Origin of the sequence: Algoriphagus aurantiacus, assembly GCF_035156405.1 — a bacterium.
GTDB lineage: Bacteria > Bacteroidota > Bacteroidia > Cytophagales > Cyclobacteriaceae > Algoriphagus > Algoriphagus aurantiacus.
On the sequence record NZ_JAXRUT010000003.1, the window covers coordinates 1 to 57,671 of the forward strand.

General features: G+C 40.6%; 55 protein-coding genes, 1 tRNA gene and 1 pseudogene (1 of these 57 running past the window's edge). 33 read left to right on the top strand and 24 right to left on the bottom strand.

Going from position 1 to position 57,671, the window contains the following annotated elements:
• Window positions 1-96, top strand: a pseudogene (locus SYJ56_RS26045) (IS982 family transposase); the annotation flags it as partial.
• On the opposite strand, the gene SYJ56_RS03650 reads toward SYJ56_RS26045, so the two are convergent.
• From SYJ56_RS03650 to SYJ56_RS03680, 7 genes are all read right to left on the bottom strand, one after another.
• Window positions 53-658: a hypothetical protein gene (locus SYJ56_RS03650; RefSeq protein ID WP_323832278.1), complete on the bottom strand. Its 606-nt coding sequence runs from the start codon at window positions 656-658 to the stop codon at window positions 53-55. The pseudogene SYJ56_RS26045 and the gene SYJ56_RS03650 overlap by 44 nt on opposite strands.
• 95 nt (window positions 659-753) lie before the next feature.
• Window positions 754-1,461 (bottom strand): gluconate 2-dehydrogenase subunit 3 family protein, encoded by a 708-nt coding sequence (locus tag SYJ56_RS03655; protein ID WP_323832279.1) that lies wholly within the window; start codon window positions 1,459-1,461, stop codon window positions 754-756.
• 3 nt (window positions 1,462-1,464) lie between these two features.
• A complete protein-coding gene (locus SYJ56_RS03660) occupies window positions 1,465-3,207 on the bottom strand; it encodes a GMC family oxidoreductase (protein WP_323832280.1) in 1,743 nt (580 codons plus the stop codon).
• 138 nt (window positions 3,208-3,345) lie between these two features.
• Window positions 3,346-4,038, bottom strand: a complete 693-nt coding sequence (locus tag SYJ56_RS03665; protein ID WP_323832281.1) for an arylesterase — start codon at window positions 4,036-4,038, stop codon at window positions 3,346-3,348.
• 84 nt (window positions 4,039-4,122) lie between these two features.
• A complete protein-coding gene (locus SYJ56_RS03670; RefSeq protein WP_323832282.1) occupies window positions 4,123-4,380 on the bottom strand; it encodes a hypothetical protein in 258 nt (85 codons plus the stop codon).
• Entirely contained in the window at window positions 4,367-5,692 is a 1,326-nt protein-coding gene (locus tag SYJ56_RS03675) for a PepSY-associated TM helix domain-containing protein (protein WP_323832283.1), read from the bottom strand. The genes SYJ56_RS03670 and SYJ56_RS03675 overlap by 14 nt, the downstream gene beginning before the upstream one ends.
• A gap of 9 nt (window positions 5,693-5,701) precedes the next feature.
• Window positions 5,702-8,146, bottom strand: a complete 2,445-nt coding sequence (locus SYJ56_RS03680; protein ID WP_323832284.1) for a TonB-dependent receptor — start codon at window positions 8,144-8,146, stop codon at window positions 5,702-5,704.
• A gap of 369 nt (window positions 8,147-8,515) precedes the next feature.
• Here SYJ56_RS03680 and SYJ56_RS03685 point away from each other — a divergent pair, with 369 nt between their 5' ends.
• The 4 genes from SYJ56_RS03685 to SYJ56_RS03700 all read left to right on the top strand — a co-directional run bounded on the left by SYJ56_RS03685 (window position 8,516) and on the right by SYJ56_RS03700 (window position 12,475).
• Complete coding sequence (locus tag SYJ56_RS03685; protein ID WP_323832285.1) at window positions 8,516-9,193, top strand: ABC transporter ATP-binding protein; 678 nt, start codon at window positions 8,516-8,518, stop codon at window positions 9,191-9,193.
• On the top strand, window positions 9,186-11,708 hold the full coding sequence (locus tag SYJ56_RS03690) for an ABC transporter permease (protein ID WP_323832286.1): 2,523 nt from the start codon (window positions 9,186-9,188) through the stop codon (window positions 11,706-11,708). Before SYJ56_RS03685 ends, SYJ56_RS03690 begins: the two co-directional genes overlap by 8 nt.
• A 220-nt stretch (window positions 11,709-11,928) precedes the next feature.
• Window positions 11,929-12,165, top strand: a complete 237-nt coding sequence (locus SYJ56_RS03695) for a hypothetical protein (protein ID WP_323832287.1) — start codon at window positions 11,929-11,931, stop codon at window positions 12,163-12,165.
• Window positions 12,155-12,475, top strand: a complete 321-nt coding sequence (locus SYJ56_RS03700) for a type II toxin-antitoxin system RelE/ParE family toxin (protein ID WP_323832288.1) — start codon at window positions 12,155-12,157, stop codon at window positions 12,473-12,475. Before SYJ56_RS03695 ends, SYJ56_RS03700 begins: the two co-directional genes overlap by 11 nt.
• A gap of 8 nt (window positions 12,476-12,483) precedes the next feature.
• Here SYJ56_RS03700 and SYJ56_RS03705 read toward each other — a convergent pair whose 3' ends face one another.
• The 3 genes from SYJ56_RS03705 to SYJ56_RS03715 form a co-directional block, all read right to left on the bottom strand.
• Window positions 12,484-12,738 carry a Txe/YoeB family addiction module toxin gene (locus SYJ56_RS03705; RefSeq protein ID WP_323832289.1) on the bottom strand — a complete coding sequence of 85 codons (255 nt, stop codon included), beginning with the start codon at window positions 12,736-12,738 and terminating at the stop codon, window positions 12,484-12,486.
• 11 nt (window positions 12,739-12,749) lie between these two features.
• Window positions 12,750-13,004, bottom strand: a complete 255-nt coding sequence (locus SYJ56_RS03710) for a type II toxin-antitoxin system Phd/YefM family antitoxin (protein WP_323832290.1) — start codon at window positions 13,002-13,004, stop codon at window positions 12,750-12,752.
• Window positions 13,005-13,088: 84 nt separating this feature from the next.
• Window positions 13,089-15,548, bottom strand: coding sequence for an ABC transporter permease (locus tag SYJ56_RS03715; protein WP_323832291.1), 2,460 nt, complete (start codon window positions 15,546-15,548; stop codon window positions 13,089-13,091).
• Window positions 15,549-15,719: 171 nt separating this feature from the next.
• Here SYJ56_RS03715 and SYJ56_RS03720 point away from each other — a divergent pair, with 171 nt between their 5' ends.
• Window positions 15,720-16,178: a hypothetical protein gene (locus SYJ56_RS03720; RefSeq protein ID WP_323832292.1), complete on the top strand. Its 459-nt coding sequence runs from the start codon at window positions 15,720-15,722 to the stop codon at window positions 16,176-16,178.
• Between the two features lie 87 nt (window positions 16,179-16,265).
• Here the strand turns inward: SYJ56_RS03720 and SYJ56_RS03725 are convergent, their stop codons facing one another.
• The 4 genes from SYJ56_RS03725 to SYJ56_RS03740 all read right to left on the bottom strand — a co-directional run bounded on the left by SYJ56_RS03725 (window position 16,266) and on the right by SYJ56_RS03740 (window position 18,963).
• Window positions 16,266-17,456: an ATP-binding protein gene (locus tag SYJ56_RS03725; protein WP_323832293.1), complete on the bottom strand. Its 1,191-nt coding sequence runs from the start codon at window positions 17,454-17,456 to the stop codon at window positions 16,266-16,268.
• A gap of 266 nt (window positions 17,457-17,722) precedes the next feature.
• Window positions 17,723-17,804 (bottom strand) — tRNA-Leu (locus SYJ56_RS03730).
• A gap of 89 nt (window positions 17,805-17,893) precedes the next feature.
• Window positions 17,894-18,193, bottom strand: a complete 300-nt coding sequence (locus tag SYJ56_RS03735) for a putative quinol monooxygenase (protein ID WP_323832294.1) — start codon at window positions 18,191-18,193, stop codon at window positions 17,894-17,896.
• A complete protein-coding gene (locus SYJ56_RS03740) occupies window positions 18,193-18,963 on the bottom strand; it encodes an SAM hydrolase/SAM-dependent halogenase family protein (RefSeq protein ID WP_323832295.1) in 771 nt (256 codons plus the stop codon). The genes SYJ56_RS03735 and SYJ56_RS03740 overlap by 1 nt, the downstream gene beginning before the upstream one ends.
• Window positions 18,964-19,070: 107 nt before the next feature.
• Between SYJ56_RS03740 and SYJ56_RS03745 the strand changes: the two genes are divergently transcribed.
• From SYJ56_RS03745 to SYJ56_RS03800, 12 genes are all read left to right on the top strand, one after another.
• Window positions 19,071-20,060, top strand: coding sequence for a PhoH family protein (locus tag SYJ56_RS03745; protein WP_323832296.1), 990 nt, complete (start codon window positions 19,071-19,073; stop codon window positions 20,058-20,060).
• Window positions 20,029-20,463 carry a GNAT family N-acetyltransferase gene (locus tag SYJ56_RS03750; RefSeq protein WP_323832297.1) on the top strand — a complete coding sequence of 145 codons (435 nt, stop codon included), beginning with the start codon at window positions 20,029-20,031 and terminating at the stop codon, window positions 20,461-20,463. Before SYJ56_RS03745 ends, SYJ56_RS03750 begins: the two co-directional genes overlap by 32 nt.
• A gap of 35 nt (window positions 20,464-20,498) precedes the next feature.
• Entirely contained in the window at window positions 20,499-21,074 is a 576-nt protein-coding gene (locus SYJ56_RS03755; protein WP_323832298.1) for a DUF3575 domain-containing protein, read from the top strand.
• A gap of 124 nt (window positions 21,075-21,198) precedes the next feature.
• Window positions 21,199-23,124 carry a ComEC/Rec2 family competence protein gene (locus SYJ56_RS03760; protein ID WP_323832299.1) on the top strand — a complete coding sequence of 642 codons (1,926 nt, stop codon included), beginning with the start codon at window positions 21,199-21,201 and terminating at the stop codon, window positions 23,122-23,124.
• Window positions 23,125-23,186: 62 nt separating this feature from the next.
• Complete coding sequence (locus SYJ56_RS03765) at window positions 23,187-23,960, top strand: enoyl-CoA hydratase/isomerase family protein (RefSeq protein WP_323832300.1); 774 nt, start codon at window positions 23,187-23,189, stop codon at window positions 23,958-23,960.
• Window positions 23,961-25,883, top strand: coding sequence for a RecQ family ATP-dependent DNA helicase (locus SYJ56_RS03770; RefSeq protein ID WP_323832301.1), 1,923 nt, complete (start codon window positions 23,961-23,963; stop codon window positions 25,881-25,883). It abuts the gene before it with no gap.
• Window positions 25,876-26,484 (top strand): hypothetical protein, encoded by a 609-nt coding sequence (locus tag SYJ56_RS03775; RefSeq protein ID WP_323832302.1) that lies wholly within the window; start codon window positions 25,876-25,878, stop codon window positions 26,482-26,484. The genes SYJ56_RS03770 and SYJ56_RS03775 overlap by 8 nt, the downstream gene beginning before the upstream one ends.
• Complete coding sequence (locus tag SYJ56_RS03780) at window positions 26,471-27,022, top strand: NUDIX hydrolase (RefSeq protein ID WP_323832303.1); 552 nt, start codon at window positions 26,471-26,473, stop codon at window positions 27,020-27,022. The genes SYJ56_RS03775 and SYJ56_RS03780 overlap by 14 nt, the downstream gene beginning before the upstream one ends.
• Window positions 27,022-27,459 carry an acyl-CoA thioesterase gene (locus tag SYJ56_RS03785; protein ID WP_323832304.1) on the top strand — a complete coding sequence of 146 codons (438 nt, stop codon included), beginning with the start codon at window positions 27,022-27,024 and terminating at the stop codon, window positions 27,457-27,459. The genes SYJ56_RS03780 and SYJ56_RS03785 overlap by 1 nt, the downstream gene beginning before the upstream one ends.
• Before the next feature lie 83 nt (window positions 27,460-27,542).
• Complete coding sequence (locus SYJ56_RS03790) at window positions 27,543-28,214, top strand: tetratricopeptide repeat protein (RefSeq protein WP_323832578.1); 672 nt, start codon at window positions 27,543-27,545, stop codon at window positions 28,212-28,214.
• Complete coding sequence (locus tag SYJ56_RS03795; RefSeq protein ID WP_323832305.1) at window positions 28,215-29,180, top strand: L-threonylcarbamoyladenylate synthase; 966 nt, start codon at window positions 28,215-28,217, stop codon at window positions 29,178-29,180.
• A 122-nt stretch (window positions 29,181-29,302) separates the two neighbouring features.
• Window positions 29,303-30,502 carry a phosphoglycerate kinase gene (locus tag SYJ56_RS03800; protein ID WP_323832306.1) on the top strand — a complete coding sequence of 400 codons (1,200 nt, stop codon included), beginning with the start codon at window positions 29,303-29,305 and terminating at the stop codon, window positions 30,500-30,502.
• Window positions 30,503-30,584: 82 nt separating this feature from the next.
• Here SYJ56_RS03800 and SYJ56_RS03805 read toward each other — a convergent pair whose 3' ends face one another.
• The 4 genes from SYJ56_RS03805 to SYJ56_RS03820 form a co-directional block, all read right to left on the bottom strand.
• Complete coding sequence (locus tag SYJ56_RS03805; protein WP_323832307.1) at window positions 30,585-31,322, bottom strand: LytR/AlgR family response regulator transcription factor; 738 nt, start codon at window positions 31,320-31,322, stop codon at window positions 30,585-30,587.
• Window positions 31,319-32,401, bottom strand: a complete 1,083-nt coding sequence (locus SYJ56_RS03810; protein ID WP_323832308.1) for a sensor histidine kinase — start codon at window positions 32,399-32,401, stop codon at window positions 31,319-31,321. Before SYJ56_RS03810 ends, SYJ56_RS03805 begins: the two co-directional genes overlap by 4 nt.
• A 100-nt stretch (window positions 32,402-32,501) precedes the next feature.
• Entirely contained in the window at window positions 32,502-33,491 is a 990-nt protein-coding gene (locus tag SYJ56_RS03815; RefSeq protein WP_323832309.1) for a Kelch repeat-containing protein, read from the bottom strand.
• 4 nt (window positions 33,492-33,495) lie between these two features.
• Complete coding sequence (locus tag SYJ56_RS03820; protein WP_323832310.1) at window positions 33,496-34,767, bottom strand: DUF4270 family protein; 1,272 nt, start codon at window positions 34,765-34,767, stop codon at window positions 33,496-33,498.
• A 236-nt stretch (window positions 34,768-35,003) separates the two neighbouring features.
• On the opposite strand from SYJ56_RS03820, the gene SYJ56_RS03825 reads away from it, so the two are divergent.
• Complete coding sequence (locus SYJ56_RS03825; RefSeq protein WP_323832311.1) at window positions 35,004-36,227, top strand: hypothetical protein; 1,224 nt, start codon at window positions 35,004-35,006, stop codon at window positions 36,225-36,227.
• Window positions 36,228-36,431: 204 nt separating this feature from the next.
• Window positions 36,432-36,965 carry a hypothetical protein gene (locus tag SYJ56_RS03830; protein WP_323832312.1) on the top strand — a complete coding sequence of 178 codons (534 nt, stop codon included), beginning with the start codon at window positions 36,432-36,434 and terminating at the stop codon, window positions 36,963-36,965.
• 49 nt (window positions 36,966-37,014) lie between these two features.
• Here the strand turns inward: SYJ56_RS03830 and SYJ56_RS03835 are convergent, their stop codons facing one another.
• Complete coding sequence (locus SYJ56_RS03835; RefSeq protein ID WP_323832313.1) at window positions 37,015-37,875, bottom strand: endonuclease/exonuclease/phosphatase family protein; 861 nt, start codon at window positions 37,873-37,875, stop codon at window positions 37,015-37,017.
• 63 nt (window positions 37,876-37,938) lie between these two features.
• Here SYJ56_RS03835 and SYJ56_RS03840 point away from each other — a divergent pair, with 63 nt between their 5' ends.
• Window positions 37,939-38,832, top strand: coding sequence for a flavin reductase family protein (locus SYJ56_RS03840; RefSeq protein WP_323832314.1), 894 nt, complete (start codon window positions 37,939-37,941; stop codon window positions 38,830-38,832).
• A gap of 33 nt (window positions 38,833-38,865) precedes the next feature.
• On the opposite strand, the gene sppA is transcribed toward SYJ56_RS03840, so the two are convergent.
• Window positions 38,866-40,632, bottom strand: coding sequence for a signal peptide peptidase SppA (gene sppA, locus SYJ56_RS03845; protein WP_323832315.1), 1,767 nt, complete (start codon window positions 40,630-40,632; stop codon window positions 38,866-38,868).
• Between the two features lie 71 nt (window positions 40,633-40,703).
• On the opposite strand from sppA, the gene folK reads away from it, so the two are divergent.
• On the top strand, window positions 40,704-41,189 hold the full coding sequence (folK, locus tag SYJ56_RS03850) for a 2-amino-4-hydroxy-6-hydroxymethyldihydropteridine diphosphokinase (protein WP_323832316.1): 486 nt from the start codon (window positions 40,704-40,706) through the stop codon (window positions 41,187-41,189).
• Between the two features lie 257 nt (window positions 41,190-41,446).
• Here folK and fabD read toward each other — a convergent pair whose 3' ends face one another.
• The 3 genes from fabD to SYJ56_RS03865 all read right to left on the bottom strand — a co-directional run bounded on the left by fabD (window position 41,447) and on the right by SYJ56_RS03865 (window position 45,607).
• Window positions 41,447-42,322 (bottom strand): ACP S-malonyltransferase, encoded by an 876-nt coding sequence (fabD, locus tag SYJ56_RS03855; RefSeq protein ID WP_323832317.1) that lies wholly within the window; start codon window positions 42,320-42,322, stop codon window positions 41,447-41,449.
• Between the two features lie 67 nt (window positions 42,323-42,389).
• On the bottom strand, window positions 42,390-42,833 hold the full coding sequence (locus tag SYJ56_RS03860; protein ID WP_323832318.1) for a thiol-disulfide oxidoreductase DCC family protein: 444 nt from the start codon (window positions 42,831-42,833) through the stop codon (window positions 42,390-42,392).
• Complete coding sequence (locus SYJ56_RS03865; RefSeq protein WP_323832319.1) at window positions 42,830-45,607, bottom strand: T9SS type B sorting domain-containing protein; 2,778 nt, start codon at window positions 45,605-45,607, stop codon at window positions 42,830-42,832. The genes SYJ56_RS03860 and SYJ56_RS03865 overlap by 4 nt, the downstream gene beginning before the upstream one ends.
• 299 nt (window positions 45,608-45,906) lie before the next feature.
• On the opposite strand from SYJ56_RS03865, the gene SYJ56_RS03870 reads away from it, so the two are divergent.
• From SYJ56_RS03870 to SYJ56_RS03920, 11 genes are all read left to right on the top strand, one after another.
• On the top strand, window positions 45,907-46,587 hold the full coding sequence (locus tag SYJ56_RS03870; protein WP_323832320.1) for a succinate dehydrogenase cytochrome b subunit: 681 nt from the start codon (window positions 45,907-45,909) through the stop codon (window positions 46,585-46,587).
• Window positions 46,588-46,600: 13 nt separating this feature from the next.
• Window positions 46,601-48,535 (top strand): fumarate reductase/succinate dehydrogenase flavoprotein subunit, encoded by a 1,935-nt coding sequence (locus SYJ56_RS03875; RefSeq protein WP_323832321.1) that lies wholly within the window; start codon window positions 46,601-46,603, stop codon window positions 48,533-48,535.
• Between the two features lie 29 nt (window positions 48,536-48,564).
• Window positions 48,565-49,314 carry a succinate dehydrogenase/fumarate reductase iron-sulfur subunit gene (locus tag SYJ56_RS03880; RefSeq protein WP_323832322.1) on the top strand — a complete coding sequence of 250 codons (750 nt, stop codon included), beginning with the start codon at window positions 48,565-48,567 and terminating at the stop codon, window positions 49,312-49,314.
• A 316-nt stretch (window positions 49,315-49,630) separates the two neighbouring features.
• Window positions 49,631-51,568 (top strand): ATP-dependent DNA helicase, encoded by a 1,938-nt coding sequence (locus SYJ56_RS03885; RefSeq protein WP_323832323.1) that lies wholly within the window; start codon window positions 49,631-49,633, stop codon window positions 51,566-51,568.
• Between the two features lie 206 nt (window positions 51,569-51,774).
• The gene (locus tag SYJ56_RS03890) at window positions 51,775-52,056 is read left to right on the top strand and encodes a hypothetical protein (protein ID WP_323832324.1); all 282 of its coding nucleotides are present in this window, start codon (window positions 51,775-51,777) and stop codon (window positions 52,054-52,056) included.
• 521 nt (window positions 52,057-52,577) lie between these two features.
• Window positions 52,578-52,919: a type II toxin-antitoxin system RelE/ParE family toxin gene (locus tag SYJ56_RS03895; RefSeq protein ID WP_323832325.1), complete on the top strand. Its 342-nt coding sequence runs from the start codon at window positions 52,578-52,580 to the stop codon at window positions 52,917-52,919.
• Window positions 52,909-53,205, top strand: a complete 297-nt coding sequence (locus SYJ56_RS03900; protein ID WP_323832326.1) for a helix-turn-helix domain-containing protein — start codon at window positions 52,909-52,911, stop codon at window positions 53,203-53,205. The genes SYJ56_RS03895 and SYJ56_RS03900 overlap by 11 nt, the downstream gene beginning before the upstream one ends.
• Before the next feature lie 278 nt (window positions 53,206-53,483).
• Window positions 53,484-54,920 carry a sodium:solute symporter family protein gene (locus SYJ56_RS03905; RefSeq protein WP_323832327.1) on the top strand — a complete coding sequence of 479 codons (1,437 nt, stop codon included), beginning with the start codon at window positions 53,484-53,486 and terminating at the stop codon, window positions 54,918-54,920.
• A complete protein-coding gene (locus tag SYJ56_RS03910) occupies window positions 54,917-55,357 on the top strand; it encodes a GNAT family N-acetyltransferase (protein WP_323832328.1) in 441 nt (146 codons plus the stop codon). The genes SYJ56_RS03905 and SYJ56_RS03910 overlap by 4 nt, the downstream gene beginning before the upstream one ends.
• 1 nt (window position 55,358) lies before the next feature.
• Entirely contained in the window at window positions 55,359-56,441 is a 1,083-nt protein-coding gene (locus tag SYJ56_RS03915) for an alanine/ornithine racemase family PLP-dependent enzyme (protein WP_323832329.1), read from the top strand.
• Between the two features lie 59 nt (window positions 56,442-56,500).
• Window positions 56,501-57,094 carry a porin family protein gene (locus tag SYJ56_RS03920; RefSeq protein ID WP_323832330.1) on the top strand — a complete coding sequence of 198 codons (594 nt, stop codon included), beginning with the start codon at window positions 56,501-56,503 and terminating at the stop codon, window positions 57,092-57,094.
• A gap of 50 nt (window positions 57,095-57,144) precedes the next feature.
• Here SYJ56_RS03920 and SYJ56_RS03925 read toward each other — a convergent pair whose 3' ends face one another.
• On the bottom strand, window positions 57,145-57,671 hold the 3' portion of the coding sequence (locus tag SYJ56_RS03925; RefSeq protein WP_323832331.1) for an SO2930 family diheme c-type cytochrome. Its footprint extends 565 nt past the window's final position; 527 of the gene's 1,092 nt are visible here — the last part of the coding sequence; its start codon lies beyond the right edge, outside the window; its stop codon occupies window positions 57,145-57,147.

The window sequence follows — 57,671 nt, forward strand, 5'->3', positions numbered from 1 at the left end:
AACCTTGTCGCAGGTTTAATTGCCTATTCCTTCTTACCTAAAAAGCCCGCAATCAAGTATCAACCCGTCGAAACAAACCAATTAGCCGTTTTTTAAAATCGAACTCAGGTTTATAGGTATCGTAAAATTTCTGTTCTCCAGGGTAAGTGTCACGGGAGCGAAAGGACTTCGTCATGAGATAGTCTTTGCCATCAATTGAAATTATCTTGGCTGTCAATCCTGGGAATGACATGGATCCAGCACTTCCCATGGCCTCAGGGTGATCTATCTTTTTGATCATCGCTCCATCCAGATCATAGATGAATAGACCTTTCATTCCAATGATAATTACTCGGTTTTCACCCCAAAGAATAGGTAAGTCAAGCCTAAAGCCATAAGCATCAGGCGTATCCTCTTTCTTTGAAAATTGGTGAAGAATCTCGCCATGTGTATCAGTGATGACAGTCTCACTAGAGGGGAAATCAAAAAAGGAAACAAGGCTTCCTGTTTTGTTTACCGAAGCCATTAGAGGGTTGCCTAGGATATCTAAGTCTAGTGAATCGACCACCTCTAGGGAAAATTCCGGAGGAGTACTTTCTGTGATAGTCTCTTTTTTGTTACATGAAGAAAGCCAAAATGAGCTAAGTAAGACTAATACGATAAAGAGGTTTTTACGCATAGAAGGAAAAGCTTAGAGTGATAAATGAATAAGTTAATAGTTATTCTTTTTAAACCAAAAAAAAAACTCAGCCCGAAAGACTGAGTTTTAAGTGTTTATCCGATTACATTTCCTTCATCATCCCATTGTATGACCGTACCTCGATCTTCAGGTTTGAGATAAAGGGGCATGTATTTTTCCTCAAGTTTGAATCCATGCTTTGCCATCACTTCTTGTGGAACTCCATCCCAAGCATTGGGCGTGTTGCCTACATAGCCCATGTATTTCCAGCCAGCTTCGGTCGAGAAGTAGCCCGAGCAGGTCAGATTTCTAAGCATATTGAACCAGCGAACCGCACCTTCATATTCTGGTTTTGCAGTATCAGGCCAAGCAACTTCATCCACAATTTGCATCACTTCTGATTCATTTAATTCATTGAAACTTTTGGCAAATTTCTCGTCTGCTTCGAAATCCAGCCACATCAGTCCACCTCTCATTGGCGTTTGGTTCCTGGGTTGGTCTTTCATCATAAACTCCATGAAATCTACTACACCAACTTCAGTAGCGGCGGGAGATTCATCATCTTTTGGCATAATGATATCCACCAAAGTACTTAGCTTCTTACGCTCATCGTCGGTGAAAAATGTCTCAGAAAGCAATTCCTGATCGCGTTGTTTTTCTTCCTGAGTTCTCCCGCCGATTGTGCCTCCAGATAACAGTGCGTTTTCTGGTAAGGCTTTCTCTTCCGGTGAACATCCTGTTAGTATTAAACCCGTACCGACTGAGCCAGTAAAGAGTAATTTGAGGTTTTCTCTTCTATTCATGGCTTAAATATTTTTCTTTGTTAGTTCTGAAACGATGTAATCTGAGGTTCTCCAACTCAAGGCTAAAATTGTCCAGGTTGGGTTTTTATCAGCTTGAGATACAAAAGATCCCGCATCCACCACAAATAGGTTTTTGCAGTCATGCGTTTGAGAATTGGAATTAAGCACAGAAGATTTAGGGTCGTTGCCCATTCTGGCCGTGCCCACTTCGTGAATGATTCTTCCCGGAGCAGCAAGACCGTAAAGCGTATCTGCTCCAGGTTTAGTGCCAAATAATTGCGCTCCGGCTCCTGTCAGGATTTCTTCAAAAGTATCCTGCATGTGTTTGGCTTGGTTGATTTCCTGATCAGTCCATTTGTAATTAAATCGAAGGACCGGAATACCGAATTTGTCCACTACAGTTGGGTCAATTTCACAGTAGTTATCAAATCTTGGGACGCTTTCTCCACGTCCAGACATACCAACTGTTGAGCCATAGATTTGGCGAATGTCTTTTTTCAACCCTTCTCCATAGCCTCCATTTGGACTTGGCTTGCCGAATTCATCTGTAATGTATTTTCTCATGGAGTCCATATTTCCTCCTGCTCCATATCCAGGCTGACCCATACCACCACCATACTCTATATGGTAGCCTCTGGCAAAATCCAGTTTCTTATTATCCAACCACCATGGAGTGTACATGTGCATTCCACCTGTGCCATCTTCATTGTATCGCTTGCGTCCCATCATATCCGGAATGATCCCCGATCTACTTGCTCCGGTAGAGTCATGCAGGTAATGACCCAATACACCTGAGCTATTACCTATTCCATTTGGATGTGTCTTTGATTTAGAATTTAGCATAATCCTAGAAGTCTCACAGGCAGAAGCGCCTAGTACAACTACTCTGGATTTGAGTTTGTATTCTTTCATGTCTTTCACATTGACAAAAGAAACTCCCGTTGCTTTGCCTGCGTCATCCGTAGTGACTTTTCTTACCATGCTGTGGGTGAAAAGATCGACTTTTCCCTGCTTCATGGCGGGATGTACCAGGCATGTTCCTGCTGAGAAATCCGCGTAGACCTGACAGGCACGATTACATTGGCGACAGAAAAAACAAACGCCTCGGTCTTTGTTGATTGGCCTCGTGAGAATGGAAAGCCTTGATGGAATCATTGGGATACTCGCGCTCGCAGCTCCTTTTTTCAGGTAAAGTTCGTGAAGCCTTGGTTTAGGAGGGGGAAGAAAAAAACCATCCGGTTCATTATACATGCCTTCTTTGGTGCCATAAACGCCAATCAGCTTGTCGACTTTATCATAGTATGGCTTGACATCGTCATAGCCAATAGGCCAATCATCGCCTAAACCATCTATGCTAGCTCTTTTGAAATCATTGGGCCCAAAGCGTAAAGAAATTCTACCCCAGTGATTGGTTCTACCACCTACCATTCTGGACCGGAACCAGTCAAACTCTGAACCATCTTTTCTAGTATATGGCTCACCGTCAATTTCCCATCCTCCGACAGCAGCATCAAAATCTCCAAAAGGGCGGATTTGAGTGCCGGCACCTCTTCGTGGAGATTCCCATGGGGGTCTAAGCTGGGTTCGATCTTCTTCTTTGGCAGGGTCGAAATCCCCTCCAGCTTCTAATACTGCAACAGAGAGTCCGGCCTCTGACAGAATTTTGGAGGCCATCCCGCCACCAGCTCCAGACCCTACGATAATCACATCGTAAGATTCCCCGGAAGATTTGATTTGAAAGCTCATTTTCTAAAAATTTTAATGAAGGTTAAAATATAGCGTAAAAAATTAGATCAATAAAGCTGATCCGCTACAACCTTCAGAACAAGTTTCTTATATGGAATAATTCTTCTAAAACCTTTTCAGGATAGATGCTTAGAATTTTTATTCTAGGGTGTTTTCAATGTAAGGCCAGATTGTTTTGAATACAATCTGATGTCCTTCTTCAGTAGGGTGAATTCCGTCTGGAAGATTTAGCTCAGGAATTCCGCCTACATCTTCCAAGAGAAAAGGGATCAGGGTTACATCTTTTTCCTCGGCGACAGCTGGGTACATGGCACTAAACTCACTGGCGTATTCCTGACCCATATTCGGTGGAATTTGCATGCCAGCCAATATGATTTTGGTTTCAGGGAATTTTGCTCTGACTTTATCGATAATTTTGAGCAGATTGCTTTTAGTTTCAGTGAGTTTGATCCCGCGCAGACCGTCATTTCCTCCAAGCTCAAGAATGAATACGTCTGGCTTATCCTCAAGGAACCAATCTAATCGGCTAAGCCCACCAGCAGTTGTTTCGCCTGAAAGTCCGCCATTGATTACTCTATAGTTCAGTCCCAAGCTATCTATTTTCTCTTGAGTCAAACCTGCAAATCCATCTTCTGGATCGATCCCGTAGGCAGCGGTCAAGCTATTTCCAAAGAACAGGATTATTTTCTCATCAGAATTCTCTTCTACCGATTTCTCTAGGACGGTTTCGGATTGGGTGGTCTCTGCTTTTTTTTCAGAACATGAAATAACTGTCAATCCAAAAAATAGGAGAAGCACTGAAGAAAATAAACGGTTAAGATTGAATTGCATATGATCGAATTGTGAAATGTAAAACTATATACCCAAAAGGATTTTAAGTCAAAAGGTTCAGGAAAAAGCAGAGTTTTACACGGGTCAGAATAATATTATCAAAGCAACTATAGAAAGTAAGATACAGAATCCTTGGAAATAGGGTTTTCGAATTTTGATAGAACTAGCCAAAAAGACTGTTGCAAGTCCGCAGATAGCAAGTGTGAGAAAAGAAGTTGATTGCGGAGCATCAAGCATAAGCCACTTGTCCAATTCATAAAACATAAAAACCCCAAAGAATGAAAGAAAACAGAGATTCAATGGCAATAGATAATGTTCTGTCAGCTGTTTATCCTTTTTCATGAATTGGTTCTTTTGATAAGTTTTCCTTCTTCCAATAGCGAAAAAGCTGATAGGAAATAAAGCAGAACAAGAAAATATAAACTGCCGGAGTCATCAGTATTGTAGCGTATGCATATCCTATAAACACAGTGATAAGTCCTAAGGAGATAATAAGCGTGATAACAGCAATCGAATAGATAAAGATGGTCTTTTTGACCAGATCTTTTTCTTCGACTGTCTTTTTCTTACGGATTAAATAAATGAAAAAGCCGGTGATGGAAAGTACTCCGGATGTGATGGCAAGCAGGGCATAGGCGATTTTCAGAAAAATCCCTCCAAATCTCCCAAAGTGCAAGCCTTCCTGCATGTAATAGAATTTGTCGGAAAATGACTGCTCTCTGATGTCATATACATCCAGAATTTCCAGCGATGTTTTATCTAGAACCACTTTGGAGATATGTGGCTCAAACGGTAAATGCCCTGCATCTCCTTTCACCTCGATTGTATTTGTTCCGTTTTTTGAGGGAATAACCTGGATGGGTGTGAATTCCGGGATTTGGGCTTTGGCACCTTCTACCGCTTTCCAAAAATCATATTCTTGGTCAATGTCAATCTCTGGACTTGAGATTTTCTCTGTTCTCACAAAAGTGTTTGGAGCTTTGATGTCAAAAGCTTTGATTAAAATTGGCTGAAGTCCCAGCCATGCGCCAGTTCCGGCAATCATCAGATTGAAAAGCAGTGCGGCCATTCCTACCATCTTATGCCAATCTGCCATCAAAATCCGGAGGTTCTTTTTTCTGAATGCACCGAAGAGTTGATTTTTCATGAATTGCCCATAGATAAGCAATCCCGTCAGACACAGTATAAATAACCCTACTCCGGCCAAGCCTACGAGTTGTCTTCCCCACCAGGCATCCATAAGGCGCACATGGATTTGCCTCAAGTAATTGGAGAGGCTGTCTGTGTGGGTTTTTTGACCTAAGATCTCCCCTGTGTATGGATTGATGAAAACCTGGATTCTTTGGGAGTCCTTTGCTCCAGCCTCAAAGAAGATGTCCATTATAAGTGGATCAGTTGCTTTTGCAGGCGGCATTGCTCCTAAGACTCTAAATCCCGGATTTTCGAGTTGTACCTGTGATATGATCCCATTCATCGGCATAAATGAATCCCCGGTTTCTTTAAGTTCATAGCCACGCTCCAGAAATGCATCGATCTCCGGGATGAAAACGGCAACAGCGCCAGTTAAACTGAGCGCTGCAATGACGATTCCCACATAGAGACCGATCCACTGATGGATTTTCCAAAGGAGATTTTTAGATTTTTTAGCCGCCACCTTTCCGGATTAGAATGAAAAGGTGATTGTTCCCAATACATTTCTTGGTGCACCCGGGAAAAGCCTTAGGTAATCATATCCGCCCACCCAGTGGGTTTTATCCGATAGGTTGTTGATGTTTAGCTGCAATCGTACATTTCCGGTGGTATAAAACAGTGCTGCGTTTAAGACTGTGTATCCCGGGATGGTTTGGGTTGCGTTTAGTGAAAGATTTCTTTCTGTCACGAAATTCGCACCAAATCCCACGCCCAATCCTGTCAAAGAACCTTGGTCAAACTCATATTTGGTCCAGAGATTTCCCTGGTGTTTTGGTGCGTTTGGTTTTTGACGGTTTAGGTCTTCCTCATTTGGACTTTCTGTAATTTCAGCCACATTATAAGCATAAGAAGCCATCACACTCCAATTCATCAGGATTCTTCCGGTTACATCAAGTTCCACTCCTTTGGCTGATTCCTTGCCGATTTGTTGAAGTAAATCGATTTCTCCAGGTACCGGATATAAGGTGTTCCGCTGATCGATTTGGTAGACTCCTGTGGTTAACTTAAGTCTTTTGTTAAACCAATCGGATTTCATTCCGAATTCAACCATTGAACTGATCAATGGATCAAATGGGCCGCCTGCATTTGGATTGGAGATAGTGGATGCTGTTTGTGGATTGTAGCCTTCCACGTAAGTACCGTAGAAATTCATGTGCTCGTTGGCTTTGAACACCAAACCAAATCGCGGAAGCAAAACATTCTGATTTACTTTTTGCTCATCCTCTTTTTTATAGTTTTCGAAGTCTGTATATACTTCGTATCTGAGACCAATCATCGCTTCCAATTTTCCAAAGCTGATTTGATCCTGGACATAAAAACCATTCAATTGGTAGCGTGTCGGGTCGTAGCTTCTTTGTGCATAGAAATATTTTGACATATCCTGCATAGTTTGAGAGGCGATAGGATTCTCTAAGTCAAAATGAGAAACATTTGGCACTGGATTTCCATTGCTATCCAATAAGTAAGAATCTTTATTCGCTGGATTGTAAGTTGAAATGAAGCCTGTATTTGCTGCATTTCTATATCCATTCGCAGTCAATTGTGAGCCACCAGCAGGTAGTGTCTCCTGAGCGTAATCGTAGCCAACTACGAGTTTGTGGGAAAGCTTTCCGGTGTTTTTCTGAATGTTGAAATAAGCAGACAGATTATCGACAAACCGGGTTCTTTTTCTTATGAAAACCTGACGCCCCACCCTAGTTCCGATAGTGTTCCCATCTCCGTCCAAAGCATAACTGTTAGAAGATCTGTGCTCTGTAAGATCCTCATTGTATCCGGTTTTCATGTAGGAAGCATTGAGACTAATGTCTTTGCTGATTTGATGGTTTAGAGATGTAGTAATCGTGTAGGTCTGTTCCTTCAAATAATCATTTGCAGTATTGAGAGATCTTGAAGTAGGGGTAGAATATAAATCATCTTCAAAAGTAGATTGCCCTCTGTCCAATCGGCTGCTCGAATTATTGAATACCAAATCCAAATTTACTCGGGTTCTTTCTGATGCAATGAAAGAAAATGAAGGCGCTACCACGATGTTTTTGTCAAACTGCAGATCTCTGAAATTCTGTGCATCTTCATAGCCAAGGTTTAATCTATAAAGCAACGTCTTTGACTTATTAGCAGGGCCGGTGAAGTCAGCCAATCCCCTGAAATTATTGAAACTGCCCACAGAGAAACTCAAGCTATTTCTATTGATGTCCAATGGTTTTTTGGTCACTCTGTTTACCACGCCACCCGGACTAGCATTCCCGAAAAGTGCCGAAGATGGACCTTTCAATACTTCTACTCTTTCCAAGTAATTGATCAGTGGCTGCTTCCAAAACCCTGATGTAGAACGCATTCCATTTACCAGCTGGGTATTGCTTCCACCGTTTATACGGAAACCTCGGATGGTGATGTCATCATAGAAGGTGAATTGGCTTACACCTGAGAAGTTTTTGACTGTTTCTCCCACACGCATCAGTCCTTGGTCCAAAATCAATTCTTTAGTCACATAAGACACCGATTGCGGCAAATCTTTGATATTTGTCTGCGTTTTGCTTCCCAGAAAAGTTGCGGTGTTTTTATACCCTTCTTCTTTTCTGCCTACAATCTCTACTTCCTGTAGGCTGGAAGTTTCTTCTTCCAGTTGGAAATTTCTTGTGAACCCCGACGTGCTAATGGTTATTTTTTCATTGACAGTATTGTACCCAATGAATGATAATTTCAATTGATACTCTCCAGGCTTCTCAAAAACAAGGGAATAGTTTCCTTCAATATCTGTCACTGTACCAAAAGAAGTCCCGGCAACCTGAATGCTTGCGCCGATCAAAGGCTCCCCACTGATGGCTTTAATGGATCCGCGTAGCTCGTAGTTTGCCTGACTATAAGCGCTAATAATACTAATGAAGTATAGGGTCAAAAGGTTGAAAAGTCCTTTCATGTGTTTATAATTGATTTTTAAGTGGTCACATGGAATCTCGCAGGATTTATAATCTCCCAGTGTGTGTCGTGTTCGACATGCTCGATTTCATATTCTTATTTAGATTGATTATTGATAAGGCAAAAATATGTGAAGGATTTTAAATTGACTCTATTTATTTAGATTAATTTTAAATTATTTTAACACAGATAGTTTTAAATCAATTGGTATTTGGTGAAATGAACACTCAATCACCTTAATTTCAGTTGTTTTTAGATTAAGTGAAATGCGATTTGCTGGTTTGTAGTGTGAATGCTATCTTCAAATCAACCATAGTGAAGGTTTTTCGTTAAGCCTTTTCATACCCTTTACCGACTCCCATCACTACACATGAATATTTTATCAGTATCAAACCTGAGCAAGGTTTACATAAGCGGCAGCAGAAAACTGACTGTCTTAGATGAAGTTACTTTCGACATCAAAGAAGGAGAAATAATATCAATTGTCGGACCTTCGGGCAGTGGTAAAACGACACTTTTAGGGCTTTGTGCCGGATTGGATTCAGGTTCCACAGGCAGCGTTGTATTAGCTGGAAAAGCTATGGAGGAGCTTTCGGAAGATCAGCGTGCTGCTGTGAGAAACCAAAGTGTGGGTTTTATATTTCAGAATTTTCAGCTTTTGCCCACCCTGACCGCGCTGGAAAATGTGATGGTGCCTTTGGAGCTAAAAAAGCGAAAAGATGCACGTCAAAAAGCGCAGGAACTTCTTAACAAAGTCGGACTTGGAGACAGAGGTACGCATTACCCTACACAGCTTTCCGGTGGAGAGCAGCAGCGTGTATCTATCGCCAGGGCATTTGCCAATGAGCCGAAAATTCTTTTTGCAGACGAACCGACGGGAAATCTTGATACTGAAACAGGCGAAATGATCGAGAAACTGATTTTTGACCTGAATAAGGAAGAGGGAACGACACTGGTTTTGGTTACGCACGATTTGGACTTAGCGGCCAAAACCCAACGCATTATTCATATTAAGGGTGGTAAAATACAGGAGGGTACAGATGCCTGATTTCGGATGGATTATTAAGATGGCTTTTCGGGATTTCCGGAAAAACATCTCTAGACTGTTGCTATTTGTTTCTTCCATCGTGGTAGGAATAGCGGCGTTGGTGGCGATTAGTTCATTTGGAGAGAATCTCACAGCTGACATTGACAATCAAGCCAAAGAGCTTTTAGGGGCTGATTTGGTATTGGAAAACAACAAGCCTGTAGGTGATCAGCCGATTGATAGTGCTGCTACGCAGATGGCTTCGGAGGTCAATTTTGCAAGTATGGTGGCTTTCCCGGAGACGGGAGCAAGTCGTCTGACCCAAGTCCGTGCACTTGAAGGTGATTTTCCATTTTATGGGTTTTTCGAAACAATTCCGGCTTCAGGTGATGCAGATTTCCGATCTGGAGGGAAAAAGGCGTTGGTGGAAAAGACGCTGATGGCTCAGTTCAATGCCGAAGTTGGAGACCAGATCAAAGTCGGCGAAGTGCTTTTTGAAGTTGTCGGAGAGTTACAAAAGGTGCCAGGTCAAACAGGTATAACTGCATCGGTTGCTCCAGCCGTCTATATTCCAAAAGCTTACTTAGAAGAGACTGGCTTAGTGCAATACGGTAGCCGGGTGGAATATAACAACTATTACCAATTTGTTGCTGGGACTGACGTAGAAGCGCTGATCAAACCCTATGAGGATCAGTGGGAAGAAGATAGAGTCGATGCCGATACAGTAGAAGATAGGAAGCGTTCCACTGGACGTTCATTTACCAATCTTTCCAATTTTCTAAGCTTGGTTGCTTTTATCGCATTGCTGCTTGGCTGTGTGGGAGTGGCAAGTGCGGTGAATGTCTTCGTGAAAGAAAAGTTGTCTTCAGTGGCCGTCTTGCGCTGTCTGGGTGTATCATCTAGGGATGTTTTGATGATCTATCTTACTGAGATCATGATTATGGGATTGATTGGGGCAATATTAGGCGCATTTCTCGGGACACTCCTTCAGTTTGTTTTGCCTGCGGTGTTTGCAGATTTTCTTCCAGTGGAAGTTTCATTTGGGATTTCCTGGCTTTCTGTGGGTTTCGGAATTATTACCGGATTATTTGTCTCTGTGCTTTTTGCTTTATTGCCTTTACTGAAAGTGAGAAATGTATCTCCAATGGCGACCCTGAGACCCGAAACCGGTGATTCAACTATTTTTAAAGACCCATTGCGCTGGTTGGTGATTGCAGGGATTCTTGCTTTTATCTGGGGCTTTAGCTTTTACCTATTAGGTCGTGTTGATTTCGCTTTTGGTTTCACGGGGTTTGTGGTGTTTGCTTTTGGAATTCTATGGGGAGTTGCTCAATTGATTATCTGGGCAGTTAGACGATTTTTGCCGATCTCATTCGAATATACTTTGCGCCAATCCTTGGCGAATTTATATAGGCCAAATAATCAGACAGTTTCGTTGATTGCAACCATAGGTCTGGGGACGGCGATGATTTCTACCCTATTTTTTCTACAAACCCAACTACTGGAGGAGGCTAAGTTTGCAGATAAGGAAGATCAGCCGAATATGTTAATGTTTGATATTCAAACAGCTCAACTTCAGGACATAAAAGCCAAAATTGAATCCAGAGATCTACCGATCATGCAGGAAGTTCCCATTGTGACCATGCAGCTAAATGAGATCAACGGAATAGATAAAAAGGAAAATGAAGAGCTGCCGGATGAAGAGGATTATTCTCGCTGGCTGTACAATAGGGAGTTTCGAGTGACTTATAGGGACACGCTTATTAATTCGGAAACCATAGCTTCTGGGGAATTGATTCCACTGGGTGCCAGAGGCGATAGTGTTTTTGTGTCTTTTGAAAAAGGTTTTGCGGAAGGCAATGGGATGAAAATAGGAGATGAGGTAGAATTCAATGTACAAGGGAGGCCTATCAAAACCTACATTGGGAGTCTACGGGAAGTGAAGTTCACTCAGGTTTCCACCAATTTTCTGGTGTTATTTCCAGACGGTGTTTTAGATCAGGCACCGAAGTTTCATGTGCTGATCACCAAAACCAAAAATGACCGTGAAGCAGCAGATGTGCAGGCTGAGATAGTACGGGAGTTTCCGAATATTTCCATTATCAACTTGGGGACTATTGTAGAGACCTTGGAAGAGATCTTGGGGAAGATAAGCTTTGTGATTCAGTTTATGGCATTTTTCAGTATTGCCACTGGAATATTGGTGCTGATCAGTTCGTTAATTATCAGTAAATATCAACGGATGCGCGAGAGTATTTTGCTAAGAACGCTCGGAGCCAGTTCAGCTATTGTCAGTAAAATCAATACGCTCGAATACTTCTTTTTGGGAAGTTTGGCATCGCTGTCCGGGATTATTTTGTCCTTTGGCGCAACTTGGTTGCTGAGTGAATTTGTATTCAATATTTCATTTAGCGGAGCTTGGCTGGAAGCCTTGTATCTTTATCTGGCGATCACAAGTTTGACAATTATCCTGGGTTGGCTCAATGGCAGGAAGATTATCAATCAGCCTCCGATGGAGATATTGAGGGGGAATTAGTAAGATATAATTATACGCAATGATGCCAGTGGCCTCATATTATTGGGTTTATTGGAAGAAAGACCGAAGTAGCCTTAATGCTAGAGTTTACTATATCCTTTATTGCTTTACTTGCAGAAAAGCAGATATACACTTGATAAGGTTTGAAATTTGATATGTACATATCTTATTAGCCATTATTTGGTTAAATTAGTCTGAAACATCTTACGTATTATAATTTATGGAAATAGATGCTATAAAAATTAAAATCGTTCAGGATATCTTAAATGTTCAAGATGCTTCTATTTTGGCTGAAATAGAAGAAGTGTTAAAATTGAATAAAAGTAGCGCATCCGCGAAGTCACTTGATCCTATGACCGCTGACGAGCTAACGTCTAGGGTGGAGGAGTCTATGGCAGATTACAAGGCTGGTAGGGTTAAGAGTTCTCAAGAGCTTTTGAGAAAATATGGCCAGTGAGTATGTAATTACTTGGACTGATTTTGCTGAAAAGCAATTAGACTTGATATTTGATTATTATTTGCATGAAGCAGGATATGGAGTTGCTCGAAAAATTGTACTGAACTTGGTTCGTAGTGTTGAAATACTTAAAAAGTTTCCCGAATCTGGACAGGTTGAACCTTTATTACTATCATTTCAAGAGGAGTTTAGGTATTTAGTTGAGGGGAATTACAAAATCCTATATTTTATTGATTCAAAATCTATTGTAGTTATTGATGTATTTGATACACGGAGAAATCCCGCTTCTATTATGAGAGGGGTAGAATAATCAATCTATCAATAATGATGTCTACACTGAGCGATCTCTAGTGCTCCATCTTTGACTCGATACACTAGTCTATGCTCTCGATCAATTCTTCGTGACCACCAGCCAGACAATTGGTTTCTCAGTGGCTCAGGTTTACCAATACCTTCGAATGGATTTCGCTGACATTCTTTAATCAGTTTATTGATTTTTCTAAAAAGCTTTATATCTGCGTCAATCCAATATTGATAGTCTTCCCATCCTTTAGATAAAAAAATAGTATTCATGAGGTAATGACTTAAAGGTCGATCAGGTCTCTTTTAACTCCTAATCCTTGGTTTGCCTCATTAATTGCGTGTAACAATCTCTCAGCATTTTTTGGGCTACTCATCAGATAATAGGTTTCCTGCATGCTTTCATAGTCAGACTTGGATAAGACGACGACATCTTCGCCATTTGCGCGAGTGACATACAAGGCTTTCTGGTCGTTGACCACATTGTCAAGATGGGACTTCAGATTCTGGCGAAAATTAGAGTAGGTAGTGACATCCATGATTCTCAGGTTTTTACAAAGATAGGAAATTGTACGGGATGTTGTACAAGACGGTTCTTCCTAATATTAAAATACCCTTAGACCCTATTCATATCTAAGGAGTCTGGCGGGATTAATCATAGAAGCTTTAATGATCTGGAAGCCTACGGTGAGGCAGGTGATTGCTAGAAGCAAGGCTATCGGAAGCAAATAAACCCACCATGTAATGTCTATTCGATAAGGATAATTTTCAAGCCATTTTTCCATGGTAAATTTAATGATCGGTATTGCCAGTATTCCCGCTACTAATACCATTACCATAAATTGTTTCGAGAGTAAAACTATTATCTGGCCAACAGAGGCGCCCATTATTTTCCTTACCCCAACCTCTTTTATCCGCTGGGATATTGTAAGTGAAGTAATCCCGTACAATCCCAAACAGGCGACAATTATGGCAAGGAAAGTGAAGGCGCTCAGCAGCTGTCCAAATTTCTGATCAGCTTGATATTGACTGTTGAAAAAATCATCTAAAAAGAAAAATTCGAACGGCTGATCGGGAAATACTGAGTTCCAAGCATCTTGAATCAACACTACATTTTCTTTTGCATTTAATCCACTGATCTCATCAAATTTGACAGAGACATATTTATAGGGAAAGAAAGTAGAGGTGTAAGCCACGGGATAGTTGGATTCTTTATACGAAACTGCCCTGAAATCCACGACTCCAACAATTTCAGCTTTGGCCAAACTTTCATTCCCCCAATTGACTTCCTTCCCTATGGCATCTTCAGGATTTTCAAAGCCCAGAATCTGAACAGCTTCCTTGTTTAGGATCATAGAGTACTGATTGTCTACTCCCTCAATAAAATTCCTTCCTGCAACTAAGTCGACCTCAAAAGTTGGGATAAAATCATAATCCATACGGGTGAAATAGAGCGTGACAAGTTCTTCCGGTTTTTTGGAATGCCTAAAATTCGGCATCATACTCAAGTGTTCTTTTCCGGGTATATCGTAAGAAGCAGTGATGCCTTTTACTTTTTCATTAGCATTGAGCTTGTCTCTAAAAGTGGTTAGTTTCCTTGTGAATACAGAATCTGAGCCTGGAGGTCCAAAAGTAGCCTGGGTATTGACAACTATAGTGCTTTCCATATCAATGCCCAGACTGCTGGATTTCATCAAGGTAAGCTGTCGGTAGGCCACTGTAGAAGCGGCAATTAACCCGATGGAAATCAAAAACTGAAATACAATCAGTCCATGTTTGATGCTGAAAATTGATCCCTTTTGATAGTGGAAATAACTGCCTTTTAGCGCAAGAATAGGCTTGTAGGAGGAGGTTACAAATGCAGGATAGATGCCGGCTAGTACACTGCCTATAACTATCATGGCGAGCATTCCCAATAAAAATTCAGTATGCACAAAAAGTGAAAGAACAGATTGTCCGCCCGTAAATGATATAATGTACGGATCCAGCAAATACAGGAAAATACAGGTAAGGGCAAATGAGAGCAGGTTGATTGCCAGCGACTCGGTTAGAAATTGCTTGATAAGCTGTGCTCTTCCCGATCCTATTACTTTTCTTACGCCGACCTCTTTAGATCTTTCCAGCGAGCGGGAAATGGATAAATTTATAAAGTTAATCCAGGCTATAGCCATCACAAAAATTGCTATAGCCAATAAGGCGTAGACGATTTTTGCTTCGCTGTTGGGCTCTGCCTCAGCAAGTAAGTTTGAATTTAGATGAATGGATGTCAGCGGCTGAAGGGAGAATGCAGAATTGATGCTGTTGTTTACATTGCTTGCTTTATATTTTTCGACAAATGATGGGAATTTTGCCTCCAATACTGAAATATCAGCATCAGGAGTTAATAAAAGGTAGGTGTAAAACCCGTCCCATCTCCAGTTTTCATTGTCTCCACCGCTTTCTTGACTTGATACTTCTTGCCAAGCAAACAAGAAGTCAAATTTCATATGGGCATTCTCGGGAACATCCTCAAAAACGCCTACAATCTTATAATTCTCTGCGTAGTTGTGACTAATGGTCTTTCCGATAGCAGATTCGTCTCCAAAATATTTAGATGCAGTGGACTGGGAAATCAAGACCGTCTTTGGCTCCAAATGTTTGATTTCTGAGTTTCCTTCTATGATGGGAAAGGAAAACACCTCAAAGAAATTTCCCTTCACATGGTATACTTCCTTTTCGGCAAATCGAAGCATTTCTCCATCATCTGCCAAGTGAGTCATCACTATGTCTGATTCCGCACTGATTCTGAACATAGTGGTGTAATCCTCTACCTCAGGATATTCATTCATCATGGCCTCACCGGTTGGGATAAAGGTTTGGGCTTTTTGGTATTGGAGTTCGCCGTCAATATAGCGGTCATGTTGGACACGATAGATTCGGTCTGACTTGTCGTGAAAACGGTCATAACTCAATTCAACTCTAACATACTGGAGTATGATAAGGCAGGCTGTCATTCCCAAGGCAAGTCCTAGTAAGTTAATGGCACTAAAGATCTTATGCTTTAAAAGATTTCGATAAGCAACGAGAAGGTAGTTTTTCCACATTTTCTTTGGGGCTTGGTTGAAAGTGCCAATTTATTAACCGTTATCATGCCAGAAAAAGGAATGGAGTAAGGGTTTAAATGCAATTATTTTTGTTTCATTAGATGAATGTCCGAACGATTGTGTTCGTCAACGGACGAAAGTCAAATTGAATGAAGACTAGATTTTGATCATATGGAAGCTTACGTCACTCACCTTTTAGAGAATATAGCGGAAGGCCATCGCCCATCTGACTATTTCCGAAAAACAAAGAAAAACACTGAAGAAGAGGATTTGGAAGAAGCACTTGAAGAATCTGAGAAATTTGTGAGTCAGGAGCCAATGCCTGGATTTTCACGTTATTGCGGATTAAAGAGAGAAAGCTTTCCTCCTAAAGAAAAGCTCTCTGAAAGTCAATTGGCTAAAGTGGCAACAGCTTTCATAGCTATGATGAAATCCTGGAATTTGGAGGTGTCATTTCCAGACGACCTCCCTCAACAAAGGAGATATGATCTGCTTATGGGGATTTTGGTACGACCAGTCATGATTTTTAAACATGGTTTTTATTGCTTTGACTTTTGTACTGGGAATCCTGACGGCTGTCAGTTAGGCGAATATTGCTCTTGTTTGAAGAGTGAATATTATAATCCTTGAAAAAAATGGGTTGGTTTGGTAACTCTTCCAAAGTTTTGAACTTTGGAAGAGTTTCTATTATAGAACATGGAGGTCAAACAACTTCTATCATTCTGCCTTAGCTATCATCCCAATAAACTCCGTCACTCCTACAGCCTCAATATCTCCTTTCATCGGGAATCTGTCAGCACCGGAATAAACTACATATTTTTTAGTCACTCCGATATCTTCACAGGCTCTGTGAAATCCTGATCTGATCGTCGGCGAGCTGGATTTTTTGATTTCTATTCCCCAGATTTCGGTTGATCCAAACTCAAGGACCAAGTCAATCTCTGCTTGATTGCTGGATCGATAGTAACTTGCTGTCCATAGGGAGGAGAGGCTATTTAGAATGTTTTCTACCACAAAACCTTCCCAACTTGCTCCCACAGCAGGATGTCCGAGCAAGTGGTCGAACGTATGGATATTCAGAAGATTATGCAGTAGTCCGGAATCTCTAAGGTAGATTTTTGGGGTTTTGACCAGCCTTTTTTTTGTATTTCCAGACCAGGGCTGGACTTGTCGCACCATAAAGAAGTCCTGAAGTATATCCAGGTATGTCTTGATCGTGGTATGACTGACTTCCAGGCTTTTTGCAATAGTACTTAGGTTGACCTGTTGGCCATGGTAATGGGCCAGCATAGTCCAAAATCGCTTCATCCGGGCAGCAGGCACCTGCGGGCCAAAGAGCGGAATGTCCTTTTCCACGTACGTAGAAATAAAATCATGTTTCCAGTTCCAGCTTTCTCCTGCCGAATCAGCAAGATAACTGTCAGGAAAGCCACCTCTAAACCACAGTTTTTCGACATTGAATCCCAGCGGATCATTTTGATGAAGTTCTGTAGCTGTAAAGGGAGTCAGCTCCAAGTATCGGATTCTTCCAGCCAAGGTTTCGGAGGATTGCTGAAGCAATTCTTTTGAAGCTGATCCCAAAAGAAGAAAGTGTCCTGTTCTTTCTCCAGCTCGCTTGCGTATATCTACCAACCCTCGAATTATTCTAAACAAATCCGGTTTCCGTTGTACTTCGTCGATTACCAAAAGTTGGTTTTCAAATCTACGTAGGTAGCTTTCGGGATCGTCGAGTTTCGCCAAGTCCGAATCTAACTCCAAATCCAGGTAATGGACAGGCTTATCCAAAAGTGGCTTAGCAAACTCCAGCGCCAAAGTGGTTTTTCCAACCTGTCGAGGCCCCAAAATGACCACTACAGGCATTGAATTCAGGCTTTGGATCAACTTGTGTTCAAGTATTCGATGGATCATGATAATTGCATTTAACTTTCAATTTGCATTAAAATTAGTAAAAAACCATGTAATTTGAAAGATAAACTTTCAAATTACATGGTTTTTTAAATGAACTTTTGAAGCTCCTGACCTCAAATTAAGGCTGTCGGAATTTACTCACCTCAAAAATCTAGTTATTTAAGGTGAGCACCGACAATAACCTCAAACCTAGGCTATCCAGTGTAACTCACCTCAAAAAACCTCAAAAAAAGAAAAACCCTCTCTACGTAAGTAAAGAGGGTTTGTACCCAGAGCCGGAGTCGAACCGGCACGCCTTGCGGCATTGGTGTTTGAGACCAACGCGTCTACCGATTCCGCCACCTGGGCATTCGGTAAGTCTGGTATTACACCTGACTTGGCTCCATCACTTGCGTAACGGGATGCAAATATGAGGAAAGAATTTTTTTTCTACAAACTCATTTTTCTACTTCTTCCAGTTTTTTTGAACTGAAGGCCTGAGGCTTCTCTGAGAAAAGGGCTTTGGTAAAGCTCCAAACAGATTTAAAAAGCTTAGAATCACGGTATTGATTTAGTGCTTCCTCACTTTCCCAATGACTGTAAGTCATGAAAATATTTTTTTCATTTTCATCCTGCCAGAGTTCTAAATGAGTGCAGCCGGGGGAATTCCGGATGGCGTGCTTATTCATCTGGAAATTAGCTAAGAAATCATCCACTGATTCTGGACTGAAAGTCATTCGTACCACCCTGATCAGCATCAGGCTTCGAAGTTTATATACACGACACTATCGTATTTTAGTCCGAGTAGATTTCCTCCATGACCATGATTGATTCCGATTTCCAGTAGGTCCAAACTGTTGAAAAATGCAAAGCAGTCTCCCGGCTCCACTTGATCGTAGCCTTTATTCAGTTTGCTGACAGATTCTCTGCCGAATTCGATGGTAAATTTGCCGGGATTCAATTTATCGAAAACCTCTTTGTTGACGTTTGTGATCAGGTTGCCATAGCGATCCACTCGTAGCACATGTCCGATAATATGCTCACGGGTTGCCTTTGGATGACGGGACATAAGCTTTCGGAAGTTTTTCAGCGGCGCACCAAAATCATGAATAGCAGCACCACTGGCTACTTTAGCAGCTATGGGAGCTAGAATGTCTTTTGTAGGGAAAGTTGAATCTTTTAAGTGTATATCGGCAAACTGTACCAAAATACCCGGATCATGGTCTGCCAGTAAACTTAGGATTCCATTATTTGGACCGATAAAAATATGCTCTTCGAGCTTTACGCCAATATATCCATGAGTAATACTGCCAGTGGTGTTTAGAGATACTAGGTGCACGGTTCCTTTGGGAAAATCCCGGAAGGTAGATCGTAGCACAAAAGCAGCGTGGGCAATATCAAATGTGTCGATATTATGAGAAATATCGATGATGTTCAGTTGTGGATTTACGGCAAGCATTTTCGCTTTTACTGCCGGTACGTAGTAATCTTTGTCCCCAAAATCCGAGAGGAATGTCACCAATGCCATAGAAGCAAGTCAATTAAAATTTATGTACTTTTGTTAAGGAGGGCTGCGAACAAAAATAGAAATTTTATTCGTCTACCTTCAATGAAAACCTAATCAATAGAAATAGTTTGGTCGAAAAAGTAATCACATTAGAAAATGTCCCCTTGGCTGAGTTTTTAGGCGAAGCCAATGAAAACATCCGGCAAATTGCCGCTGCCTTTCCCCAAAGTAAAATTATTTCCCGAGGTAATGAAATCAGAATTCAAGGCGGAGCTCCTGAAATCCTGAGGATTAACGATGTTTTAAATCTTCTGCTGGAGCATGTAGATCGCTTTGGTCATATCACGCCAGAGAATGTCAAAGATTATCTGGATGTCGAGGGAGTTCCATTCGAGGAAGCCAATCGGGATCAGGTAATTGTATTTGGTAATAAGGGGATAGTCATCAAGCCTAAATCTGCCAATCAGAGAAAATTGGTTGAGTCAGCCATGCAAAATGATCTGGTATTTGCCTTAGGCCCTGCGGGTACAGGTAAAACCTACATAGCAGTTGCTTTGGCTGTTCGGGCTTTGAAAAATAGAGAAGTCAAGCGGATTATAATCACCAGACCAGCGGTGGAAGCAGGAGAAAATCTTGGGTTTTTACCGGGTGACCTTCAGGAAAAACTGGATCCTTATTTACGTCCGATTTACGATGCGCTCCAAGATATGGTGCCACCGGAAAAGCTTAAATACTATCAGGAAACCCGTGTGATTGAGATTGCCCCTTTGGCTTATATGCGCGGAAGAACGCTACATGATGCGTTTGTTTTGCTGGATGAGGCGCAGAACACAACAAATGAGCAGATCAAGATGTTCTTAACCCGTATGGGGCCAAATTCTAAAGTAATTATCACTGGTGATCAGACGCAGGTGGATTTACCCGTGAGACAAAAAAGCGGTTTGTCTGAAGCACTAAAAATCCTGAAAGATGTCAAAGGAATCGGAGTCGTAAATCTGAGTGGTAAAGATGTAATAAGACATAGATTGGTGAAGTCAATTATTGAAGCTTACGAAAAAGACCATTATAAAAAAGAACAGGAAAAAGATGAGTCTGCAAGTAGAAAAAATAACCCGTGACGATCAGCTGAAATCCGCTTTCTGGATTCGGACGCAGGTTTTTGTGCTGGAGCAAAAAGTAGATCCAAAAGACGAATACGATGAATATGAAAGTAGTTCTATCCATTTTCTTGCCTGTCTTGAAAATAAACCTGTAGGGACGGCACGATGGAGACTTACCCCAAATGGGGTGAAGTTGGAGCGATTTGCAGTATTGGAAGAAGTTCGTGGTAAAGGAGTCGGCCAAGCACTGGTAGCGGCAGTTTTGAAGGATATAAAAGATAATCCTAATGCTGAAGGGAAGAAAAAATACCTTCATTCACAGCTTTCTGCTGTGCCTCTTTATTCCAAATTCGGCTTTGAAAAATCAGGAGATATATTTGAAGAGTGTAATATAATGCACTACACAATGCAATTGGCTTAAGTATTGAAGCATCTTTGTCAACTAATTATAGAAATATGAAAAAATCAATTTTTACCCTTACTCTAATTCTAGCGTTTATAGCTTCAGGATATGCGCAAAATGTGATTTCGAGCAGCAGTGGTTCCACCCCAAGTAATGGAGGTTTTACGAATGAAATTCATGCGAATTTTGTCACTCTAATTTGGTTTGGTTCTGTGGAAGTCGGATACGAACGTTATTTGAGTGACGATCATTCCTTAGAATTCAAAGGATTCATTAACGATAGGTTTGGATTTAATAATGAAAACAATGGGAAAAAATACAAGACTAATTCTTTGCAGGCCTCTATGAATTTTTACTTCGGTAATAACATAAATGGACGTTTTTTCTTATTCCCCTTGGCTAAAGTTCGGTTTGGAGATTTTGAAGAGCCTGCTGATGGTGGAGGAGTTCAGACCACGGATATGACCGCTTTTATTTTAGGTGCAGGTGCTGGATATAAATGGGAGGTATCTAAGAATTTTGCATTTGGTCCATTTATAAGTATTGGCAGGAATTTTAATAATGAGGTGGCTAGCCGTTTTACAGCGATAGAACTGAATGGTGGCTTCAACTTGGGATATAGATTTTAACACTTTATCAGAACTTAAATTTACCAAAGAGCCTTACGGGGCTCTTTTTTCGTTTTAGAAATTAATGGAATCTAGTTGTTCGTTTTTCTTAAATACTGTAAATTAAGTTTTTAATTTTTTAAAGATGAGATTTGCTGACTTTCCATTTTTACGGTATCTGCCATTTATTTTAATTGGGATTCTTTGGGGCCAATCGAGTTGGTCTCCCGGCTTATTAGTTCTTTCAATAATCCTAGGCATACTTTGGCTGTTCTATTTGATTTTGGTTTCAAATCATAAACCTAGGATCCAACCTAGTTCTCTGGCTTATTTAGCTTTGATCTTCTTGGGTGCTGTGCTGGTCCAAAATAAGCAACACCAAACTGATTTCAGTACGGAAATCCTCCAAGCAGAAAGCTATCTGGCAGAAGTAACCATGTACGACCAGCAAAAGCCCAATTCTTTTGAAAACTTGCTAGAAGTGAAATCTTTGCTGACCGAAGGGGAATGGGATGATGCACAAGGCAAAGTCTTGGTATATCACCAAAGTGAAAAACCGCTTGAGCCAGGACAAATAATTCTGGTAAGGAAAAAGCCAGAGGAGATTGCTAGTCCTCTTAATCCTTATGAATTTGATTATAGGCTGTATTTATCCAGACAAGGAATTAACTATCGCCAGTTTCTTGGCAAAGATTTTCATATAGTTGATTCTACAGCAGGCAGCGGTTTCGATTACTTTTTAGTGAATTTGAGACATAAAATCGGAGAAATGATGAAGGCAAAAATCCCTGATGAGAATTCCTCTCAAATTGCATTAGCCTTGCTTTTGGGGCAGAAAAAGGAACTTGATCCGACCATCCGGGAAGCTTATACCCAAGCAGGAGTGATGCATATTTTGGCCGTTTCGGGGCTTCATGTAGGGATTATTTATGCGCTTTTTATCTTGATGCTGAAGCCACTAAAGCTAAAGATAGAAAAGGCGAGGATATATCTTCTTTGCGTCATTTTAGTGATTTGGCTTTATGCCTTTCTCACAGGATTGTCACCTTCTGTGGTGCGAGCATCGACCATGTTTTCACTTCTCACACTTGGTCAGATGCGAGAGCGGCGCCCATCGATTTACAATATCCTTGCTTTCTCAGCCATTTTGATGATCACGATTAATCCTGACGTGATCTATGAGGTCGGTTTCCAGTTATCGTATTTGGCGGTGTTGGGAATTGTAATGATCCAGCCTTTGATTCTAAACTTATGGTTACCTCGATATAAGGCTCTTGAATATATCTGGCAATTAACTTCTGTGAGTTTAGCCGCTCAGTTGGTCACTTTTCCCTTGTCCCTGTACTATTTCCATGTGTTCCCGACCTACTTTTTGCTGGGCAATTTATTGATTTTGCCACTGGCATTTTTGATTATGCAAGTAGGAGTTCCTTTGATGATTTTTGGATGGATTCCTGTTTTAGGTGATGGGTTAGGTTGGATTTTGAGTTGGTTGATTTGGGGACAAAATTGGATTGCCGAGACTATTCGATTAATTCCTGGAGGGAAATTGGATCGACTAACAATGGATTTTTCAGGGATGATTTTCGTATGGGGCTTGCTACTGGTCATCGCAGGTTGGGAATTTGGATCCAAAAGGAAATTGACATGGTTGGCTTTGAGTCTTGCTTTTCTCTGGGCTGGATTTCAGATCTATGGGGAGGTGCGAGTTCCTGCTAAAGAGTTGATCGTATATCAAGGAAAGAAATCTCAAATTCTCGATTTTTCAGATTCAGGTGAAGTGTATTCATGGAATCAGGGACTTGAGCCAGGAGAAATCAGCTATTCCGTAGATCCAAATCGCATCCAGAATCGTTGGCCACATACTCCGAAATCATTTGATGCTTTTCTAAAAGAATCTGGAGAAATAGACTTTGTCGGGACTGACTTCACTTTTCATCCAAAAGACCGAAAACTACATTTCTTCTCCACTCCAAAATCTGTCCAATTCTGGTCTGAAGGGAAGTGGACATATGTGTCTATTTCCGACTCACTGGTTGTTGATTCTTTAGCTTACCGAATACTTTTCTGAGTTTGATTTTGCAAAGCCTGCTATTGAAACTAACTTGATCCCAAACCCAAATTGCAAAGCAAATGAGCGCCGTACTCACAGAAATCACCGATAGAATTGGATACATCACTTTGAATAGACCAGAGAAGCGCAATGCACTTAGTCCTGAGTTGATTGCGGGACTACATACGGCTTTTGAGGAGATGAACGCTAATGAGGAGGTGAAAATCATTGTGCTCAGATCTACGGGAAAGGCATTTTGCGCAGGTGCTGATTTAGCGTATTTGAACCAACTTCAGGTTTTTTCTTATGAAGAGAATCTCGAAGATAGTCGCAGACTCATGAGTTTGTTCAATTTGATTTATTGCCTTCCCAAAGTCGTGATAGCAGAGATTCAAGGACATGCTTTGGCCGGAGGATGTGGACTGGCTACGGTGTGTGATTTCGCTTTTGCTGTTCCGGATGCCTTATTTGGCTACACTGAAGTGAGAATAGGCTTTGTGCCCTCATTAGTTTCTGTCTTTTTGCAAGAACAAATTGGTGCTGCCAAAACTCAGGAATTACTTCTGTCAGGGGAGTTTATTTCAGCTTCTAAAGCTGCTGAATTAGGTTTGATTACAGGAGTGGAGTCTACCGAGTTTTTGGAGAAGTATGTACGTGAATTCGCTAGTAAGCTCATTGCACAGAATTCCTCATTTTCCATGGGCAAAACAAAGATACTTTTGCGCGAGCTAAATCAAGAAAATAGAAATAAATCCCTTGAGCTTGCAGCAGAGATGAATGCTACCGCAAGGGCTCATGAGGATTGCAAAAAGGGAATTGCAGCTTTCCTGAATAAAACTACGCCAGATTGGTAAATGCTAAACCGAGCTACTGAGATCCTTCATCAAGTTTTTGGGCATGCTGATTTTCGGCCTGTTCAGAAGGAAATAATCGAGTCAGTTCTGACTGGAAAGGATACTCTTGCACTTTTACCGACAGGCGGAGGCAAATCACTTTGCTATCAAATTCCAGCGCTGACTCAGGAGGGGATTTGCCTAGTTGTGAGCCCGCTCATAGCATTGATGAAAGATCAGGTCGATGCATTAAAGTCCAAGGGGATTAAAGCCGCTGCGATTTACTCTGGGATGAGTTATCGGGAGATCGACCGCACGCTGGATAATTGCATTTATGGAGACTATAAGTTTTTGTATGTCTCTCCAGAGCGGTTGAAAGCAGAGCTTTTTGTAGAGCGATTTCGGCAGATGAAGATTAATTTGATCGCTGTAGATGAGGCGCATTGTATTTCTCAATGGGGTTATGATTTTCGCCCTCCTTATTTGGAGATATCCCTCATTCGCCCATATCATCCAGATGTTCCTGTTTTAGCATTGACAGCTTCAGCCACTCCGCAAGTTTGTGCGGATATCATGGAGAAGCTGGAGATGAAAAATCCTGCCGAATTCCATCAAAGCTTTGCCCGAAAAAACCTCAGTTACAGTGTGCGACTCGTAGAAAATAAACTTGAAAAAGGACTGGAGATACTCAGTCGAATCGACGGAACTGCGATCTGGTATGTAAGAAACCGACAGGGAACTCATCAGATTGCCAAGGCTTTGGTACAGATGGGTATTACAGCTTCAGCGTATCATGCAGGATTGTCCATGCAAGAGCGCGCCCAACGTCAAGAGGCTTGGATGAAAAATGAAGTGCGGGTAATGGTGAGTACGAATGCTTTTGGGATGGGGATTGACAAGCCTGATGTTCGGGTGGTGATTCACAATGAATGCCCAGAGAACCTAGAGAATTACTATCAGGAAGCTGGGCGTGCAGGACGTGATGGAGAGAAGTCTTATGGGGTGCTATTGTCAAACAAGCAGGATTTTGAAACTGTTTTGACACGTGCAGAATTGGTTTATCCACCGTTGGATTTTGTGAAGCGGGTGTACCAATGTCTTGCCAATTACTATCGTATCGCAGTTGGTAGTAATATGCTGAGCAGCTTTGACTTTGAGTGGAATGAATTTGCAAATACCTATGAATTAGGGGTTTTAGAGACTTTTTATGCCTTGAAATTGTTGGAGGAGGAAGGGTTTATTGGACTCAGCGAGAGCTATTATTCTCCTTCCAAAATTCATTTTACAGTCGATCCATCTAGATTATATGAGATTCAGATCGCCTACGCAAAGCTGGATCCAGTGGTCAAAATCATCATGAGAACTTATGGCGGAAATGTCTTTTCTGAGTATATAAAAATCCAAGAAGCTAAACTTGCCAAGTCATTGAATATCTATGAAAATGAACTTATCAAATTACTCAAGCAGCTGGAGCAATTGGAAGTGATGGTTTATGATCAGCGCAAGGATAAGCCACAGATTACCTTTTTGACACCACGATATGATGCTGGGAAATTGCCTCTCAATTTCAAGCGGATAGAACTTCGAAGAGCTTTGACGCTAGAAAAGGCACAAAGTATGGTGAGGTACGGGCAGCAATCCGAGTTATGTCGTACGCAGTTTATTCAGGAATATTTCGGAGAAAAGACAGATCAACATTGCGGAGTGTGCGATATCTGCATTGCGCAGCGCAAGGCAAATCATCCTGATTTAGCGGAAAATAAGCTAAGAAATAAGATTCTAGAAACTTTAACCACTTCAGGCGAGTTGACACAGAAGGAGATTTTCGAAAATATCCGTCTGCCTTTGGCTGAAAAAAACCTTCGGGTTTTGCGCATTTTGCAGGATCAGGGATATATTACACTTCTAGCTTCTGGCAGTTACGCAATTTCAGCTCATGAGTAATTTTCTTGACGATTTATTCAACAAGGTTTTTAAGTCTTCGGAAAAAACTCCGGTGACTCATAAGGAGAATATTGAGCTCCAAGAGCTGGAAATAGAAAATGTCAAGAAGTGGATGAATTCGAATGAGGGGAAAGAGCTATTTGCTCAGATCTCCAAATCGTATCATTTCAAAACTATTCAGATTGAACAACGCCCACAGATTCATATATTAGATTCAAAGTATGCCAGAGGTTTTGCGATCACCTATGACGATCCTTTAGATGGAGAAACATTTTCTCTACTTTTCTTGGCTTTTGCGCAGCGAGTTTTAGCTTTGGGATATAGACAAGTGAGTTTGGATAGAAAAATGGAGGAAGTAAACGAGCAAGTGAAGGTCACTGATAAGTTTTACTTCAAACCTCCGCTGAAGGCACTTGCAGATAATGAGTTGATTTCTCAGCTGTATGGAAATATTTCCATTGAGAAAATCAGTGTAAATAACCAGCCCAATTACCTCAAGGTACTAGCGACATTTTATTCGGATAGGCTGTACCGGGACCCAGAACCTTTCGATCAATTTCTTGATCATTTATTTGAAGCAACCCATGATGGACAGAATTAACTTAAGAGAGCAGTTAGGAAGATATCGGACACCATACGAAGAGGAAGCTGGTTTTATTCAGGACTTTTTGGATTTGACAGAAGATTCTCTAGCATACGGGAGAGAGCGTCTGGAAGGACATTTTACGGCTTCTGCTTGGATCGTAAATCGCAAGCGTACGCATACCTTACTTACACTTCATCGCAAACTTGGCAGATGGTTGCAGCTTGGCGGGCATGCAGATGGCAATGAGGATTTGCTAGAGGTGGCTATGATGGAAGCAAATGAAGAGAGTGGATTGAAGAGTTTGTCATTTGTGGACAAGACTATTTTTGATTTGGATAAACACATTATCCCGAAGCGGCCGCATGTTCCTGAGCATTTTCATTACGACGTACGCTACATTTTGGAAGCAGATCTCTACGAGCCATTGATCAAAAGTGACGAGAGTATTTCATTGGCTTGGGTGGCTTTTGACTCTGTACAGGATGTAATTGGCTACAATCCATCCATTCTTCGGATGCTTGAGAAAACCAGTAAATCAGAAATTCTCCTTTGATGATTACCCCAGACCCCACGCAGTTGCAGCGTGAGATTGATTTTTCCTTGCCGGTTCAGATTAGATTCTCAGATATTGATGGCTACCTTCATGTCAACAATGGGGTGTATTTGAATTATTTTGAGCATGCCCGAGCGATGTTTCTTCAGCAAGTTTGTGATTGGAATGTGATGGAAATTGGAGTAGTGGTTGGGAGAATAGAAATGGATTATTATCGACCAATTCATATAGATGATTCTGTCAGAGCATTGGTGAAATGCAGCAGATTAGGCAATACTTCCTTTGACCTTGAGCAATATTTAGTAGGGGAAACAAAAGAAGGAGAGCCTTACACTTTTGCACAAAGTAAATGCATACTCGTCTCTGTCGATATGAAAACGATGAAGCCTATTCCGCTTCCAGAAAACTATAAGGCAAAACTTCAGCCCAATTCCTGATAACAAGGGCGTATTCCCTATCTTTGCGCAAAATTTAAGCTGTGAAAAAACTTTGGATAATTACCTTGCTGCTGGCAGGAATGATGGGATGTAGCCCAAGTGAAGAGGAATTGTTTCAGGCGGGAATTCAGAAAATGGATTCCCAGAATTGGAAGGAAGCAATAGTACTTTTTGACCGAGTGCTGGAAATTAATCCGGAAAATGGTCAGGCATTAAACGCTAAAGGTGCTGCGCTTTTTCAGGAGGAAAAATTTGATGATGCTATTCCTGTCTTTACTGCAGCTATTGACGCTGACTCTGCTAGTTATAAAGCTTGGTTCAATCGCGGAAATGCCAACTTGAAGCTGGAGAATTTCAAAAATGCAGTTTCTGATTACAATATGGCTAGTTTACTAGATCCAACTCAGACAGATATTTATTACAATCGTGGCCTGGCATTGCTAGGCATGGAAGAATATGAAGATGCTTTGTTGGACTTTGATGCTGCGTTACAAGTAGAGCCAAACCAAGCGCTGGTTCACTTCAATCGTGGCAAAGCACTTTTGGGAAATAACGATCCTGGCAACGCGATGAAAGCATTAAATGATGCAATCAATCTGGATAGTAAAAATGGCGCTGCTTATTACCTACTGGGTGTGACGAGAATGTCTGCTATGGGTGATGCCGAAAAAGAAGAAGGCTGTGCTGATCTAAAGATGGCACTTCAACTTGGCTATACAGAAGCCAAGACTTGGATAGACGACTTCTGCGAATAAATGGCAGTGATTGGGCAAGACATATTGCAAGCAAAAAGAGTTCTTGATGCGGGTGACTTAGTCGCTATTCCTACCGAAACAGTTTATGGTTTGGCAGGAAATGCACTGAATCCTGTGGCGGTAGCTTCAATATTCGAGACTAAAAATCGTCCTAGCTTTGATCCTCTGATTATTCATGTTAGCTCTCTTTTGGAAGCTGAGAGCTATGTGATTGATATTCCTACACCACTTCGCAAACTTGCAGAACAATTTTGGCCTGGGCCACTGACGCTGCTACTTCCAAAAAAGAACACTATTCCTGATATCGTGACCTCTGGGTTGGATCGTGTCGCTGTCCGTGTTCCTGATCACCCGCTGACGTTGGAATTGTTGGCTCAATTAGACTTTCCTGTGGCGGCACCCAGTGCTAATCCTTTTGGTTACATCAGTCCAACATCTCCTCAGCACGTTGATGCCCAGCTGGGAGAGAAAATCTCATACATTCTGGATGGCGGGAAATGCAAAGTGGGCTTGGAAAGTACAATTGTAGGAATGGAAGGTGATGAAATCGTAGTTTATAGACTTGGAGGTTTGGAGATTTCTGAAGTCGAAAATATCGCAGGGCCAGTAAAAGTAAAAAGTCATAGCTCATCCAATCCTCAAGCGCCTGGTTTGTTGGAAAGCCATTATTCGCCTACCAAGCCTTTTTTATTGGGTAGTTTGGAGAGTTTGATTGAGGAGCACCAAAGGCAGGGGATTAATTTTGCTGTGCTTTCTTTGGATCAATCATTTCCAACTATTCCCAGCGAAAATCAAATAGCATTGAGCCCAAAAGCTGATTTGAAAGAAGCAGCTACCCATCTTTTTGCTGCTATGAGAACTCTGGATGGGTCAAATGTTACCGTGATTTTGGCTGAACTAATGCCTGATGAAGGACTTGGCAAAGCCATAAATGACCGTTTGAAGCGGGCTGCAACTAAAATATAAAATTGCTTTCCTTTACTTCTTAGCAAATTGATCATTGGTGAAAGTCGATTTTTGCCATAATCTTTGATAAATTCACACCTGATTTTTATCTATTTAATTAATCAAAAGCTATTAACCTTACTATGAACTCTAGAATCAAAAATGTAGATAACCTCAGTTTTGAGGGAAAAAAAGCACTAGTCCGAGTTGATTTCAATGTTCCTTTGGACGATCAATTGAATGTCACTGACGATACAAGAATACAGGCTGCTTTGCCGACTATCAATAAGATATTGAAGGATGGCGGATCTGTGATTTTGATGTCTCACTTGGGTAGACCGAAATCTGGACCGGAGGATAAGTTTTCTCTAAAAAATATCGTGGTCACACTAGAAAAAGCCCTAGGTAGACCTGTGAAATTTGCTCCAGACTCCATCGGTAGAGAGCCTGAAATGCTTGCTGAGAGCCTAAAGCCTGGTGAAGTTTTGCTTTTGGAAAATCTAAGATTTCACAAGGAAGAGGAAAAAGGGGATAAGGATTTTGCAGAAAAGCTTTCTAAGCTTGGTGACGTCTATGTGAATGATGCTTTCGGTACGGCGCATAGAGCTCATGCTTCTACTGCTGTGATTGCACAGTTTTTCAATGATAAAGTTTGTGGTTATTTGATGCTTTCTGAATTGAAAAATGCGGATAAAGTCCTAGATAATGTTGAAAGACCTTACACAGCTATCATGGGTGGCGCTAAGATTGCAGACAAGATTCTGATTATTGAGCAATTGCTCAACAAAGTAGATACACTGATTATCGGTGGTGGGATGTCTTATACATTCGCCAAAGCCCTAGGCGGAACAATCGGTAATTCTCTTTTGGAGGAGGACAAACTTGACTTCGTTTTGGAGCTGATGGAAACTGCTAAAGAAAAAGGAGTGAACTTGGTTCTTCCTGTAGATACGGTTATCTCCAAAGCTTTTGCAAATGATGCTGAGCAAGGAATGGCTAATAAAGGTGAAATTCCTGACGGCTGGATGGGCTTAGACATCGGACCAAAAACTTGTGAGCTTTTCGCAGCGGAAATTTTAAAGTCAAAAACAATACTTTGGAACGGCCCAATGGGAGTCTTCGAAATGTCTTCTTTCGACAAAGGGACAAAAGCTATTGCTGAGGCAGTAGTGGAAGCTACAAAAGCAGGCGCATTCTCTCTGATCGGTGGTGGTGACTCTGCTGCTGCTGTCAATAAGTTTGGATATACTGATGATGTATCCTTTGTTTCTACAGGTGGAGGAGCATTGCTAGAGCATATGGAAGGCAAAGTGCTTCCGGGTGTTTCGGCTTTGGAGCCATAATCAATACCATCAGGTAAAATTAAAACGGCTGTCATGAGGAATTTTGACAGCCGTTTTTATTAATCGTTAATCATAAACTGTTTTAGAGATTTTTATTCACTACCAGCTCATAGAAGAAGTCCTTATAGCTCGCACCTATTAGAATAAACTCCTCTTTAGTCTTCATCTTTATTCTATTTCTGCTGATGTTTTCGATTTTGTCTATCGAGATAATATGGCGCTTATGAACCCTGACAAAGCCTTTTGAGAAGAGTGAACTCTCGTAGTGCTTGATGCTGCTTAATGTTAAAATCGGCTTCCTTTCATCCAGCAAGTGGATCTTGACATAATCCTTGTAGCTTTCCAATACCACAATGTCTTTAAGGTTGATCTTGATTGAGGAATATTCAGACTTCACGAAGATGTAATCCTGAGAATCATTCAGGGTGAAATTTGATGATGAACCTTGCGCAATAGGCATATTTATTCCAGCTGCCATAAGCTTATTTACTGCCAAGAAAAACCGTTCGAAACTGAATGGCTTCACGAGATAATCCACAGCATTGATTTCAAATCCCTTCACCGCAAAATCACTATATGCTGTCGTGAAAATCACCTTAGGTTTTACGGGTAGATTTTCATAAAATGAGATTCCATTGATATCAGGCATGTTAATATCCAAGAATATCAAATCCACAGATTGCGTCAAAATGGTTTTCATGGCCTTCAGTGGAGAGTCGAATGTTCCTACCAGTTCCAGATTGGGGAATTTGGTGATGTAATCTTCTACTACATCGATGGCAAGTGCTTCATCGTCGATAACTATGCATTTGTAATTCATTTTTTGATAGTCAGGAAGCTTTTGAATAGGTTGTTTTCTCGTATTTGCCGGAAGGAATATTTTCCCGGATAGATCAGCTCCATCTGGTTTTCCAGATTTTTAATTCCCAGTCCCACGTGTCTTTTTTCGTCTGGATTTTCAAATTTCTTGGTCGTGCTATTGATTACGGAGAATTTTAATTCAAGCTCATTTTCCTCCAGTGAAATTAGAATAAATGAAGGAGCTAGGTAGCTTACTCCATGCTTGAACGCATTCTCAACCAAAGTCATCAGTATAAGCGGCTCAATTAGTAAGTCCGCATTTCTTATGTTGACATTGAAGTTTATGTTCGGAGCGTTTTCTTCAGTGAATTTTAACTTCTCCATTTTAATGTAATTGTGGATGAAGTCTATTTCCTGTTTGATAGAGATTTTACTTTTGCCCGCTTCATAAAGGACATGCCTTAGAATATCCGAAAGCAACAAAATAGCGTTAGTTGTTTCCTCAGATTTTTTTCTTGCGAGAGCATAGATGTTGTTTAAAGCATTCATAAGAAAATGTGGGTTTAGCTGGGTTTTGAGGAAATTGAGTTCCCCGATAGCCTTTTGCTTTTCCATTTCATCATTTCTAGTGCGCTCTTTGTCGAAAAGCAGGAGCACTTCAAAAGCTGTCCCTAGTCCCAAAAGCAGAAAAAACCTGAAAGTGAACGAGATGATCCGGAAGAAAAGAGGGTTCAGTCTAAACTGGAAATCTTGTGGTCTTGGTGAGAACTCTCTTTCATTGAAAGGACGCCTCAAGGGCATCATTTGGTCAGGATCCCAAAGGTAATAGTCAATCAACTGTTGAATACTAAGTGAAACAAGCAGTAGAATAAGTGCGCCAACGAAGTAATTGCGATAGGAGCGCTTTTCAATATACTTAGGTATTAATATAGCAATGTTAAGAATGTAAAATAGTACCAGATTGATGTTGGTCAGACTGATAATTATCACATCATTAACTCCGGGATTTGGTCTGGAAAAAGAGGGGATTGATTGGGACAGCAGCACTCCGATAATCAGGAGGTGCACTATCCCTTTCAAAATTTTTCTTTGTTCCATGTGATTGAGAGCTGAATCAAGGTGTAAATGAAACTGAGTCTGTCCTATCCATAACAACATGACGAATTGTTTTAAGAAAAATTAAACTCAGAGATTAGGATTAATCCTCGTCGTCTGAGTCTTCAAACGGTAGGAATTCCCAGATATCATCAAATCGAAGGGAAGAACTTCTGCCCAGTAGAACAAAAGCTCTATCTCCATCGGAAAATACAGATGCCCCGGTTCTGGCAGTACCTTCAAAAGCCGTTTTATCTTCCCAATCATCCAAAGATGGATCGTACTCCCAAGTCTCACTGATTAATGACCCCTGTGACCCGGTGGCTAAATATCCCAGCGAGCCTATGCTAAAGCCAACAGCCTCACTTCTGGAAATGGTATAATCGTCATCTTCATCCAAATCTTCCTTTTGAGACCATGTTTCGGAAGTTCCGTCCAAAGCCCAGAAATCATATGCATACGAGCCATTATTGACACCTCCACCAATGTAAGCTACTTCATTAATCACAAAAACAAATGCGCCCTGTCGCTTAGCTCCCCCCATACTTATAAATGAGTTCCAAGTATCAGTCTCAGGCTGGTACTGCCAAAAATCTTTCTGCTCGCTTCCATCAAACCCGGTTCCGATGAAGCCTTTTCCAGCTATGGCAAAACCAATTGACCCATATCTGGGAGTCCCCGGAAAAGAGCTCACTTCAGTCCAGGTATCAGAATCGGGGTTATAAGACCAGAAATCTCCGAGTCTGTTTCTACCATCGTAGCCTGTGCCATAATAGCCTTTGGAGTCTATGGCAAAAGCCACAGCATTCGATCGGGCAGTTCCCGGAAAATCAGCTCTTCTTATCCAAGAATTCTGTACAGCGTCATATTCCCATAGGTCCTGAGTGTACTCATCACCAGTATAGCCGCCCACTACGAAATGCCTGTTGTCTACGCTGAATGAAGATGAGTTGGAGCGGTTGCTTCCCTCGAAATAGGACTTTCTCACCCAGTTTCCTTCTGTGTTAGTGTCATCTGAATCCTGACAAGAAAAGAGTGGGACTAGCATAATCAATGCCGCCAGAGTTGATAAAAGCTGGTTTACTTTTTTCATAATCTTAGTTTAAAGGGATAATTGTGATTTCTAATTTTGATTTGTATTGGGTATTGTTTTCTCCGACCACCAAATAGCCCATATTGAATGAAGTGGAGGAGGTGACTTTGAGCCAAAGTCCATCCGTCTGCCGACTACCGGAGATTTGACTATCTACAAAGTCTTTGATGGGGATTTTGAAGTAGGTGGCTTCTTGGAAAATCTCATCAAAAGTTGTTAAGGTTGCTTGTGCCAGGTAGGATTGGATGTTATTGTTTTTATCCATTACGTATACATCAAATTCCTGCAGAGGCGAATTGAGTTTACCATTGTAGGTGCCTTTCTTGACAGGCATGTAGAGGTAAGCTTCCGAGATATAATAATCGTAAGGCACATCTCCTAAATAGGTGAGATCACCCAGATCAATCCGTATTCCGCCAAACCCGAGTTCATCGGCTATAACAAGATCTTGACTTTCTTCAGCAGGCAAGGGAACATAATTTTGAGCTGCGGAAAAGGGGGTGTTAGATCGATCGACCTTCAAATGAGTATAGCCTAAAGAATTATTGCCAATGGGGATTTGGAACTCCTCATCTTCTTCTAGAAGCTCTAGTGGAGCTTTGTGATAGAGCGTGATGTAAGACTCTTTAGAGACTAGCATGAGAGGGCTTATACCAGTGACTTGCAGCATAAATCCCGGGAAATAGTCTAGGAAATCTTCATTGTTTCCAAAAATTTTGTCTGAGCCTTTCGCTTTTTCAAACAGCTTCATCCCAAATTCCATCGGTAAAGTGATTCTGATCGAATCACGAGAGGGAAGGTATTGAACGTTGGTTGTAAGCAGTGGACTACTATTGGTGGCAAAGGTCTCAAAGTCATAAAATACATCATCATCATTTTGATATTCCAATCGCTGTGAGAGCTGATAGATGCTAAGGTCAAACTCAGGAATGGTGTCGAAGTGTGAGCCATCTATTTTTAAGACAAATACTATAGAATCCAATATGGTGTCGTCATCGAATCCGGTAACATTGCTGCTCAATTCAAACTCGAAATATGGACTTGCTTTGACCGTTCCTCTGAAAGGATCTGTATTATTTCCTAACAGAAAACTCTCCTGAGAACTGGTGACCATACTATCTTGAAAATAGCTAGAATAGGAAATGTCAGTAAATTCAATTTTACGGATGGATAAACCATCTTCGAGATCCACTTCAGGTATTTCCTCCAGAAAGCTATTTTCATAGCAGGAAGTGAGGATTATAACCAGCAAGCTGAAAGCAATTCTGGACTTCATTTAATTTTTGTTCAAAGCTATCCCCCCAGCTATGAACATAATGAGAAAGTAGAGCAACAAGCATATTGTCTAGAGGAAAGGCTATATCCTATCTACTAAATGAGAGGAGGGGAGTTGGGTGGAGAAGACTTATATGTCTGGTTAATTAACGGCTTGATCTATAAAAACTGGCTGTTCCTCTAGATTCAGCCCTGCACTTAAATTGTTGTATATAGCTTACATACAAAAATGTAGAGATGATTAAATACTTTCCAGGCTTGTTGATTTGTTTTTGGCTTTTGTCCACTACCTCAGGCATGGCTCAGCGTGGCCATGGGTCATTATATTCAACTGTTGGATTAGGCTTGCCAACATACGACAGTTATGGTTTGGCTAAGAGGTTGGGCGGCGTCGGAGCGGGAGTGAGGTCTCCATATTTCTTAAATACCATCAATCCTGCTTCTCAAAATAGTATTGGTCTATCAAATACGTTTATCCTTGACGTAGATGTGTCGTACAATCAACAAAAAATCACTACCGGGAATGAGACGATTTCTAATAACTTCTCAAATTTCAATTATTTCAGTATGTGGTTTCGGCTATCTCGCAAATCTACAGTTTCACTGGGATTAAGTCCGGTTACTATACAAGACTATAGCTATTCCGATACTTATTACTTTGAAGGGATGGCTGATAAATACATACGCATATTTAAAGGCTGGGGAAATATCAATAAAGCGTACATCAATTATGCTACTAATCTCGGCCCACGGATTTCGGTAGGTATTAGACCTTCGTTTCTCTTCGGAAATTTCCAAAAAGAAATTAGCTACCTCGATCAGTATGCGGTTGGATTCCTATATGCTAGGAATAATTCGTACACTGGGTTAGGGACGGAAGCCGGCATACAAATCAATTTATTACAAAATGAAAAGCGCAGTCTCACCTTCGGTACTTCTGGTCAATGGTATTCCAAGCTAAATGGGACAGGTACTTCTCGGGTGGAAGCTTACACAGGACAGGAAGTACTTTTTGAGGCGGAAGAGGTTGAATTGAATTATCAGCTTGGCAATACTGTGCGGTCGGGACTTTCTTTCCAGAATAAATCCTGGACCATTGGAGCTGACCTTCTCTATGGCTTTCGATCAGCTGACGAAGATTATAGCATCGCAAATCAAGTATATAGTGTAGGTGCTGAATTTATCCCTAATTATTTCGATTCAGAATTCATAAGACAGATGAGTTTCTCCCTTGGAGCTAATTACGATACAGGGTCCATTATGATCGAAGGTGCCAAAGTTTCTGCCTACGAAGTGAGTTCTGCTGTAGGCATACCACTCAATAGATCCAGCAGATTAGCCATTGGTTATAAATACAGGAGTATGGGAGATATCGATATTTTCTCCAAAGAATCACTTAATACAATTACTCTCAATTTCACCTTTGGTGATACTTGGTTTTCCCGCAGAAAATTTGAATGATGACCATGAAATCGAGCATGACGAAAGCTACACACAGCGAAATGATTATCAAGTCTGCGAGATTCCTCCCGATAGTTATCGGAATGACCATTGAAAAACAAAAAATAAACAGATGAAATCGAGCATGACTCAAGCGTCACACATAGGGATGATTATTAACCATGCGAGATTCCATGTGACCTATAAAAATCAAATTATAAACACATGAAAATAAACTTAGTACTACTATTCATATTTGTAGTCAATTCCTCTTTTTCCCAAGAATTAAAACCCGAAAAAGCACCCAGCTTCTTCTATTTGCCAGTTGAAAATGTGCTGGGAATCATTGATTTCGATTTCGAAGTGCTCGCTAAGCGATTGCGTCTCAAAAACCAATCTTCGGAATACCATAAATTAGAACGTATCATCTCTTGGTATGAGACTAAGACCGATAGCGTATATGAAGAATACAAGCCACAACTAGAAGCTATTGAAACCTCGTATTGGAGAAAAGTAGCAGAGATAGATGACAGAAATGACTTTGATCAAGTCTTTGCTGTGGTGAGACAGTACACTGAAGAGGTAAAGGTATACAGTCCACCAATTCACTCTTTGGAATTGGAACTGAAAAATTGGGTCTATGGATTTTTGAGTGACAAGCAATACGCTAGGTGGGAGCTGTATCTCGCTAAAAAACACAAGGAAATTGAGCCAAAAACCCCTATGCCTATGAGCGGGCCTCCAAAGGAATTTTTATAAAAAGAGCAGAGGCATGAATGGATTATCACACCTCAACTTTATAGTGTGATTACTTCCACTTAATTTCCGCAAGGACCGGAAAGTGATCCGATGGATATTTTTTACCATAGTTGTCTGTAAGTATTCCATGACGAACTACTGTCAGATTTCCTTTTACAAAGATGTGATCAATGATGCCATCAGGCATTTTCTCCCAATTGAAACTAGAAAAAGTCCCCGCTGGACCGTATGAAGGAATCGTTGATATCAATCTTGCATCCTGCCAGTCGGGATTAGAAGTGATCGTACTGTAAGCCACATTATCCGGAGTGACATTAAAGTCTCCCATAAGTATAGCCGGTGCGTTTTCTTTGTTGATTTTTGACACTTGAGCCATTACTAGTTTACTGCTTTCTTCGCGTGCTTGTTGGCCGATGTGATCGTAGTGAATATTAAATACGTAGAATATTTTCCCACTTTCATCCTTGAATTTTCCCCAGGTGCAGATTCTGTTTAGAGCAGCATCCCATCCTTTACTTGGTTTCCCTGGAGTTGGTGAAAGCCAGAAAGTCCCTTCATCAAGGATTTCAAACTTCTTCGGATCGTAGAGAATCGCCGCATATTCTCCTTTTCCTGTTCCGTCATCACGGCCGACTCCAATAAAAGAATACCCAAGTTTAGTACTTAGATCCATTAGCTGCTTATTTAATGCTTCTTGTACTCCCACTAAATCGATTTGGTGAAACTGAATCAGACTCGTCACATGAGGGAGACGGTCTTCCCATAGATTTCCTACGTCATTTTGATTGGCGTAGCGGATGTTGAATGTGGCGAAATTGTGCGTCTGCGCTGTGGAAAATGTGTTTATTCCCAGTGTAAGGGCAAGCAGTAAAGCGCTTGATCGTATAATACTTCTAACTATTCTAGTCATGATTTTAGAACTTATTCTTGAAAAATGGTTTAAGTATTTAAAATTGAATCATAATTTCATCAAATGAAAACCTTTTATCCCAAAGACCTCTCTACGCTTGAATTTTATGGCTTGCTGCAAGGAGCCGTGGCGCCACGACCTATTGCATTTGCAAGTACAATCGATAAAGCTGGAAATGTAAATTTAAGCCCATTTAGCTTTTTCAATTTGTTCAGTTCCCAGCCTCCTATTTTGATATTTTCACCCTTAAGGCGAATGCGGGATAATACCACCAAGCATTCGCTAGAAAATGTACTGGAAGTTCCTGAGGTGGTCATTCATGTGGTTCATTTTGGTATGGTGGAACAGATGTCGCTGGCTAGCACAGAATATGAAAAAGGAGTGAATGAATTCGAAAAAGCTGGATTTACCCAAGTAGCCTCCAACGAGATAAAACCTCCTAGGATCAAGGAAGCTCATGTAGCTTTTGAATGTAAGGTGAATGAGGTGAAACCGCTAGGAGATGGTGGAGGTGCCGGAAACTTGGTGATTTGTGAAGTGCTGGTTGCTCATGTGAATGAAGCTATGTTTGATGAGGCAGGAGTAATTGATCCCAACAAACTAGATGCTGTAGCTCGCCTTGGGGGCAATTGGTATAGCCGAGCAAGTGGCGCTTCTCTTTTTCAGATCCCAAAGCCCCTAAGTTCCCTAGGTATTGGGATAGATCAAATGCCGGAGTCAGTTAGAAACAGTACCATATTAAGTGGAAATAATTTGGGGAGATTAGGGAATGTAGAGATTCTGCCAAACGAGGCTGAAGTGGTTAAGTTCGGAAGAAGCGCAGAAATCCAAGAGATGAGGGTCCGCTTCCAACATGATCCGGACTCGCTGATTGACCATTTACATTTGTTGGCCAAAGAAGCGCTGGATGAAGATGATGTCGATAGGGCTTGGTTGATATTGCTACAAGGGGTATAAAGAAAAAAAGCGGCCTGAGCCGCTTTCGTTTCCTTATTTTATAATGATTTCTTGAGGCATTCGAACTTGCACTCCTTCATAAGATTTTAGTTTTTCTACCTGTTTGTAGATATAATAATTTGATCCCAATTCACTCTGGAGTAGTTTGATTTGGACATTATTACCCAGATCCTCCATGATAGTTTCAAACCATGGTTTTTTGGTAGGGTAGTAGACTACACGATAGTCATCTTCCGCACCTATTCTAGCTGCAGCGATTTCAATGGTTGTATTCAATCCGCCCAATACATCAACTAACCCTCTCTCTTTAGCTTGATTTCCCGTCCAAACTCTTCCCGATGCTACCTCCTTTACTGCTTCAGCAGACATCCCTCTGCCCTCAGAGACTCTTGATACAAATGTTTCATAACCATCTTCAATTACGTTTTGAATGATGGATCGCTCCACATCAGTCATTGGTCTGGTCACATTCATAAAGTCAGAAAGCTCACCGGTTTTCACCACATCGGTAGTGATGCCTAAGTGGTCATTCAATAATTCCTGCGCATTGAACATCAAGCCGAAAATACCTATTGATCCAGTAATGGTGTTTGGCTGTGCAACGATAGTATCCGCAGGAGCGGAAATGTAATACCCTCCAGAGGCCGCTACTTCACCCATGGACACATATACCGGCTTAACTTTTTGTGCTTCTGACATTTCTCTCCAGATCACCTCGGAAGCGACTATAGATCCTCCTGGAGAATTCACACGAAGGACAATTGCCTTGATGTTGTCATCTTTACGAGCCTTTCTGATTTCTTTTGCAAACTTTTCTGAACTGATCACCCCATCAGCATTTCCACCTACTATTTCACCTTCTGCTATGATCACGGCAATTCTATTGGAGGATGTTACGTTTTTCGACTTAACTGTTTTATTTAAGTCAGTGACATTGATTGTGTTGATGTCATCATCCTCTTCTATCCCAAGCTTGTCTTTTAGTTTGGTGAGTACTTGATCCATGTATAGCAGATCCGTAGCCAGGCCATATGTTACAGCATCTTGTGGCTTGCGAACTAACATAAGATCATTTATTTTCTTCAAACTGTCATAAGCAATTCCTCTTGATTCTGAGACTCCATGCAATGCAAACTGGTTCATGTCATCCAAAAATGACTGAGTCTGTAATCTTGCTTCTGGACTGTTTTCTTCTAGGATAAAAGGCTCTACGGCAGATTTGAATTCACCAACTCGGAAGATTTCAGGTTTTATTCCGACTTTTTCAAAAAGGCCTTTAAAGAAAATTCCTTCGGAAGAAAACCCGTTGAAATCAATTCCTCCTAGTGGGTTCAGGTAGATCTCATCTGCCACAGAAGCGACAAAATAGCCTCCTTCAGTATATGCTTCGTCATAAGCAATGATGAATTTTCCGGAAGTTTTGAAGTCCAACAGTGCTTCGCGGAGTTCAAGCAAGCTGGCTTGTCCTGCCATTACTAGTCCTGTATTTAGGTAGATGCCTTTAATATTGTCATTTACCTTAGCTTCAGCAATTGCTTTTTTAAGGTTGATAAGACCGGCATTGAATTCCCGCCCAAAAGGATTCCCAAACATTGAAAGATCCAAATCATCATCAGATGTTCGCTCCACGATAGTTCTACCGTTCAAGTCTAAGTGTAATACTGTGTTTTCACTCACTTTTACTTCTTCGCTTCCTGTAGCGGCAAGCATGCCGATCAAGCCAAACATTAGAAGAATACTCAGTATGCTGAAAACAAAAAGACCGACGATCACTGCCAGTACATTTCCTAAGAATTTCATAAGCTAAATTATTTGAAGCCCCAAAATAACCTAATTTGGGGCATGTTTACAAAAGCAATTATTAGCTGAAAATGTTTGAGAAAGCAGTATTGATTTTAGGAGGAAATAAAGGTGATCGAATTACACTGTTAAAATTGGCTGTGGAGGCTGTTTCGGAATTAGGAGAGTTGACATTGAAGTCAAAGATTTATGAGACCGAAGCATGGGGAGGAGTGGCTAAAGGGCCTTTTTTGAATCAAGTTGTTGAAATAGAAACATCACATTCACCTTTTGAACTCTTAGCTTTTAATCAAAAAATCGAAACAGACCTTGGAAGAAAAAGGGAGGAGCATTGGGGAGATAGGACGATGGATATTGATATTATTTATTTTGGAGACAGTATAATTGATACCCCTGAACTTAGAATTCCTCATCCTTTTTTGGCTGAGCGGAAATTTGTTCTAGTCCCATTGGTAGAGATTCTGCCGGATTATATTAATCCAATATTGGGGAAAAGCAACAGGCAGCTACTTGAAGAATGTGAAAATAAAAGTGAGGTGAAGGAGTTTGAGGTATGAATGGCTTAATGTCTTTCTGCTTTCCCAGAAGCTGTAGGAATCGTATCAATTAGTCTTAATCGAATTAAGATTTCGCTCTTTCAGAGCTTTACTCTAAAACTACAATTTTTTCACCCAGCCCTATCGAGCCGGGCTAAGATATCTAGGGCATTCAGCCCTTTGTTACAAAAAAAGCTTGGTTCAAATAGGAAGATTTGAACCAAGCTTTTACTTTATTTTCTTAGTGGTGCTCCGCGAAACCTCAGTGCACTTTGTGGCTAAACTCCTGAAACTTCAGCTTCAGGATGGATTTTTTTGACTAAGCCCTGAAGAACTTTCCCTGGACCACATTCAACAAACTCTGTGGCTCCATCAGCAACCATGTTTTGAACAGATTGCGTCCATTTAACTGGAGCAGTGAGTTGTGCGATCAAATTAGCTTTTATTTCAGCTACATCCGTCACTGCGGTCGTACTTACATTTTGGTAAATTGGGCAGCTAGGAGTTAGAAAGGTAGTAGCTTCAATAGCTGTCTGTAACTTCTCACGAGCTGGTTCCATCAGGGGAGAGTGAAATGCTCCTCCAACTGGAAGTGGGAGTGCACGTTTGGCGCCGGCTTCTTTCATCTTTTCACAAGCAATCTCAATTCCTTTATTTGAACCAGAAATCACCAATTGGCCCGGACAATTATAGTTAGCAGGAACAACTATTTCATCTGTGATGGATGAACAAATTTCTTCTACTTTCTCATCAGCGAGCCCCAAAATTGCCGCCATAGTTGATGGGTTGATCTCACAGGCTTCTTGCATAGCAAGCGCTCTTTGATAAACTAGCTTAAGTCCATCCTCAAACGCAAGGGTTCCATTGGCAACCAAAGCAGAAAGCTCTCCCAGAGAATGACCTGCGACCATGTCTGGTGCGAAATCAGGCGTTGTTTTCGCCAAAATCACGGAATGAAGAAATACAGCAGGTTGAGTTACATTGGTCTGCTTCAGTTCCTCAGCAGTTCCTTCAAACATAATGTCAGTGATTCTGAAACCTAAGATTTTATTTGCTCGCTCAAATAATTCCTTTGCTTCAGGATTCTCTTCATAAAGTGCTTTTCCCATTCCTGGGAATTGGGCACCTTGGCCCGGGAAAACAAATGCCTTCATTAACTAGTATTTTTTTTGTTCGGCGCAAATATAAGCCTTTTCCTAAAGTCGGCTTATATGTGAGTTTTTAGGAATGAAACCTGATACTTGTTTGGGAAATCGTTTCTTCTGAGAGAAACTTTGCTTTTTCCTCGGTGGTGGGAAGTCGGCAGGTATTTTTCTTACCAAACCATCGGTAGCGGTTACTGCCTATCCAATTGTAAATAGAATCCCGGAGAAATTTTGGCAGAAAAACAAGTGGGTATAAAGCTGGCCAAAGTCCGGATAAGTTTCTGGCTATTTTTAGAGCAGCGGTACTTTTGTAATAGATTTTCCCTTTTTCCAATAGAACAAGTGAATCCAGGTAATCTTCCCGCACATCAAAATTGGCAAGAATTTTTTTACTGAAATCCTCCTGCAAAGCTCCCATTAAGAAGTGATCTTTTTTATCTCTTTGGATCACAAAATCAATGGAAGCATTGCAGAGGTTACAAACCCCATCAAAGAAAATGATGGATTTGGGTTGCTTCATCTAAGAAGTTGAATCGTACCTTTTAGGCTTCGTTCCTTTTGTGTCGGATCGAGTACGTCGAATACCACATTGCCAGAGTAATAATAGGTGCCAGCTGGCAAGTCGTTTCCGTTTTTATCTCTTCCATCCCAGCGGATATAGATATCGTTTTCTGCAGATTCAAGACTATTGTAGGAGAACACCTCTACTCCCCATCGATTGACGATAAAGATGTCAACTCCCAGTACAAATCTTGGACATTGAACAAATGGATTGTCAAAGGCCATAAAAGTCTCATTTATACCATCACCATTTGGAGTAAAAGCATTAGGCAGATTGTAGCTCGGGCAATTGTCCACACAGACTATATTGCTAGGCTCAGATTCATTTCCGGAGCGATCCACGGCTGTAATGTAGTAGCAGCCCCGATAGTTTGGAATATTTGAAATAGTAGTCTCTAGATCCAAAGAAGATAATTCTGCTACCAATTCAAATTGACCAGTTTCACCATCAGGAGTGAAGTAGAGTTTATATCCACTCAGTTCATCATCACATTCTCCTGATATATCCGGAACCCAGCTTAAATCATGCTCAAAGGTTGAATTGTTACAAGGGACTTCAGCAGTATATTCAGTACATTCCGGACCTTCGAAAGTCAATACAGGAGGACACGGTAGTCGGTTATCATCAGGTTTAGCACATACGATTTGAGATTTGTTTTCCAAAGGATATACAAGACCTGCCACATTGTAAGAACCTTTGGTAATCACGTAATAGCAGTATTCTATTTCTTTTTCAAGGGGCACACCATTAAAGCTGCCATCGTCCAAATAGCTAAAACCTTCAGTAGTCACATCGACTTCCGCAATTTTTACAAAAGTATTCTCATCTGCGGCGGCAGCATCTGTTCTATTTCTATAAACTTCATGTTTGTATTCGCTGACAGAATTATTCCAAGGCACTGTAAATTGCCAATTCACCTCAATTGCTTCATTGATAATTGTAAGATCAGTCCAAACAGAAGATGCTTTGGAAGAAGTGTCGATTTTTGTATTTCTGTCAAGAAGAACTACCTCATAATTGTAAACCACATTTTGGGTGTTCAACCCTATGTCGGTGAAAAGCGTGTCGGAAGTAATTCCCAAAGAAACTTGTCCCACATCCCCGGCAAATCCAGTGCTTCGCAAAAGTTCATAGCTATATGGGCCAGGAAACTGAACCTTGTCAATATCATATGGAGGCGTCCATTTCACAAAAATCTCTCCTGCTGTTGGGTCTGTTTCCTCAATACTTACATTTGTAATGATAGGCACATCCACATCGATGGTTACGCAAATTTCTTCAGACACTATGCTTTCGCCAAGCCTAGGCTCAGGATAGGCTGCCACCAATCTGTAGCAATAGGTATTTCCCGGAGCTAAACCATCTCCACCATTCAAGTCTAGGAAATCTAGCGTTTGCATATCGGTAGTCCCAATCAATTCATAACCAGCTCTTATTCCAGTCTCACAGCTATCTGGTAGATATGGATCTGAATTGATCCTTCTCCAGATTTGCATTTCACTCGCTGAGTTGGCGCATACATAGGGATCCCAGTTCAGTTCCACAGATCTGCCAGGCATTTGTTCTATTTCATCAAATACTGGCGGAGGGCCTACGACTTTAATCCTCCAAGTCTTGATATCTACCAAAGCCGGCCCGGAGCTTGGTTGATCAGTGATCCTTACTCTCACTTCATATTCTCTGGCTCTCACATGATTGCAGACTGTTTGCCAGTTGAAATTGACAATTCCTGGTGTTGGCTGATATTCAGCCTCTGGGGAATAAGTGGCTGGAGAGGTTGTGATTTCAACAGGTTCGCCAAAGACTTCGATTTTGATTGGATCACCATCTGGGTCTTCACCTTGAATGATACCTTCTATCAATGTGCCTGCTTCCACGCAAAGATCTGGCGGTAAAATCAATTCGGGTCTTCTGTTGTCCGAGTTTTCGATGATAATCTGCATGTCCCTGACGACGCTGCCAATACGTTTCCATTCACCATTCAGTTTTCTATATTCATGGATATAAAAAGCTACATTATATTGTCCTGCCGTACCAGGGGCATCCCAGACCAGATCACCGGTAACTTCGTCTAAAGTCAGGAATGCAGGTGTAGTACCGTCCTCTTGGCTAAAGCTGAACTCAGATGATGCTGGGCTGCGATAGTTATTTACTTCCCTTTGATACTGCTGTCTGGGCCTTGTTAATTCATAAGACAAACTATCGCCATCTGGATCATAAGCGCCTGGGTTATGAATGTATCGAACATTTATAGCACCGTTGTCTACTGGTGGGATAGTAAGAACAGGAGAGTTATTCACTCCTATAAATGGATCAATGGTAATAGTGGTTTCAACGTAAAATGGAGTATCCACTGAGTTGTCCATGTTTAGTGTTCTGTCGTTCCGGTTGAATTCCTGAAAACGTATGGTGTAAGTTCCGGGGCCTTGAAAGACATGCGATATAACAAAAGTGTTTTTCTCAATTTGATTACCAAGATCTTCGACTACTCTAAAATCACTATCAGTCTGAAGTTCTGTCTCCCTTCCATCTCCAAAGTTGATAATTCCTGGGCCGAATATCACGTTAGAGCGTGTATCCGTATATCCCACTACCGTGATAGTGTAGGATAATGTCTGAACATTATCTCGCTCAGCTGTAATTTCACCAGCTCTAATGTGTGTTGCCCAAGCTTCAGAATTGCCTGCAATCAGAAAGATTAGAAAAAGTCCAAGGGTGATTTTCAGCTTCATATTGGTCAAGTTCATTAGTAAGGAGAAATAGAATGTACGAATTTATCCTGTTTTAAGGTTTTAGCTAACATTTTCTTCCTATACGAAATAAATGGAAGTAAGTAGAAAATCCCCGCAAAATCAAACATTAAATCTCTTCATTTAGTTATGCAGGCAGCAAATTCTTCAAGTATAGAAGTCTATTTAGAACTGATTAAAATAAGAGAAGTGTTTTTGAATGAATTGTTTGCTAGTTGTTCCAAATGTAAATTTGGCACTATTAATCAAAGACTTCGTTTTAATCTAATCGCAAAAATTGTATGAGCTGGGTTACAAAAACCTTGAGTAGCACAATAGGCAGGAAACTGATCATGGCATTGACCGGACTTTTCCTGATCCTGTTTTTGACAGGTCACGTATCGGGTAATTTACTGTTATTTAAGAATGATGGGGGTGAGGCATTTAATATCTATGCCAAATTCATGACCACCAATCCCGCAGTAAAGCTGCTTTCTTATGTGACTTATATTTCCATTATTGGCCACGTAATATTTTCTATTTGGCTTTCCAAAAGAAATAAAACAGCACGGCCGATTGGATATGGCGTATCTACACCTCCATCTACCACGTTCTCTTCCCGTAACATGGGGATATTGGGAACAATCATTTTGATCTTCATCGTGGTGCACATGCAGAGCTTCTGGGCTCAGATGCATTGGGGAGATCTTCCTGTTGTGAATTACGGTGGTGAAGAGTACAAGGATTTATTCAGTATAGTCACTTTTTCTTTTCAAAATGAGCTGATGGTAATTGGATATGTGGTTGCAATGATATTCTTGGCATTTCACCTTTCACATGGATTTGCAAGTGCATTCCAGACGCTTGGGCTGAATCACCAGAAATATTCTCCAGCCATTCTTGTGATCGGAAAAATCTATTGCATTCTGGTGCCTATTTTATTCGCCAGTATGCCTGTTTACATCTATTTCACACAGAGTTAATCTATAGTCCCCTATGATACTAGATTCAAAATCCCCAATTGGCCCTTTAGCCGAAAAGTGGACTAAACATAAGTTTAACAGTAAGCTGGTCAACCCGGCAAACAAACGGAAATACGAAGTGATTGTAGTGGGTACGGGTCTTGCCGGTGCCTCTGCTGCTGCTTCACTTGCAGAACTTGGCTATAAAGTGAAAGCTTTTTGCTTCCAGGATAGTCCACGCCGAGCCCACTCTATTGCTGCACAAGGCGGGATCAACGCTGCTAAAAACTACCAGAATGATGGTGATTCGGTTTATAGACTTTTCTACGATACCATTAAAGGTGGTGATTATCGTTCCCGTGAGTCCAATGTTTACCGACTTGCAGAAGTTTCAGTAAATATCATTGATCAGTGCGTGGCACAAGGTGTTCCTTTTGCCAGAGAATACGGCGGATTACTTGCCAACCGCTCATTTGGCGGAGCGCAGGTTTCCAGAACTTTCTACGCTAGAGGCCAAACTGGACAGCAATTGCTGTTGGGAGCTTACTCTGCATTGAGCCGTCAGGTGGCAAATGGCAAAGTGAAGCTTTATCCACGTACGGAAATGATGGACGTCGTGACTATCGACGGCCATGCGAGAGGGATTGTGACTAGAAACCTGATCACCGGAGCTATCGAAACCCACGCTGCCCACGCGGTGCTGTTATGTACAGGTGGTTACGGAAATGTGTTTTTCCTATCCACCAATGCGATGGGATCAAATGTGACCGCAGCTTGGAGAGCTCATAAGAAAGGGGCATACTTCGCTAATCCTTGCTATACTCAGATTCACCCTACTTGTATTCCGGTGTCTGGTGATCATCAGTCCAAATTGACGTTGATGTCCGAATCACTTAGAAATGATGGACGTGTTTGGGTGCCACGTACTAAAGAAATGGCTGAAAAACTTCGTAAAGGCGAAATCAAGCCAAAAGATATTAAGGAAGAGGACAGAGATTATTACTTGGAGAGAAAGTATCCGTCTTTCGGTAACCTTGTGCCTCGTGATGTGGCTTCAAGAAATGCTAAAGATGTTTGTGATGAAGGACGTGGAGTAAACGAAACCGGTGAAGCTGTTTTCCTTGATTTCCGTGATGCGATCAAACGTGACAGCGAAGATGCTATCCGTGCTAAATACGGCAACTTGTTTGATATGTATCAGCAGATCACCGGTGAGAATCCTTATCAGACACCAATGAAGATTTATCCAGCAGTGCACTACACTATGGGTGGGCTTTGGGTTGATTATAACTTGTCAACAACTGTTCCTGGACTTTATTCTCTGGGAGAGGCGAACTTCTCGGATCATGGAGCAAACAGATTGGGAGCTTCCGCTTTGATGCAAGGTTTGGCAGACGGATACTTCGTAGTTCCGTACACTATCGGCGATTATTTGGCACAAATAGGGCCAAGTCCTGTAGATGTCAACCATCCAGAATTTGCGAAAGCAGAAAAAGGTGTGAAGGATGCTATCCAAAAGCTTTTGAGTATCAACGGTACTAAAACGGTTGATTATTTCCATAAAAAGCTTGGACTTATCATGTGGAATAACTGTGGTATGGCTAGAAACGAGGAAGGATTGACGAAAGCCAAAGGAATGATTCAGGAGCTTAAAAAAGAATTCTGGTCAGAGGTAAAAGTTCTTGGTGCAAACGAAGAACTAAACCAGACATTGGAAAAAGCAAGCCGAGTAGCTGATTTCATAGAGCTTGGAGAATTAATGGTGGACGACGCATTGAATAGAAACGAGTCTTGCGGCGGACACTTTAGGACAGAATCTCAAACTCCAGAAGGAGAGGCACTCAGAGATGACGAGAACTATGCATATGTGGCTGCTTGGGAGTTCATGGCAGAGAATGCTCCTGAAACATTACACAAAGAGCCGTTGGTTTTCGAAAACGTGAAGCTGACTCAGAGATCTTACAAATAAATTCAAGACTTAATTCATAGCTATTAATTATGAAACTGACATTAAAAATATGGAGACAGAAAAACGCCGGCGATAAAGGCGGTTTTGTCACCTATCCTATAGATGGTATTTCCACAGACATGTCATTCCTAGAAATGATGGATGTCTTGAATGAAGAACTCGCTATAAAAGGAGAAGATCCAGTTCACTTTGATCATGATTGCCGTGAAGGGATCTGTGGCATGTGCTCATTGTATATCAATGGCCATCCACATGGCCCTCAGCAGACTACGACCTGCCAACTTCATATGCGTTCATTCTCGGATGGAGATACCATCACGATTGAGCCGTGGAGAGCTGCGGCTTTTCCAGTTGTGAAGGATTTGGTGGTAGATCGAGGTTCTTTTGATAGAATTATCCAGGCAGGTGGTTATGTATCTGTGAATACAGGTGGCGTCCCTGACGCAAACGAGATACCTATTCCAAAGAGAATTGCTGATGAAGCGTTTGATTCCGCGACTTGCATAGGCTGTGGAGCTTGTGTAGCTGCATGTAAGAATGCTTCTGCGATGCTTTTCACTTCTGCAAAAATCTCCCAGTTGGCATTGTTACCACAAGGACAAGTAGAAAGAATGTCCAGAGTAGAGAAAATGGTAGCCCAGATGGATGCGGAAGGATTCGGAGCTTGTACTAACACAGGTGCTTGCGAAGCTGAATGTCCAAAGGGCATCAGTTTGACGAATATCGCAAGAATGAACAGAGAGTATTTCTCAGCTACAGTGAAAAGCGAGAACGTTTAATTGAAGCATAGATTTTATAGTAAAAGCCGGCGTGAGTCGGCTTTTTTTGGTTTGGGGGAAAAATAAGCAACAATTGGTTTTTATTTTGGGAAGGCTCAACTTTTAAGCGAAGTTGGGGCAGTTGTAATAAGTTCCTAGTTTTGAGGGAGCTAGATTTGATTTTTATAATGGATTATTTGTTTTATTTGGTAATGGAAAAAATCGAGAAGATGAAAGGTCAGAAATCTCAGGATGGTCTAGATACATAATAAATATGCGTATTTACGTATATAAACATATATTGGCAAGCATAGGACGACCCTGCAAACAATAAATAATGGCGACAATAATTGACAACATAGAATTAGATGAAACGAACGAAGAGTTCTTTTGGGCTTCTGAACTTGTGAAATATGGTCACCCACTAATTTACTTAACAGGGAAAGCAGGCACAGGTAAAACGACGTTTTTAAAATATCTAAGACAAACAACCGAGAAAAACACAATTGTATTAGCATTTACAGGTGTTGCTGCCATCAATGCAGGTGGACAAACGATTAATTCATTTTTTAAAGTTCCGTTTGGACCCTTCGTGCCAAATGATAAAAGATTACGAACAAGACCAGAAGAAGGAGATACTGATAAAAGCACCATCTATAATCACTTTCAGTTTAATAAAGAAAAATTAGAAATTATTAGAGGTTTGGAACTTCTGATTATAGATGAAATCTCTATGGTCAGGTGTGACTTACTAGACGTAATTGATAGACTACTTCGTGTTTTCAGAAAAAGAGAAAATGAAGCATTTGGTGGTGTTCAAGTTATTCTCATTGGCGACACATTTCAGTTACCCCCTATAGACAAAGAATGGCATATACTTCAGCCATTCTATGAAAGCACTTTCTTTTTTAGCTCAAAAGTTATTTTGAGTAATAAACCTGTTTACATTGAACTTAAAAAGATTTATCGTCAAAATGAGCAAGAATTTATTGAGCTTTTAAACAGGGTAAGAATTAACAAGGTAAATCAAAACGAACTCAACCTACTTAACTCAAAATTTAATCCAACTTTTTCACCAACTGAAAACTCAAATTACATAACCCTTGCAACACACAATGACATAGTAAAAAACACAAATTTATCTAAGTTAGCTATGTTACCTGGAGAAATTCAACATTTTGAGGCGACAATTACAAACGATTTTCCTGATAACATAATGCCAACAGACAGAGTGCTTCAATTGAAAGAAGGTGCTCAAATTATGTTTATAAAAAATGATAAACCCAAAAGGATTTACAACGGAACAATTGCAAAAATTATCAAAATAGAAAACCAGAAAATTACAGTAGAATATGAAGATAAAGACACTAAAGAAATCACCAAATTAATTGTTGAAAAACAGATTTGGAATAATATCAGATATAGTTGGAATGAGAAAGAGAAAAAAATTGAAGAAGAAATTATTGGAATATTTACTCAATACCCTATAAAACTTGCTTGGGCAATAACGGTTCACAAAAGTCAAGGTTTAACTTTTGAAAAAGTAATTGCAGATTTAGGAGGTGCTTTTGCTTCTGGACAGGTATATGTTGCATTAAGCCGTTGTACTTCATTCAATGGGTTAATTCTAAAAACAAGAATCAACCATAACGCTATTCAAACAGATCCACAAGTCATTAAGTTTGCTGAAAATGAAACGCCAAGTACATTAATTGTACAAGAATTAAATTCAGGAAAAGCTGATTTTTATTACAAAAAAGTTCGTGAAGAGTTTAAATCATTAAATTTCACTGAAGCATACGCCAATTTCATAAAAGCTATAAAATTTAGAAATGACATTGAAACCGAAAGTTTCAAAAAATATTTCATTGTAACTGCTTCTAAACTTGGTTCGTTTAAACAAAAATTGACAACGACACTTGAAGGGCTTGAAATAACAAACCACGAAAAACTCATTCTCGAAAACGCGATTGAAGATTTAGAAACAGAAAAAAATAGTCAGCAAGCAAAAATGAACGAACAGAATAAAGCAATTAAACTCTTGCTTGACAAAACCAAAGAACTTGAAAAGCTAAACGAAAAACAAAAATCAGAAATGTCCACATTGACAATTGAAAAACAAAATGCTGAAAAGTCAATACTGCAATTAAAAAAAACTGATCAAGGAAATAAAAAGGTTATATCTGAATTAAAAGCAACAAGGAAACAAAGCGAACAAGAAATTGAACGATTAAGAAACTTAAAATGGCATCAAAAACTATTTGGTCAAAAGTAATGTCCGCCACTAACAACAGGACCTACTAGAAATTGGCGGTTGAGTGGTTAAACGAAGCTTTGTTCTTCGCGTCAAGTTCAGTGTTGGCAGACAGTTTTTGTCTCCGAAATTGCCAACTTCTTGTAGGTGCAAAACGTTACCAGCATTTTCTTGGGAAATCACAAAAAACAACCAACTTTATTAATAAATAATAACCAAAAATAATTATGAATAATTACGCAATGTTACTTGAAAAAACTATGGAAGAGTATTGGGGATCTCCTAAAGCTCCAATTTATTTTGCAAATTATTATGGTGATAAATTTGAAATGAGAGCGTTGTTATTCTCGTTAGCAACTTATGAAGTTAATTATAAGTTTGATGAATATACAAGTGAAGAATTAGATGTGTTAAAAGATTATGAGAATAAATGTGGGAATCAAACTGTGGTTCATGCAGATAGTATAAAAATTTTAGAATTGCTAGCTAATCATAAAAACGTTCACTAATATCTTAGAGATGAAACTGCTGGTAAGAGGCTTTGCTGTTTTTTTGTAATAAGGAAACAGTTTTTTTCCATCACTTTGTTTTCGGTAGTCGAGAGATTCCGGTTTTTATTTCCGCAACGTCGCTTACTAGCGAAACATTAATAGAAGTTTAAAAGGGCTTCTCGCCCGCAGTGAAATTCACTCAAGAGTTATAGAATTAGTAACAAGGCGTTACGAACTCTCAACAAGGCAATCTTACAACTGAAAACAATGACATTTTTCGTATCATAATCAAATTTAAACGTATCAAATCGTATCATTTTGTGCTTGCAGTTTCAAGTTAAAAAACATTGCTACCGCGCGAAGCGTCGGGGCTTCAAACCGCATTGAAGGCAACAAAATGAGAGATGAAAGGTTCTTCGTTAGGTTTTTGGAAGAATAGCCACAAAGAGCAATTGATTTAATTCTTTGTACCCTCAATAAATCACATGTATTTCACTAAGTTAGTTGCACTAAAGTGAAACTTCGAGTAGCTTTGTTACGTGAGCACTAAAGTCAGAATGGTTATTTTCTATAAGGAGTACTTTGAGTCTTTCTTCATTCGGCAGACTGAAAAAGTGCAGCAAAAAATAATCTGGACAATTAGCCTCTTAGAAGAAATCCAAAATATTCCTGCGACCTATTTAAAGCATTTGCAAGGAACTGACGGTCTTTATGAGGTGAGAGTTCAGGTAGGGAATAACATTTTTAGAATCTTTTGCTTCTTTGACGAAGGACAGCTTGTTGTGCTGATGAATGGATTACAAAAGAAGACACAAAAGACTCCTAGAACTGAAATAGACAAAGCATTGAAAATTAAAAGGGAATATGAAAATGAAAAATAATACACTGACCCTTGACCAATTTAAGGACAAGCATTACGGGGAAATTGGTACGCTAGAGCGAGACAAATTGGAAGAGGGGTACGAGAATTTCAAGATTGGTTCATTGATCCATGAGGCAAGACTAGTAAAAGGAATGACTCAAGAAGAACTTGCTCAGAAGGTAGGTACAACCAAATCTTACATCTCAAAAATTGAGAATAATATTAAGGAAGTTCGACTTTCCACCTTGAAAAAAATTGTAGAATTGGGGCTCGGTGGAGAACTCGACCTTTCAATAAAATTCTAACCATTTAGCTAGCTTTTCTAATTTGATATTCTGATTCAAGAGTTCTTCTACTTTTCTTTATTTCTAAAGTGTCCACCTTTTTAAAGAGGATTTTTTAATTTCCTTACTCCTGTCTTCATACTCCCTTCTAAATCTATTTTTAGAATTATTCCAATCCAAAATTGCACTGAAAGGTCAAATTTAACCTTTAAACCAATTAAAATTTTGAATGCGAGCCTTATTGCTTAACTTTGAAAAATTATATTTCAAGAAGATTTTGTTACAAATAGAAAATAGATATGAGTTATTTAGATCTGGGGATCTTTGTGGCCTACATGCTTGCTATGCTGGGTGTGGGATTTTTTTACATGAAAAAGAACTCAGGTCAGGAGGATTACTATGTGGGAGGTCGGAATATCGGGCACTGGCATATCGGTCTATCCGTCGTAGCAACTGACGTAGGAGGAGGCTTTTCCATTGGACTTGGCGGTCTTGGTTTTGTCATGGGTCTGTCAGGATCTTGGATGCTTTTCACAGGACTTTTGGGAGCTTGGCTTGCAGCAGTAGTTTTGATTCCCAGAGTAAAGTCCGATCCAGCTTTTGCAAAGTTCTTTACTTTTCCTCAGATCATAGGGCATCTGTACAATTCAACCACTGCGAAAGTAGCCGCGGTGATCTGTTTCCTTGGATATCTTGGTTTTACTTCTTCGCAATTATTGGCTGGGGCAAAGCTTGCTTCAGGTACTTTCAAAGAGCTTGATCTTTCATATGCACTTTTGATAATGGGAGCTGTGGCCGTTGTTTATACCGTGATGGGTGGATTGAAAGCTGTGATTTACACGGATACGATTCAATGGATTGTCTTGATGGCTGGTTTGATGTTTATCGGGATTCCGATTTCATATAATTATGTAGGTGGCTGGGAAGGAATTCAAAGTACCTTGCCGCAGGAATTTTTCTCGTTTACTAATCTTACTTGGCAGGATCTGGCCAACTGGGGGATTACGATTATCCCCATCTGGTTTGTGGGTATGACGCTTTACCAGCGGATCTTTGCAGCGCGTGATGTAAAGTCAGCCAAGAAGGCATGGTTTATCGCAGGATTATTTGAATGGCCGATCATGGCACTTTTAGGAGTTTCTTTGGGTTTACTATCCAGAGTGGCAGTGGAGCAAGGTGCATTGGAGGGATTCACGACAGCAATGGACCCTGAGATGGGTCTTCCTGTTTTATTAAGTCAGATTTTGCCAGCTGGTATTTTGGGATTGATGATGTCAGCCTATTTCTCTGCAGTTCTTTCCACCGCGGATTCCTGCTTGATGGCAGCTTCGGGTAATATGACTACGGATATTTTAGGAAGGTTCTTCAAATACAAATCTCTGAAAGAAGAGATGAGAATCTCTCAATTGTTGACATTAGTGATCGGCATTGTCGCAATTATAATTGCTTGGCAGATGACGGAGGTTTTAAGTTTGATGTTATATTCCTATGCTTTTATGGTCTCTGGGCTTCTTGTGCCTGTGATAGCAGGTTTATTCTTTGGGCAGTCTAGTGCCAAAGCAGCCACCGCATCCATGATTACCGGCGGGTCATTGACGGCAGGATTGATAATATCCGAAGTCTCACTTCCTCTTGGTTTAGATGCCAATTTATTCGGGCTTACGCTCTCTTTGCTGACGTTTTTGTCAGTGGTTTATTATGAAAAAAATAACAGTTCAAAGTTAAAATCTATATGATCAAACTAGAAACTCTATCAACTATTGATTCTGCTACTTATTTACAAAAAAATGAAATTGCAGAATTTCTTTTCAATCATCTTGGTCAATATGGTGATCCGAAGGAAGATATTATGAAATGCTTAGACTATGCACTGGATCAAAGTCTCCATGCTGGAGGATTCGTCGTAATGGCTCGAGAAAACGGTAACCTCTTAGGCGTTTTGGTAATGAATAAAACAGGTATGTCAGGCTATATCCCTGAAAACATCTTGGTTTACATTGCTGTAGATGCAGCCCAAAGAGGAAAAGGTATCGGCGGGAAAATCATGGATACTGCTGTAAAAATGGCTAATGGTTCAATTGCCTTGCACGTAGAACCTGATAATCCTGCCAAAAAACTTTACGAAAGAATCGGATTTACTAATAAATACCTTGAAATGAGGTTGACTAAGTGAGATGGCTTATCTGACATTAAATAGAGCAAAACTCAAGGAGAATTTTGAGTTTCTCAAGAAGACCTTTACAGCAAATGAAGTTTCTTGGGGAGTAGTTTCAAAATTGCTCTGCGGCAATAGGCTTTTTCTACAAGAGCTTATCAATCTTGGAGTAGATGAAATACATGATAGCAGAATAAGCAATCTAGCTATGGTCAAGTCTCTTCAATCGGATATTCAGACGGTTTATATCAAGCCCGTTTCCAAAAGGAATTTAGGTAAGATGGTGCAGTTTGCAGATGTCAGTTTGAATAGCGAACTAGAAACGATCCGATGGATCAGCCAAGAAGCTGTAGAGCAGGACAAAATGCATAAGATCATCATTATGGTCGAGACAGGCGATCTTCGCGAAGGCGTGATGGGAGAGCAATTGGTGGAATTTTATTCCCAAATCTTCCAGCTTCCAAACATTGAGGTAATTGGTCTCGGGACAAATCTGAATTGTCTTAATGGCGTAATGCCATCTACGGATAAACTGATTCAGCTCTCGCTTTACAAGCAAATCATTGAGCTTAAATTCAACAAAGAAATTCCTTGGGTCTCTGCTGGAACTTCTGTAACGATTCCTCTAATGCTAACGCACCAGCTACCTAAAGGAATCAATCATTTTCGAGTAGGGGAGACTTTATATTTTGGACTTGATTTGTTTGAGGAAAAGGTAATTGAAGGCATGAACGGAGATGTGTTCGAATTGCATGCTGAGATCATAGAAATGCAGGAAAAACCCCTCTTACCGGTTGGAAATCTGGCCGCTAACCCACAAGGAGAAACTGCTGAGATTGACGAATCGCTCTATGGACAAAGTTCTTTTAGAGCAATCATCGATATAGGATTGCTTGATGTAGATCCGAAATATCTGATTCCAAGTGATGATAAGTATGAGATACTTGGCGCTAGTTCAGATATGTTGATTATCAATTTGGGGAAAAATCCGAATAACTATAAGGTCGGAGATACACTTAATTTTGACATGAAATATATGGGTGCATTGAGTCTGCTGAATTCGAACTATATCGATAAAAAAGTAATAGAGAATTTAGACTGAATATTTGCTCTTTGGCATGGTCATGGGAATACAGTTGCAAGACCAACTAGTATTTGACTATGAAAAAAGTATTGCTATTTCTTGCCCTTGGACTCGGCGCAGTCCAGCTATCTCAAGCACAATCATCTGAGAAATTAGGAGGATTTGGTGTCAGAGGTGGAGCCAGCCTTTTCAACTTTGGCGGCGACGATGTCTCCGAAAATTCTTACACTAATAGAGTAGGTTTTCATGTAGGTGGTTACACCATGCTGTTTATGACAGATCGTTTGGCGTTGGAGCCAGGAGTTTACTATTCTGTGAAAGGAACTCAAAATGATGATTTTGCAGATAGCAGAGCAATTTTGAATTACGTGGATATTCCAGTACTTTTTAGAATGTATCCTGCAGAGGGGATTAATATCTTCGCTGGACCTCAAATCTCATTCCTTGCAAGTTCGAAGTTTGAAGGTGATTTCTTTGGTAACACCGTTTCTTATAACTCAGATGCGATCAAAGAAACTGATTTTGGATTAATCTTGGGTGTTGGGTATAATCTTCCAAAAGGATTCAACGTGCAGGCTTCCTATGATTATGGTTTCACTCCTATATTCAAAGATAGTGATGCTGATGTATATAACAGAGGCTTTAAATTGTCTGCAGGTTATACCTTCTAAGGAGATTCAATATAGAATTAGAGGCTCCGTCTTAATTGGCGGAGCTTTTTTTATTTCATTCCATTAATCCAATCCTTGATTAGCTGAACGCCTTCTTTATGAATAGTTGTTCTTCCAAGCTCAGGCATAGCTATCCCAACTTCTGTGGAATTCATTCGATGGGTAAGAATGGATTCATCTGCTTTGCCAGGAACAATATCAAAATCAAAGTTTCCAGCTCCATTTCCTGCCGCAACTGGGATTTTGTTCACACCTAATTTCCTTGGGTCAGTCTGATCATAGGTGAGAAAAAGCCCGGAAGTACTCGCAGGGCCTTCTTCGCTGTGACAATGAGCGCAATTGATGTCCAAGTAAGCCATGGCTCGTTCATCTAAGGGGAGCTTACTGTCTTCATAATCGATCATTGACGGATGGGCATTTTCTCCTTTGAAGCCTTCCAATTTGCCTAATTCAGTCCAATATTCGAGTTGATTGGCTTTGCCAGAACTGAATTCCAATTCATTGTTTAAGTGTTGAACTTTCACACCAATAGGAGTCAGAGATTCGTTTTTGTTATGACAGGTTTTGCACTGATTTT

Coding starts and splice junctions, on each gene's coding strand:
- SYJ56_RS03650 (WP_323832278.1), bottom strand. CDS start 658: ATGCGTAAAAACCTCTTTATCGTATTAGTCTTACTTAGCTCATTTTGG.
- SYJ56_RS03655 (WP_323832279.1), bottom strand. CDS start 1,461: ATGAATAGAAGAGAAAACCTCAAATTACTCTTTACTGGCTCAGTCGGT.
- SYJ56_RS03660 (WP_323832280.1), bottom strand. CDS start 3,207: ATGAGCTTTCAAATCAAATCTTCCGGGGAATCTTACGATGTGATTATC.
- SYJ56_RS03665 (WP_323832281.1), bottom strand. CDS start 4,038: ATGCAATTCAATCTTAACCGTTTATTTTCTTCAGTGCTTCTCCTATTT.
- SYJ56_RS03670 (WP_323832282.1), bottom strand. CDS start 4,380: ATGAAAAAGGATAAACAGCTGACAGAACATTATCTATTGCCATTGAAT.
- SYJ56_RS03680 (WP_323832284.1), bottom strand. CDS start 8,146: ATGAAAGGACTTTTCAACCTTTTGACCCTATACTTCATTAGTATTATT.
- SYJ56_RS03685 (WP_323832285.1), top strand. CDS start 8,516: ATGAATATTTTATCAGTATCAAACCTGAGCAAGGTTTACATAAGCGGC.
- SYJ56_RS03690 (WP_323832286.1), top strand. CDS start 9,186: ATGCCTGATTTCGGATGGATTATTAAGATGGCTTTTCGGGATTTCCGG.
- SYJ56_RS03695 (WP_323832287.1), top strand. CDS start 11,929: ATGGAAATAGATGCTATAAAAATTAAAATCGTTCAGGATATCTTAAAT.
- SYJ56_RS03700 (WP_323832288.1), top strand. CDS start 12,155: ATGGCCAGTGAGTATGTAATTACTTGGACTGATTTTGCTGAAAAGCAA.
- SYJ56_RS03705 (WP_323832289.1), bottom strand. CDS start 12,738: ATGAATACTATTTTTTTATCTAAAGGATGGGAAGACTATCAATATTGG.
- SYJ56_RS03710 (WP_323832290.1), bottom strand. CDS start 13,004: ATGGATGTCACTACCTACTCTAATTTTCGCCAGAATCTGAAGTCCCAT.
- SYJ56_RS03715 (WP_323832291.1), bottom strand. CDS start 15,548: ATGTGGAAAAACTACCTTCTCGTTGCTTATCGAAATCTTTTAAAGCAT.
- SYJ56_RS03720 (WP_323832292.1), top strand. CDS start 15,720: ATGGAAGCTTACGTCACTCACCTTTTAGAGAATATAGCGGAAGGCCAT.
- SYJ56_RS03725 (WP_323832293.1), bottom strand. CDS start 17,456: ATGATCCATCGAATACTTGAACACAAGTTGATCCAAAGCCTGAATTCA.
- SYJ56_RS03735 (WP_323832294.1), bottom strand. CDS start 18,193: ATGCTGATCAGGGTGGTACGAATGACTTTCAGTCCAGAATCAGTGGAT.
- SYJ56_RS03740 (WP_323832295.1), bottom strand. CDS start 18,963: ATGGCATTGGTGACATTCCTCTCGGATTTTGGGGACAAAGATTACTAC.
- SYJ56_RS03750 (WP_323832297.1), top strand. CDS start 20,029: ATGAGTCTGCAAGTAGAAAAAATAACCCGTGACGATCAGCTGAAATCC.
- SYJ56_RS03755 (WP_323832298.1), top strand. CDS start 20,499: ATGAAAAAATCAATTTTTACCCTTACTCTAATTCTAGCGTTTATAGCT.
- SYJ56_RS03760 (WP_323832299.1), top strand. CDS start 21,199: ATGAGATTTGCTGACTTTCCATTTTTACGGTATCTGCCATTTATTTTA.
- SYJ56_RS03765 (WP_323832300.1), top strand. CDS start 23,187: ATGAGCGCCGTACTCACAGAAATCACCGATAGAATTGGATACATCACT.
- SYJ56_RS03770 (WP_323832301.1), top strand. CDS start 23,961: ATGCTAAACCGAGCTACTGAGATCCTTCATCAAGTTTTTGGGCATGCT.
- SYJ56_RS03775 (WP_323832302.1), top strand. CDS start 25,876: ATGAGTAATTTTCTTGACGATTTATTCAACAAGGTTTTTAAGTCTTCG.
- SYJ56_RS03780 (WP_323832303.1), top strand. CDS start 26,471: ATGGACAGAATTAACTTAAGAGAGCAGTTAGGAAGATATCGGACACCA.
- SYJ56_RS03785 (WP_323832304.1), top strand. CDS start 27,022: ATGATTACCCCAGACCCCACGCAGTTGCAGCGTGAGATTGATTTTTCC.
- SYJ56_RS03790 (WP_323832578.1), top strand. CDS start 27,543: ATGGGATGTAGCCCAAGTGAAGAGGAATTGTTTCAGGCGGGAATTCAG.
- SYJ56_RS03795 (WP_323832305.1), top strand. CDS start 28,215: ATGGCAGTGATTGGGCAAGACATATTGCAAGCAAAAAGAGTTCTTGAT.
- SYJ56_RS03800 (WP_323832306.1), top strand. CDS start 29,303: ATGAACTCTAGAATCAAAAATGTAGATAACCTCAGTTTTGAGGGAAAA.
- SYJ56_RS03805 (WP_323832307.1), bottom strand. CDS start 31,322: ATGAATTACAAATGCATAGTTATCGACGATGAAGCACTTGCCATCGAT.
- SYJ56_RS03810 (WP_323832308.1), bottom strand. CDS start 32,401: ATGGAACAAAGAAAAATTTTGAAAGGGATAGTGCACCTCCTGATTATC.
- SYJ56_RS03815 (WP_323832309.1), bottom strand. CDS start 33,491: ATGAAAAAAGTAAACCAGCTTTTATCAACTCTGGCGGCATTGATTATG.
- SYJ56_RS03820 (WP_323832310.1), bottom strand. CDS start 34,767: ATGAAGTCCAGAATTGCTTTCAGCTTGCTGGTTATAATCCTCACTTCC.
- SYJ56_RS03825 (WP_323832311.1), top strand. CDS start 35,004: ATGATTAAATACTTTCCAGGCTTGTTGATTTGTTTTTGGCTTTTGTCC.
- SYJ56_RS03830 (WP_323832312.1), top strand. CDS start 36,432: ATGAAAATAAACTTAGTACTACTATTCATATTTGTAGTCAATTCCTCT.
- SYJ56_RS03835 (WP_323832313.1), bottom strand. CDS start 37,875: ATGACTAGAATAGTTAGAAGTATTATACGATCAAGCGCTTTACTGCTT.
- SYJ56_RS03840 (WP_323832314.1), top strand. CDS start 37,939: ATGAAAACCTTTTATCCCAAAGACCTCTCTACGCTTGAATTTTATGGC.
- sppA (WP_323832315.1), bottom strand. CDS start 40,632: ATGAAATTCTTAGGAAATGTACTGGCAGTGATCGTCGGTCTTTTTGTT.
- folK (WP_323832316.1), top strand. CDS start 40,704: ATGTTTGAGAAAGCAGTATTGATTTTAGGAGGAAATAAAGGTGATCGA.
- fabD (WP_323832317.1), bottom strand. CDS start 42,322: ATGAAGGCATTTGTTTTCCCGGGCCAAGGTGCCCAATTCCCAGGAATG.
- SYJ56_RS03860 (WP_323832318.1), bottom strand. CDS start 42,833: ATGAAGCAACCCAAATCCATCATTTTCTTTGATGGGGTTTGTAACCTC.
- SYJ56_RS03865 (WP_323832319.1), bottom strand. CDS start 45,607: ATGAAGCTGAAAATCACCCTTGGACTTTTTCTAATCTTTCTGATTGCA.
- SYJ56_RS03870 (WP_323832320.1), top strand. CDS start 45,907: ATGAGCTGGGTTACAAAAACCTTGAGTAGCACAATAGGCAGGAAACTG.
- SYJ56_RS03875 (WP_323832321.1), top strand. CDS start 46,601: ATGATACTAGATTCAAAATCCCCAATTGGCCCTTTAGCCGAAAAGTGG.
- SYJ56_RS03880 (WP_323832322.1), top strand. CDS start 48,565: ATGAAACTGACATTAAAAATATGGAGACAGAAAAACGCCGGCGATAAA.
- SYJ56_RS03885 (WP_323832323.1), top strand. CDS start 49,631: ATGGCGACAATAATTGACAACATAGAATTAGATGAAACGAACGAAGAG.
- SYJ56_RS03890 (WP_323832324.1), top strand. CDS start 51,775: ATGAATAATTACGCAATGTTACTTGAAAAAACTATGGAAGAGTATTGG.
- SYJ56_RS03900 (WP_323832326.1), top strand. CDS start 52,909: ATGAAAAATAATACACTGACCCTTGACCAATTTAAGGACAAGCATTAC.
- SYJ56_RS03905 (WP_323832327.1), top strand. CDS start 53,484: ATGAGTTATTTAGATCTGGGGATCTTTGTGGCCTACATGCTTGCTATG.
- SYJ56_RS03910 (WP_323832328.1), top strand. CDS start 54,917: ATGATCAAACTAGAAACTCTATCAACTATTGATTCTGCTACTTATTTA.
- SYJ56_RS03915 (WP_323832329.1), top strand. CDS start 55,359: ATGGCTTATCTGACATTAAATAGAGCAAAACTCAAGGAGAATTTTGAG.
- SYJ56_RS03920 (WP_323832330.1), top strand. CDS start 56,501: ATGAAAAAAGTATTGCTATTTCTTGCCCTTGGACTCGGCGCAGTCCAG.